The sequence below is a fragment of the Aquabacter albus genome, from assembly GCF_040049275.1.
In the GTDB taxonomy this organism is placed as follows: domain Bacteria; phylum Pseudomonadota; class Alphaproteobacteria; order Rhizobiales; family Xanthobacteraceae; genus Aquabacter.
In genome coordinates this window covers 447,174-503,553 of the sequence record NZ_JBDZDT010000005.1, presented here as the reverse complement: position 1 = coordinate 503,553, position 56,380 = coordinate 447,174, and the positions used below count along the sequence as shown (strand labels likewise).

The window sequence follows — 56,380 nt, the reverse complement described above, 5'->3', positions numbered from 1 at the left end:
TGCGCGGGCCCCTGCGCGCCCATCATCGTCTCGGCGAAGCGGGCGAGGGCATAGGCGAGCAAAAGCCCGATGCCGACTGCCACCGTCATCACCATCGCGGCGATGGCTGCTGACAGGGTCTCCGCGAGAAGGCCGGCCGGCGTCGCAGCGCCCTCCGTCATGATGTGGAGACCCCCGATGGCCGCACGGAAGGCATAGGAGCCCGGGATCATCGCCACCACGCCGGGAAAGGCGAATGCCGTCCAGTGCAGGCGCAACCACCGCCCGAATCCGCAGGCCAGGAGCCCGGCCAAAACCGCGCAGAGGAAGGTGGCCGCGGATCCATCAACGCCGAGCGTCTCGATCAGGCTGCGGCCTGCGTGCGAGACCGCGCCACAGACCATGCACGCCCACACGGCCCGGCGGGGCACGTCAAACAACATGGCGTAGCCGAAGGCGGCAATGGCGGAGAAGAGCACGTCTTCGGCCAGGGGCACCGAACCCGGGCTCACCGAGACGGGAAGCGCATCACGGAAGATGGCGCTGGCGAGAAACAGGCCGAAGCCGATCGCGAGCACGACCACCGTGCTGTTCGCGAGCCGCGCGAGCCCCATGGCGGGGTGGCCCATGGCAAGGTCTGTGATGCCGTTGATCAGCGGCACCCCGGGCACCAGGATCATCCCCGCCGCCACGAGGCACATGGTGGGAATAGCACCGGGGACGCCCTTCAGCAGCAGCGCGCCCGCAAGTCCGCTGAGAAGCGCCGTGAGCAAGGCAGCTGCGACGGAATTCATCTCGTGGCGTGCAAAGCCACGCCGCAACAGCATGCTGATCATGCCGGCGGCGAAGGCGGCGGCGACAACCGGCCAATCCGCCCCGAAGAGGCGCGCGAGCGCCGCGGCGGTTCCCCCAATGGCGACCACGACGATCCAGCCCGGATGATGCGGCGGCGCCTTTTCCACCGCGTCGACTTGGCGGATCGCTTCCGCCAGATCGATCTGGCCCGCGCCCAGCGCGTCCGCGATGCGCTCGAGCATGGCCAGCCGGCCGGCATTTATGCCCATGGCACCCAGGGCATGGCCGACCTTTGTCCGAAATGCGCCCTGTCCTTCCACCGTCAGCAAAAGGCGCTCACTGCCCACGAACAGCTCGACGCCCACCCCCAGGCGCACCGCCAGCGCCGTGATGCGGCGAATGACGTGATCGGTGTCGGCGCCGTAGGCGAGCAACAGCCGGCCCAGCCGCAGGAGCAGATGCGCGATCTCCTCGCTGCCGGCCGGCTCCTTCGAGAACCCGGCCGGCACCTCGTTGTCAGACATTATCGATCTTGAGGATCGGCGCCGTGGCCGCACGGGTGCGGCGGCAGGCGTCCGCATCCGTGGTCAGGTCGATGCCGTAAGTGGGGATGATGCGCTTCAGGGCCGGCAGCCACGCATCGTCGGTGAGCTTGTCGGCAAAGCAGGTCTGAAGCACTTCCATGGCAATGAACGCGGCGGTCGAAGCGCCGGGAGAGGCGCCGAGCAGGGCGACAAGCGAGCGGTCCGCCGCCGGCACCAGCTCCGTGCCGAACTCAAGATACCCGCCGCCGTCCTTGTAGGGCTTGATGACCTGCACGCGCTGCCCGGCCACCGCTTCCTTCCAGTCCTCGCGCTGGGCGTTCGGAAAGAACGCTTTCAGCATCTCGAACTGGTGGTGGTGGGTCTGCAGCACCTGGCCGATGAGATATTCGGTCAGCTTGATGTTGTTCTTGGCCACGTCGAGCAGCGGCACGATATTGTCCAAGGTGATCGAGCCGAACAGGTCGGTGAACGACCCGTGCTTCAGGAACTTCGTGGAGAAGCCGGCATAGGGCCCGAACAGCAGGGAGGTTTTCCCTCCGATCACGCGCGTGTCCAGATGCGGGACCGACATGGGGGGAGAGCCCGTGGAGGCCTTGCCGTAGACCTTGGCGTGGTGACGCTGCGTGACCGCATCCACATCGCAGCGCAGCCAGATGCCGCTCACCGGAAAGCCGCCATATCCCTTGCCCTCGGGAATGTCGGATTTCTGCAACAGGTCGATGGCCGCGCCACCGGCGCCGATGAAGACGAAGCCGGCAGAGACCGAGTTCCGCTGGCCGTCCTTGTCCTCGAAGGTCACGCGCCAGCGGCCGTCGCTTTCGCGGTCGAGCCCCACCACCTCGGTCTTGTAATGCAGGTCGAAGCCGGGCTGGGCCTTCAGGTGGGCGACAAGGAGATGGGTCAGCGACCCGTAGTCCACGTCGGTTCCGGTGATGATGCGGGTCGCGGCGACGGGCTGGCTCGGGTCGCGCCCTTCCATGGTGAGGGGCGCCCATTTGTCGATCTGGGCGCCGTCCTCGGTATATTCCATGCCGTGATAGCAATGGTGCGCGGACATGGCCTGGAAGCGCGCCTTCAGGAAGGCGACATTCTCCGTGCCCCACACCATGCTCATGTGCGGGCAGGGGTGGATGAAGGCGCGGGGATCGGGGATCGCCCCCTTGGTCACCAGATAGGCCCAGAGCTGGCGCGACAGGTCGAACTCGGTGTTGACCTTCAGGGCCTGGGAAATGTCCACCGAGCCGTCGGGGCGCTGGGGCGTGTAGTTCAGCTCGCAGTTCGCGGCGTGGCCGGTGCCGGCATTGTTCCAGGCCTGCGAGCTCTCCTGCGCGCAGTCGCTGAGGCGCTCGAACATCGTCATGCTGTAAGAGGGGTTCAGCTCCTTGAGCACGCTGCCGAGCGTCGCGCTCATGATGCCGGCGCCGATCAGGACGATATCGGTGCGGGATGACGCCGAGGATGTCATGCGGCCGGCTCCTTGCTGGGGGTGGGGGTGAAGCGCAGGTCCGCGCCTTCTTCGTAGACCACGTAGGCGCGGCGCCACGGCTCATCGCCGATGAGCCGCCACGTGTGACCGGAGCCGCTATTGTCCTGCGCGAGCAGCACATCGCCCGGCCGGATGATGAAGGTCGCGCCGGACTTCGTCTCGAATTCGAGCGTGCCCGAGAGGGTGATGACGAACCGCGGCACCGGGTCCTGGTGCCACGCATAGGAGCCGCCGGACTGGGTTTCCTGGAAGGAGACCTGCTGCGCCTTCACGGGCAATCCCACGAAGTCGCCGCGCGCGCCCTCGGCCAGGGTGATCGCGCCTTCCTCGAACAGCGAATTGCCGTCCGGCCCGGTCCACATGCGTACGCATCGGATCATGTTGCTGCCTCCCTCAGGCGCCGGCCAGGCCGCGGCCGACCATGTCCAGCGGCTTGATCACCTTGTCGAAGAGCGCCTCGTCCACCTTGCCCGAAGCGAGGGCGGCCACCTTGAGCGTGGTGCCGTCGGCGATGGCCTTCTCGGCGATGTGGGCGGCGTTCTGATAGCCGATCACCGGCGATAGCGCAGTGACGAGCATGACGCTGCCCTCCACATAGCTCTGGATCTTCTCGCGGATGATGTCGGTGCCCTCCACCGAGAACTCGCGGAACCTGTCGCAGCCATCGGCGAGGATCCGCGCCGAATGGAGGAAATTGTTGATGATGATCGGGCGCATGGCGTTGAGTTCGAAATTGCCCTGGCTGCCCGCGATCGCCACGGCGGAATCGTTCCCCATGACCTGGATGGCGATCATCACCATCGCCTCGCATTGGGTGGGGTTGACCTTACCCGGCATGATGGAGGAACCCGGCTCGTTGTCCGGCAGCTTCAGCTCGCCGAAACCGCACCGCGGGCCCGAGGCCAGCCAGCGCATGTCGTTGGCGATCTTCATCAGCGCCACCGCAAGGCCGCGCAGGGCGGCTGACGCACGCACCATGGCGTCGAGGGAGCCCTGAGCGGTGAACTTGTTCGGCGCGGTGACGAACGGCTTGCCGGTGAGCTCGGCGATCTTCGCGGCCACATCCCTGGAGAAGCCCGGAGGCGCGTTGAGGCCCGTGCCGACGGCCGTGCCGCCCACCGCCAGCTCGTAAAGACCGCCGCGGCAGGCTTCGAGATCGGCGATGCAGGCGCGGATCTGGCCGGCCCAGCCATGCCATTCCTGGCCGACGGTCAGCGGCACGGCATCCTCGAGATGGGTGCGGCCGATCTTCACCACATCCATCCAGCCGTCGGCCTTCTTCTCGATCACCTCCACCAGCTTGGTCACTGCCGGCACCAGTTCCTCGTCGATCGCGTAGACCGAGGCGATGTGCATGGCGGTCGGGAACGTGTCGTTGGAGGACTGTCCCATGTTCACGTCGTCATTGGGACCGACCGGCTTCTGGGTGCCCATCTGGCCGCCCAGGAGCTGGATGGCGCGGTTCGAAATCACCTCGTTCACGTTCATGTTCGACTGGGTGCCAGACCCCGTCTGCCAGACGAACAGCGGATAATTGTCGTCGAGCTTGCCGGCGATCGTTTCGTCGGCGGCGCGCACGATGGCGTCGCGCTTCCAGTCCGGCAGGCGGCCCGCGGCGGCATTGACCAGCGCGCAGGCTTTCTTGACGTAGCCATAGGCGTGATAGACCGCCTTGGGCATGCGGTCTCCGCCAATATTGAAGTGGTGAAGGGACCGCTCGGTCTGCGCGCCCCAATAGCGATCGGCGGGCACATCCACATTGCCCATGCTGTCGAATTCGCTGCGGGTGCCGGTGGCACTAATCCCAATCGGCAGGTCGCGGAGCACGGGAAGGCCGGGATCGATTTCGGTCATGGCAGGAACGCTCCGTGTTGGGCATGTGGACCAAAGGAGGGGGAGGACGTGCCGTGTCTGGGAAGGTTACTTTATTACTTCAGAAGCTTAGCTGTAGCCTGATGCAGACGGTACTAATGTGACGAGCATGGATACTATTATCAATGAATACTTTTGGTTGTATCATGAATAGATGAAATCCCAAGATGCTTTGCCGGGCGTCAGGGTCTCTCCCGCAGGGCGCAGGTGTGGGGCGAACGGTATGGTGCCAGCGGAGCCCGGGCTCCCGGCGCATGCACCACTCCGTGTGCGGGCGTCGTTCCTAAAGCCTGACGCACCTGACCATCCGCCTGTGGGCAGGGTTTCAGCGTCCGCCTCTGACGGCAGTTGGGGCGATTGCCGGCGGTGGTGCGGCTCGACCCCTCAGGGATGCGCCGTCTGGTCCCGCGGCGCAAAAACCTGGCCACCGGCGCTCGCCGGAAAGCTCGGGGCTTCGCCCGCGGCGACGAGCGCCGCGTCTCCGGCATCGGCGAGAACAGAGAACATCGCTGCGAAGAAGGCCACCATGCCGCTGCGCAGGGGCTCCAGCAGGTGCACGCTTCCTGTGGGCGAAGGCGTGCGCGCGATCAACCCTTCCTGCTCCGCCTCGCGCATGAGCTTCAGCACGTGTGCACGCGAGACGAAGAACTGCCGGGCCAAGGCGGCCACGGGCACCGGGACGGGCTGCTCCGGGGGAAAGGCATCGCCTTCGGCCCCCGAGATCAGCAGGCTCATGGCGATGAGGATGCCGGCGTCGCGCTCGGCGAAGACGCTGGCCTGCGGCGCGTAGTGAAGCAGGCGCACGCCTGCATGAAAGCGCGACCCGATCTCACGCACCAGGGTACGCGCGAAAACGGGGTCCTCGATCCGCGCGAGCACATCCTCGGCGGGGGGATGGAGCATGGCGAGCGCGCCACAGAGCTGCCGCCACCGGTTGATCTGCTCCTGGAGCAGGCGTGGGGTAGGGACAAGCGGGCGCTGCCTGCGATTCGGGCCGGTCTCTCCGCCGATGTCGAGATAGCCCGCCCAGCGCATGAGCATCACCATGGCCTTGGCGCGGCCGCGGCTGCAGACGTTGGTTTCCTGGCACAATGTGGCGATGCGCGTGACCGTGAGGCCGACGCCGTTCTCATCCGGGGTGGCGTCGAGATAAAGGGCGAAGAGGCCGAAGACCACGCGCCCCCGATCGTTGAGGATACGGTTCAGCAGACGGTGCCCGCGATACATTCCGACGAGGCCGCGCGCACAGCGCTCGGTTGCGGGAAAGAAATCCGGGTGGGTGCGGAAGGTGTCCATCCGCGCCACCGCTCGGCTCACGATCTCCGCATTCGTGAGAGTCTGGCTGCGCTTAGGCATGCTGGCTGTACGGTCTCGGCGATTTTCCGTCACCCATGGCGACGCGAGGGCTATATAGCGCGGACAGTCATACGATGAAGAGGCAAGTTGGCCTAAAGAGGCCAAGAATTGCCATTGTCGTGGACGGGGACGGACCCTAGCGGTTCACGCGGCGGCCGGCACCCCTGGAGGAATGAGTAATGTCTTTGAACAAAGTTGCGGTGTTCGGGATGTTCTTTGGCTTGGCATTGACCGCGGGGGCCGGCGAGAGCCGGGCTGTGGTCTATTGCACGGGGCCGGGGGTGCCGGTCGGCTGCGTCGTTCGTCCGGCGCCGGGCGTCGTCCACTGCACGCGGCCGGGCTATCCGGTGGGCTGCACCGCCAACCCGGGCGGGGTCGGCGTGCTGCCGGGCGCCGGGGCAGGCGCGGCTGGTGTGGGTCTCGCGCCGGGCGCTGGCGCTGGCGCGGCTGGTGTCGGGGTGGCACCGGGTGCCGGTGTGGGCGGTCCGGGCTGGGGTGCGAACACCGGCGGTCCGGTGAACCGCGCCGGGGTGCGCTGAGCACGCTATTATCCGCGTTTGAAGGCGGCGCGTTGCGCCAGTCCTGGAGGGGCACGACGGCCTGCGCCGCGGGCGAGGCCGTCCTTATGCGAGGAGGAAGACCCATGTACTTCAAGCTGACGGCCGCCGCCGGCCTTTGCCTCATCACGTCCGTCGCGCTCGCCGACCGTCCGGCGGCCGACAAGTGCGCTGCCGGCCTCAACACCAACGGCAAGGCCATTTACAGCGCCTCCGCGCCGCAGGTGGCTCCCGGCGCCGACCTGCGCAGCATCGTGACGGCCAATACGCAGGCGCTGGTCAAGTCCGGCGCCGTGTCCATGGGCGATGCCCGCCCCGCCGCCGAGGCGGCCGGCAAGTGCCTGGCGATGATCAATTCCTGATCACCCTGCGCGGCATCACAGCCGCGGGTGAATGAGATAAAAAAATGCCCCGGACGGTGACGTCCGGGGCATTTTTCGTTTGGGCTGAAGCTTGGTGTTACTGGCGCGACGCGGGGTGGCGGCCCAGCAGCGTCGCCATCTCGGCTTCCAGATCCTCGAACGGGTCGCCCTTGTCCGCCGGCTTTTCGGCCGGGGGAGGGGCTGCGGGCTGGGACGGGGCGGCGGCCTCGCCGACGGGCGTTTCGGGCACCAGCGCTTCCGCGCGCGCCTTTTCTTCCGCTTCCGCGTCGCGCGCCAGCGTCAGTTCCAGCTCGCGCACCAGATCGTTTTCGTGATGCCCGACATCGGGCACCTGGACCACCGTGTCCGAAACGATGGCATCCTGCACCACCACGCCCGGCTCGCTTGCCGGTGCAGGAGCGACGGGCGGCTCAACGGGAGGAGCCGCCGGAGCAGCCGGAGCGGGCGTCATCATCGAGGGCACGGTCGCGCGCATCATCGGCGAGAAGCGCGCGGGGGTCAGGCGCGGGGCAGGGGGAGGCGGGGCCTCGGCCGGCGCAACCTCCGCCCGCTTCGGCTGCGGGACGACGGGTGTCTCCAGCGCCTGCCCCAGCGCGGTATCGAGCCGGTTCGCCATGTCGCCGATCTGGGGTTCGCTACGCCCCTCAGGAGGGGGGGCGCTGCGGGTCGGCCGGCTCAGGCTGAACATGGGGATGCGCCGCGCCGGCGGCTCCTCCTGGACCTCGGGCGTGGCCGGCTCCTGGGGAGGCGCAACCGGTTCCGGTGCGACGGCCACGGGCTCGGGCGCGGTGGCGACGGGTTCCGGCGCGGCTGCCACGGGCTCCGGTGCCTCGACCGAAGGAATGGGCGCCGGCGTTTCCGCAACGGGAGCCATTGGTTCGATGGCCGGGGCCACAACGGCCGGCTCAGGCGCGGGCTCGGCGACCGCCTCGGCCAGCTTGGCCTCGCCGGTTGCGGGGACCCGGCGCAGGCTGCTGGTGAAGCTGGACGGTGTGCGGGCCGGGCGCTCGGGAAGACTGACGGGCCGGATCGGGCGGGGGGCCGCCTCGCCTTCTGGACGCAGCGGACGGCGCGCGGTCAGGGGGCGGCGGGGTTCGAGGGCGGGCGCCGCCGGTTCGGCGGGCTGGGATTGGGGCTCCGCGGCCGGCGCGGCAGGCTCGGGAGGCGCCGGGGTCGGCTCGGCGGCCGGAGGCGGCGCGGTGAGGGAGGGAGCCGGCGGGGTCAGGGAAGGGGCAGCGGCCCGGCGCGGCAGGGCCTCGCGGGGCGCAGGCGGCTCACGCAGCTGCGTCGTCTCGCGCTGGACGGCATCCCGGGCGGCAATGGCATCGCGCGTCAGGCCACGGCTGATGCCCGGCTCCACCACCAGATCCACCGCGCCGCCGAGGAGGAGGAGGTGTTCCACATCATCCCGCCGCACCAGAACGAGCCGGCGGCGCTGATCCACGGCGACGCTGTCGAGCACCGCAAGGCGCGCCTGTCGGGAGCGGCCGCCGCTGCCGTGCCCGCCGCCACTGAGGCGGCGCACGATGAGAACGGTCAGCCCGAGCAGGGCAACGATCACGATGGCAGCAATTGCCACCCTGACCGGCAGATCGAGCTGCGTTCCAAGCAGGTCCTGCAACATCATGTCTCCTCTTCGCTGTGTGCGGCACCGGCCTGCATTGTCAAAAGACGGCCATCCCCATACAGCAACATAAGCGCGCGGCATCCGGAGTCGCGCGCAAAGAAATTCTTGACCATCTGGTCAATAATTCAACCAATGCCGTAACTTTGCGTTAATTTCCAGGAGTCTGCAGCTTGAGGGTGGGACGGGCCAAGCGGCACGATCAGAAGGAATATTCATGATGACTGGCGCGCGCGGTGATCGCGCGGAGGGTGCGACCAGCCTGTTTCGGCCGCAAAGATATGGCTTCCAGCGCCTCATGGTGGGGGGTGCGGCGTTTGCCGGGGGGTTAATCGGGGCGGTATTCCAGGATGGCGGCGGCCCAGTGCTGACTGCGACGCTTGCTGCGTTGGCCGCCATTGGCATTTTTTCCCTCATCACCTCCTCCGTCCGCATCTGGCGCGGTGACGAGCGCCGCAATGACGATCTGGCGCGCACGCTCCTTGGCGCCACCAGCGATGCGGTCGCGCTCGTCGAGGACGGCGAGCGCCTTGTGGAGGTGAATGCCCCCTATCTGCGCCTGAGCCGGAGCAATGAGGGCCAGGCGCCCACGCCCGAACGCTTTCTCAGCCGCATTCCCGGTTCTCAAGGGCCCGTAGGGGCGTTGCTGCGCGCCATCGCAGACGGCACGCATGGCGTGCAGATGTTCCCCTTCGACCCCGAGCCCGGCGGCCGTCGGCTTGTGGCGGCGGTACATCCTCTGGAGGGACTGCGGCGCGTGGTCTGGGTGCTGAGCCTCGGCGAGGCCAGCGGGCGGCTTTCCGGCGTGCCGGCCGGGCAGCGCCAGTCCCGCGCGGCTCCGGCGGTGGCCTCCGGTGCGAATCTGGCCGCGGCGGATGCGGACGGGGCCGCCATTCTCACCACGCTGTGGGAGACGGCTCCGGTGGGTCTCCTCCTCCTGTCCCCCCAGGAGGGCCGGGTTCCCAACGGCACCTTCGCCCATTGGCTCGGCTATGACCTTGCCGAATGGGGGACGGCGGGCGTGCCCTTTGCCGAACTGGTGGACCCGCAGAGCGAGTCGGCGGTGCTGAAGGCCCTCACCCAGGGTGAAGCGGGTTCGGCGGGCATCGACGTGGATTTCATCTGCAAGGACGGCTCCACATGGCCGGCCCATGTCTGGATCGGCGGGCGGCCGGGCGGGGAAAGCGTGCTGGCGGCCGTGCCGCGCGCCCCGGTGCTTCAGCCGGTGCAGTCCCTCGCGCCGCCATCGCTTGCGAGCGGGGCGGAAGCCGCCTTCTTCACCCGCTCTCCGTTGGCCATGGCGAGCGTCGACCGCGCCGGGCGGGTGGTGGAAGCCAACGGCAGCTTCGCCCGCCTGTTCGCCGGCAGCGGCGCGGCGGTGATCGGCGCCAAGCTGGAGCGGCTCGTGGTCGAGCGCGACGGACAGGCGGTGGAGCGCCTCCTGAAGGATACCGTCGCCGGGCAGGCCCCTGTGACGCCCGTGGAAGCCTCGATCGCCGGAGATGGCGGGCGCTCGGCGCGGCTGTATGCGGCCATGCTCGGGCCGGGTGTCTCGGGAATCGCCGTCTATGCGGTCGACACCACCGCCCAGCGGGCCCTGGAGGCCCAGTTCGCCCAGTCTCAGAAAATGCAGGCCATCGGCCAATTGGCCGGCGGCGTCGCGCACGACTTCAACAACGTCCTCACCGCCATCCTCGGCTATTGCGATCTGCTTTTGGCCAATCACCGGCCGAGCGACCCGTCCTTCCCGGACATCATGCAGATCAAGCAGAACGCGAACCGGGCGGCCGGGCTGGTGCGCCAGCTTCTCGCCTTCTCGCGGCGGCAGACCCTGCGTCCGCAGGTGATCCATCTCACCGACGTCCTGTCCGACCTGTCCATGCTGCTGCGCCGCCTGATCGGCGAGAGCATCGAATTGAAGGTGGAGCACGGGCGCGACCTCTGGCCGGTCAAGGTGGACGTGAACCAGTTCGAGCAGGTGGTGGTGAACCTCGCCGTCAATGCCCGCGATGCCATGCCGGGCGGGGGCTTGCTCACTCTGCGCACATCCAATGTGCCGGCTCAGGAGTGCGCCATCTACGGCGATGCGGGCACGCTCGTGTCCGCCGACTACGTGCTCATCGAGGTGTCGGACACCGGAACGGGCATTCCGCCGGAGATCATGGACAAGATTTTCGAGCCCTTCTTCTCCACCAAGGAGGTAGGGAAGGGCACTGGCCTCGGCCTCTCGACCGTCTATGGCATCGTCAAGCAGACCGGCGGCAACATCCTGGCGGCGAGCGTGCCGGGGCGGGGCACTGTGTTCCGCGTCTTCCTTCCCCGCCACGAGCGCACCACCGAGGATGCCTTGCCGGTGCCCGTCGAGCCGGACGCGCGCGCTGCCGATCTCACGGGGCAGGGGACCATCCTGCTGGTGGAGGACGAGGACGCGGTGCGCGCATTCGCCTCCCGCGCCCTGATTGCCCGCGGCTACAACGTGATTGCGGCCGCGAGCGGGGCGGAGGCGCTGGAGGCCATGGACAAGGCCGGCACGCGCATCGATCTCGTCGTTTCCGACGTGGTGATGCCCGAGATGGACGGGCCGACTCTCTTGAAGGAACTGCGTGGGCGCGATCCGGGCCTGAAGGTGATCTTCATTTCGGGCTATGCGCAGGAAGCGTTCGGCAAGAATCTCGCGGAAGGGGAGAAATTCTCCTTTCTGCCGAAGCCCTTCTCCCTGAAGCAGCTGGTGGCGGCGGTGAAGGAAGCGAACGGCGCCTGACCCCGCGCGAGAGCGGTGGACAGGCGCCGGGCCATACTGTCGCACCTCCGCTCTCCCGGGGCGCCCTCGCCATCGCCGCGCCGCAGCGGGGCGGGATTGAAAATCCGCCTTGGAATACATAATTCAGAGTAGGAATTGGCCTTTTGCGACCGCAGGATGACACATTTTTGCGGTGCAATAGGAGGGAAAAGATGACGGTCGGCAGAGCGCTCTTGCCACCCATCTGGCACTGCGATAAGCCTCGCTCGTTTCGAATTCCTCCAACCGAGGCCGGCGCGGTAACGCTTCAAGCGGATCGCCCAATGCGCCCCGAGGTGCGGACATGAATCTCTTGCTGCAGGACTACCTGCCGGTGGTGATCTTCATCGGCGTATCCCTGGTCATCGGGCTCGCCCTCCTGATCTCGCCGTTCCTTGTTGCCTACAGCAAGCCGGACCCGGAAAAGCTCTCGGCCTATGAGTGCGGGTTCAACGCCTTCGACGATGCGCGCATGACCTTCGACGTGCGCTTCTATCTCGTCTCCATCCTCTTCATCATCTTCGACCTGGAAGTCGCCTTCCTCTTCCCCTGGGCGATCTCGTTCGGTGGCCTCGGCGACCTCGGCTTCTGGTCCATGATGATCTTCCTCGGCGTGCTCACGGTCGGGTTCATCTACGAATGGCGCAAGGGAGCACTCGAATGGGATTGACCCCTGCCACCTCGCCCATGGTCGCTCAGGCGCCCAAGGGCATCATCGACCCTTCCACCGGCCGCCCCGTGGGCGCGGATGATCCCTTCTATAAGGAGATCAACGCCGAGCTCGCGGACAAGGGCTTCCTCATCACCACCGCCGATGATCTCATCACCTGGGCGCGCACCGGCTCGCTCATGTGGATGACCTTCGGTCTCGCCTGCTGCGCGGTGGAGATGATGCAGGTCTCCATGCCGCGCTACGACGTGGAGCGCTTCGGCTTCGCGCCGCGCGCCTCGCCGCGCCAGTCGGACGTGATGATCGTCGCCGGCACGCTGACCAACAAGATGGCCCCCGCGCTCCGCAAGGTCTACGACCAGATGCCGGAGCCGCGCTACGTCATCTCCATGGGCAGCTGCGCCAATGGCGGCGGCTACTACCATTATTCCTACGCGGTGGTGCGCGGATGCGACCGGGTGGTCCCGGTGGACATCTACGTGCCCGGCTGCCCGCCGAGCGCGGAAGCGCTGCTCTACGGCGTCCTTCTTCTCCAGAAGAAGATCCGCCGCGTCGGGACCATCGAACGCTGATCGCGCCAAGCTATCGCCGCCGGGAAGCCGGCTTCCGGGCGGCGCGGGGAAGATGCAGATGGACGAGACCCTGAAGGACCTGGCGGCCCACATCTCCGGTGTGCTGGGCAGCGCTGTGCGCGCTTCCAACATCGCCTTCGGCGAGTTGACGCTTGAGGTGGAGCGCGGCGAGATCGTCAAGGTCGCGACCTTCCTGCGCGACGATCCGAGCTGCCTGTTCGCCTGCATGATCGACATTTGCGGCGTGGACTATCCCGCCCGCGAGAATCGCTTCGACGTCGTCTACCACCTGCTCTCCATGAAGCAGAACCTGCGTATCCGCCTGAAGGTGGAGACCGACGAGACCACCACCGTCCCCTCCATCTGCTCGGTGTATGCGGGCGCCAACTGGTTCGAGCGGGAGGCCTACGACATGTACGGCATCCTGTTCACCGGCCATCCCGAGCTGCGCCGCCTGCTCACCGATTACGGCTTCGACGGGCATCCGCTGCGCAAGGACTTCCCGCTGACCGGCTTCGTCGAGGTGCGCTACGACGACGAGGCCAAGCGCGTGGTCTACGAGCCGGTCCGGCTCGCCCAGGAGTTCCGCAATTTCGACTTCCTCTCCCCCTGGGAGGGTGTCGAGTACGTGCTGCCCGGCGACGAGAAGGCTGCCCCGCAGCCCGGCGCCCCGAAGGCGGGCTGAAGGAGCGACCCATGGCCCATACCCTCGATAGCCCCCGGCCCGCCGCTCCGGTCCGCAACTTCCAGATCAATTTCGGCCCGCAGCATCCCGCGGCCCACGGCGTGCTGCGCCTGGTGCTGGAGCTGAACGGCGAGGTGGTGGAGCGCGTCGATCCGCATATCGGCCTGCTGCATCGCGGCACTGAAAAGCTGATCGAGGCCAAGACCTATCTCCAGGCCGTGCCCTATTTCGACCGGCTCGATTATTGCGCGCCCATGAACCAGGAGCACGCTTTCTGCCTCGCGGTGGAGAAGCTGCTGGGGCTGGAGGTGCCGAAGCGCGGCCAGCTGGTGCGGGTGCTGTATTCCGAGATCGGGCGGCTTCTGTCGCACATCCTGAACGTCACCACCTTCGCCATGGACGTGGGCGCGCTCACCCCGCCTTTGTGGGGCTTCGAGCAGCGCGAAAAGCTCATGATGTTCTATGAGCGCGCCTCCGGCAGCCGCATGCACGCGGCCTATTTCCGGCCGGGCGGCGTGCACCAGGACCTGCCCACCAAGCTCGTCGAGGACATCGGCGCGTTCTGCGATCCGTGCCTCGCGCTGCTGGACGACCTGGACGCCCTCGTCACCGGCAACCGCATCTTCAAGCAGCGCACCGTCGATATCGGCGTGGTGACCCTTGAGGACGCCATGGCCTGGGGTTTCTCGGGCGTGATGGTGCGCGGCTCCGGTGCCGCCTGGGACCTGCGCCGTGCGCAGCCCTATGAGTGCTATTCCGAGCTGGATTTCGACATCCCCATCGGCAAGCACGGCGACTGCTACGACCGCTACGTGGTGCGCATGGAAGAGATGCGCCAGTCCATCAAGATCATGAAGCAATGCGTCGAGCGCCTCCTGAAGGAGCCCGGCCCGGTGCATTCCCTCGACCACAAGGTCACGCCGCCCAAGCGCAGCGAGATGAAGCGGTCCATGGAAGCACTCATTCACCATTTCAAACTATACACGGAAGGCTTCCACGTGCCGGAAGGCGACGTCTATGCCGCCGTGGAGGCGCCGAAGGGTGAGTTCGGCGTCTATCTGGTGGCGGACGGCACCAACAAGCCTTATCGCTGCAAGATCCGCGCACCCGGCTTTGCCCATCTGCAGGCCATGGACTTCCTTTGTCGCGGGCACATGCTCGCCGACGTCTCGGCGGTGCTGGGCTCCCTCGACATTGTGTTCGGGGAGGTGGACCGTTGAAGACACTCATCAGCACTGCCGCCGCGCTTATCTGCGCGACCTCCGCTTTCGCTGCCGATCCTCTGGTGATCACGCCGTCCGCGGTGGTGGTGAAGACCCCCATCGACGTGGTGGTGCCCGTGGCCGTGCCCGCCCCCCCGCCGCGCGCGGTGGTGGTGGAGCGCATCACCATGTACAGCCTTCTCGAGACCGGCTGGACCCCCGTCAACGCGGCCATCATCCCTGAGAGCGGCATCCCCGGCACCCGTGGCGCGTTCGCCCATGTGGGCCATGCCAGCGCGGTGCGCCTCTACAAGGATGGCGTCTACGCCGATTGCGGCATCGGCCAGGTGGGCGGGATCTACAACGACTGTCGCATCGTCACTTCGGGAAGACCCTGATGTCCGTCCGCCGCCTCGCAGCCGTCCAACCCGAAAGCTTCGCCTTCACGGCGGAGAATGAGGCGTGGATCGACCGCCAGATCGCCAAATATCCCGAGGGCCGGCAGGCGAGCGCGGTGATCCCGCTCCTGTGGAAGGCGCAGGAGCAGGCGGGTGGCTGGCTGCCGGAGCCGGCGATCCGCGCGGTGGCTCAGCGTCTCGACATGGCGAACATCCGCGTCATGGAGATCGCCACCTTCTACACCATGTTCAACCTGGAGCCGGTGGGGCGCCACTTCGTGCAGCTCTGCGGCACCACGCCCTGCATGCTGAAGGGCGCGGAAGAGCTGAAGGATGTCTGCCGCCGCAAGATCGGCCCCGAGCGCCACGTTTCCGAGGACGGCGCGCTCTCCTGGCTGGAGGTGGAGTGCCTCGGCGCCTGCGCCAATGCCCCCATGGTGCAGATCAATTACGATTATTACGAAGACCTCAGCCCCGAGGTCTTTGGCCAGATCCTCGATGATCTGCGCGCCGGCAAGCCGGTGAAGACGGGCTCGCAGAACGGCCGGCAGATGTCGGCGCCCCTCGGCGGCCCGACCACGCTCACCGACCCCGCCCTCTATGCCCCGAGGGCCCCGGCCAGCGGCGTGAGCGCGGAGACGCCCGATCTGCAGGAGGCTGCAAAGCCTTCCACGGCAACGCCGACCCCCGCCGACCCGCTCGCCGCCGCCTCCGCCAAGGAGGAGAAGGCCATCAACGGGAAGGACACGCGGGAGAAACGCGAGGAGGTGGCTGTCGCCGCCCAGGAGAGCAGCCCCTCCGTGACGGGCTCCAAGCGCAGGGCGCCGAAGACCGGCACCGGCGTGCGCGATCCGGAGGAGTGAGCCATGCTCCATGACAAGGACCGCATCTTCACCAATCTCTACGGCATCCATGACTGGGGGCTGAAGGGCGCCCTGGCGCGCGGCAACTGGGATGGCACCAAGGGCATCCTGGAAAAGGGCCGCGACTGGATCATCAACGAGATGAAGGTGTCCGGCCTGCGCGGCCGTGGCGGCGCGGGCTTCTCGACGGGCCTGAAATGGTCCTTCATGCCCAAGCAGTCGGACGGCCGGCCCCACTATCTCGTGGTGAACGCAGACGAATCCGAGCCCGGCACCTGCAAGGACCGGGAGATCATGCGCAACGATCCGCATCTGCTGATCGAGGGCTGCCTGATCGCCTGCTTCGCCATGGGCGCGCACGCGGCCTACATCTATGTGCGCGGCGAGTATGTCCGCGAGCGCGAGCAGCTGGAAGCCGCGATCGATCAGGCCTATGAGGCAAAGCTCATAGGCAAGGATAACGTCCACGGCTATCCCTTTGATCTTTATGTGCATCATGGTGCCGGTGCCTATATTTGCGGCGAAGAGACGGCGCTGCTGGAGAGCCTGGAAGGCAAGAAGGGCATGCCGCGGCTGAAGCCGCCATTCCCTGCAAACATGGGCCTTTATGGCTGCCCCACCACGGTCAACAACGTGGAATCCATCGCGGTTGCCCCGGATATCCTGCGGCGCGGCGCGGCCTGGTTCGCCGGCATCGGCCGGGCGAACAATGTGGGTACCAAGCTGTTCGGCATTTCCGGCCACGTGAACACGCCCTGCGTCGTGGAAGACGCCATGGGCACCACGTTCAAGGAACTGGTGGAGAAGCACGGCGGCGGCGTCCGCGGCGGCTGGGACAATCTCCTCGCCATCATCCCCGGCGGCGCCTCGTGCCCCATCATCCCGGCGGATCAGTGCGAAGACCTGATCATGGACTTCGACGGCACCCGAGCGGTGAAGTCGAGCCTCGGCACAGCCGGCATCCTCGTCATGGACAAGTCCACGGACGTGGTGCGGGCGATCGCGCGCATCTCCTACTTCTTCAAGCATGAGAGCTGCGGCCAGTGCACGCCCTGCCGCGAAGGCACGGGCTGGATGTGGCGCGTGCTGCACCGCATGGCGGAAGGCCGCGCCCAGAAGCGCGAGATCGACGCCTTGCTGGAAGTGACCACCCAGATCGAGGGCCACACCATCTGCGCGCTGGGCGATGCCGCCGCGTGGCCAGTGCAGGGCCTGATCCGGCACTTCCGTCACGAGATCGAGAAGCGCATCGACCAGTATGCGGCCAACCCGCACCCTGACCCCGTTCTCGTGGCGGCGGAGTGATGTCGATGCGCATCGACCAGGAGAAGCACCGGCTGTCGGTCACGAAGAGTGATCTTTCGGGATCGGTGTTCGATGACGTCAATCTGTCGGGCGTGACCGCGGAGAACGTGAATCTCTGCGGTGGCCGGTATCACAACGTGAATGTCTCCGGATCCAGCTTCGACGATGCCAACATGTCGGGCCTATGGGTTGAGAACGCCAATCTGTCCGGCCTGAGGGTCAAGAATGCCAATCTGGCCGGCGCCGTCATCGCCGACTGCCGGATGGAGGGCATGACCATCAACGGGGTCGATGTGACCGAACTTCTGGCCGCGTGGGAAGCGCGCGCTGCCGGCCGCGAGGCGAACGCACAATGAGCAAGATCATCGTCGACGGCACCGAGGTTGACGTCCCCGCCGAGTTCACGCTGCTGCAGGCGTGCGAGGCGGCGGGGGTGGAGATTCCGCGCTTCTGCTTCCATGAACGGCTGTCCATCGCCGGCAATTGCCGCATGTGCCTGGTGGAAGTGAAGGGCGGGCCGCCCAAGCCCACCGCGTCCTGCGCCATGGCGGTCAAAGACCTGCGCCCCGGCCCGAACGGCGAGCCGCCCGTGGTGCTCACCAAGAGCCCCATGGTGAAGAAGGCCCGCGAAGGGGTGATGGAGTTCCTGCTCATCAACCACCCGCTGGACTGCCCCATCTGCGACCAGGGCGGCGAGTGCGACCTGCAGGACCAGGCCATGGCCTATGGCGTCGACACCTCGCGCTTTGCCGAGAACAAGCGGGCGGTGGAAGACAAATATATCGGCCCGCTGGTGCGGACCTCCATGAACCGGTGCATCCACTGCACCCGCTGCGTGCGCTTCTCCACGGAAGTTGCTGGCGTGCCCGACCTCGGCGCCATCGGCCGCGGCGAGGACATGGAGATCACCACCTATCTCGAGCACGCCATGCGCTCGGAGATGCAGGGCAATGTGGCGGACCTCTGCCCGGTGGGCGCGCTGACCCATAAGCCCATGGCCTTCCATGCCCGTCCCTGGGAAATGGTGAAGACCGAATCCATCGACGTGATGGATGCCGCCGGCTCCAACATCCGCATCGACACCCGCGGCCGCGAGGTGATGCGCATCCTTCCCCGCACCAATGAGGCGGTGAACGAGGAGTGGATCTCGGACAAGACCCGCTATGTGTGGGACGGCCTGAAGACCCAGCGCCTCGATCGCCCCTATGTGCGCCGAGACGGTCGTCTCACGCCTGCCACCTGGACCGAGGCGTTCGACGCCATCGCCGCCAAGGTGAAGGGCACGGCGCCGGCCAAGATCGGCGCCATCGTCGGCGATCTCGCCAGCGCCGAAGAAGCCTTCGCGCTGAAGGCTCTGCTGGCCAAGCTCGGCTCGGGCAATATCGACTGCCGGCAGGACGGCGCGGCGCTGGACCCGGCGCTCGGCCGGGCCGCCTACATCTTCAATCCCGGTATTGACGGGATCGAGGAAGCGGACGCCATCCTCCTCATCGGCACCGACCCGCGCCACGAAGCGCCCGTCATCAATGCCCGCATCCGCAAGCGCTGGCGCGCGGCGGCGGGGGCGTTGAAGATCGGCCTCGTCGGCACGTCGGTGGATCTGACCTATCCCTATGAGTATCTCGGCGCCGGCCCGGAGACCCTGGCGGACCTCGCCGGCTCCGGCACCTTCGCCGATGCGCTGAAATCCGCCGAGAAGCCGCTGGTGATCGTCGGGCAGGCCGCTCTTGGCCGTCCGGACGGGGCCGCCGTGCTCTCGCTCGCCGCCCGCCTCGCGGTGTCGGTCGGTGCGGTCAAGGACGGCTGGAACGGCTTTGCGGTGCTCCACACCGCCGCCGCCCGCGTGGGTGCGCTGGACGTGGGCTGCGTGCCCGCGGACGGCGCCCTGGATGCGCTCGCCATGGCGGCACCGGGCGCGCTGGACGTGGCCTTCCTCCTGGGCGCCGATGAGATCGATGTCTCGCCGGGCGCCTTCACAATCTATATCGGCACCCATGGTGATCGCGGCGCGCACCGCGCCGACGTGATCCTGCCCGGCGCGGCCTATTCCGAAAAGTCCGGCCTCTATGTGAACACCGAAGGTCGGGTGCAGTTCGCGAACCGCGCGGCCTTCCCGCCCGGCGATGCCCGCGAGGACTGGGCGGTGCTGCGCGCGCTGTCGGAAGTGCTGGGGCAGAAGCTGCCCTATGACACGCTGTTCGCGCTGCGTGCGGCCTTAGTCGCGGCCCACCCCCATTTCGGGCGGACCGATGGGCTGGAGCCGGCGGACGCTGCCGCCGTCACGGCCTTGTCGGCCAAGGGTGGCACGACAGAGAAGGCCGCCTTCGGCCTCGCGATCAAGGATTTCTACCTCACCAACCCCATCGCCCGCGCCTCCGCCGTCATGGCCGAGTGCTCGGCGCTGCGGCTGGGCGGGGCGACCGCCGTGGCGGCAGAGTAAGGGCGGGGCGGATAATGACCTGGCAGGACACTCTTCTGAAGGTGGCGATCATCGCGGGGCAGAGCCTCGCGCTTCTGGTCGCCCTGCTGATCTTCATCGCCTACATCCTGCTTGCGGACCGCAAGATCTGGGCGGCGGTGCAGATGCGCCGGGGCCCGAACGTGGTGGGCCCGTTCGGCCTGCTGCAATCCTTCGCGGACCTGCTCAAGTTCGTGCTGAAGGAGCCGGTGATCCCGTCCAGCTCCAGCAAGGCGCTGTTCCTGCTGGCACCCCTGCTGAGCTGCGTGCTGGCGCTCGCCGCCTGGGTGGCGCTGCCCATCGCCGACGGCTGGGTGATCGCCGACCTGAACGTGGGCATCCTCTACATCTTCGCCATCTCCTCGCTGGGCGTGTACGGCATCATCATGGCCGGCTGGGCGTCCAACTCGAAGTATCCCTTCCTGGCGGCCCTGCGTTCGGCAGCGCAGATGGTGTCCTACGAGGTCTCCATCGGCTTCGTGATCATCACCGTGCTCATGTGCGCGGGCTCCCAAAATCTCTCCAAGATCGTCGAGGCGCAGGACGGGCCGCTCGGCCTGCTCAATTGGTATTTCCTGCCGCTGCTGCCCATGTTCGTGATATTCTTCGTCTCAGCACTCGCTGAGACGAACCGCCCGCCCTTCGACCTGGTGGAGGCGGAATCCGAGCTGGTCGCGGGCTTCATGGTGGAATACTCCTCCACGCCGTACTTGCTCTTCATGCTCGGTGAGTACGTGGCCATCATGACCATGTGCGCCATGGGCACGATCCTGTTCCTGGGCGGCTGGCTCTCGCCGCTGCCGTTTGCGCCCTTCACCTGGGTGCCGGGCGTGATCTGGTTCGTGCTGAAGCTGTGCTTCATGTTCTTCCTGTTCGCCATGGCCAAGGCCATGGTGCCCCGCTATCGCTACGACCAGCTCATGCGTCTCGGCTGGAAGGTGTTCCTGCCCATCTCGCTGGTGGCCGTGGTGGTGGTGGCGAGTGTCCTGCACTTCACGGGGACGGCGCCGCAATGATCCGCCCGTCTTCCCGTCCGCAACCGACCGGAGCTAGGCCATGAAGCTCGACCAGGCGGCGCGCGCCATTTTCCTGACGGAGCTGGTCTCCGGCTTCTTCCTCGCCATGCGCTACTTCTTCGCGCCCAAGGCGACCATCAACTATCCGTTCGAGAAGAACCCCATCTCGCCGCGCTTCCGCGGCGAGCATGCGCTGCGCCGCTATCCCAACGGGGAAGAGCGCTGCATCGCCTGCAAGCTCTGCGAGGCCATCTGCCCGGCGCAGGCCATCACCATCGAGGCCGGCCCGCGCCGCAATGACGGCACGCGCCGCACCACCCGCTACGACATCGACATGGTGAAGTGCATCTATTGCGGCTTCTGCCAGGAAGCCTGCCCGGTGGATGCCATCGTCGAGGGGCCGAACTTCGAGTTCGCCACCGAGACCCGCGAGGAACTTTACTACGACAAGGAACGGCTGCTGGCGAACGGCGACCGTTGGGAGCGCGAGATCGCGCAGGCGATCGCGCTGGACGCGCCGTACCGTTGAGCTTGGGGAGCTGCCCGCCGGGTGGGTGGCTGAATGGGATTGGGCGGCGGCCGTGTCCTGCGGGCGCCTCAGACGAGTGGACTTTTGTCATGTGTACGGGCTATCGACGGGCCGGCGGCCGCATGCGGCCACAGGCAACCGCGAAGAGGATCGGCGCAGGCGCGCCGCGCAAGAGGGGGCTCGGCGCATGAGTGTCGCGGCAGCGTTTTTCTATCTCTTCGCCGGCGTGCTGGTGGCGTCCGCCTTCATGGTGATCGCCTCGCGCAATCCCATCCACTCGGTGCTCTTCCTCATCCTCTGCTTCGTCAATGCGGCGGGCCTGTTCATCCTGATCGGCGCGGAGTTCCTCGCGCTCATCCTGGTGGTGGTCTATGTGGGCGCGGTGGCGGTGCTGTTCCTGTTCGTGGTGATGATGCTCGACGTGGACTTCGTCGAGCTGCGACAGGGCTTTCTGCAATACCTGCCCATCGGTGCGCTCATCGGCGTGATCTTCCTGGCCGAGCTGGTGCTCGTGGTGGGCAGCTGGGCCACCTCTTCGACGGTTGCCACCGCGCCGCAGATCGCCCAAGCCACGGCCGGCTTGAGCAACACGCAGATGCTCGGCCGGGTGCTCTACACCGACTATGTCTACTTCTTCGAGGCGGCCGGCATGGTGCTGCTGGTGGCCATGATCGGCGCCATCGTGCTGACGCTCCGCCACAAGACCAACGTGAAGCGCCAGAACATCTCTGCCCAGGTTGCCCGGACGCCCGAGACCGCGATGGACGTGGTCAAGGTGCGCCCCGGGCAGGGCATCTGAGGAGGGAAAGATGGAAATAGGGCTTTCCCACTACCTCACCGTCGCGGCGATCCTGTTCACGCTCGGCACGGTCGGCATTTTCCTGAACCGGAAGAATGTCATCGTCATTCTGATGTCGGTGGAGCTGATCCTGCTCGCCGTGAACATCAACCTCGTCTCCTTCTCCGCCTTCCTCGGCAACATCGTGGGGCAGGTGTTCGCGCTCCTGGTGCTGACGGTGGCAGCCGCCGAGGCGGCCATCGGGCTCGCCATCCTCGTGGTGTATTACCGCAACCGCGGTTCGATCGCCGTCGAGGACATCAACGCCATGAAGGGTTGAGGCCATGTATCAGGCGATTGTCTTCCTCCCCCTCATCGGCTTCCTCATTGCCGGCCTGTTCGGCCGGCTCATCGGCGCACGCGCCTCGGAGGTGGTGACCACCTCCTTCCTCTTCATCGCCTGCTTCCTCGCCTGGATCGCCTTCGTCAGCGTGGGCTTCGGCGAGCATGACACGCGCGTCCAGGTGATGCGGTGGATCTATGTGGGCGACCTGAAGATCGACTGGGCGTTCCGCGTCGACACCATGACCGTGATCATGCTGATCGTGGTCACCACCGTCTCCTCCCTCGTGCACCTCTATTCCATGGGGTACATGCACGAGGATCCGAGCCGGCCGCGCTTCTTCGCCTATCTCTCCCTCTTCACCTTCGCCATGCTCATGCTGGTGACGGCGGACAACCTGCTCCAGCTGTTCTTCGGCTGGGAGGGCGTGGGCCTCGCGAGCTACCTGCTCATCGGCTTCTGGTATGAGAAGCCCTCGGCCAATGCCGCCGCCATGAAGGCCTTCGTGGTGAACCGCATCGGTGATTTCGGCTTCATGCTGGGCATCTTCGCCATCTTCGTGATGACCGGCGCGGTGAATTTTGAGACCGTGTTCGCGCAGGCGCCTTCGCTCGCCGGCAAGACCATCGACTTCCTCGGCCATCATTGGGATGCGCCGACGGTGATCGCGATCCTCCTGTTCATCGGCGCCATGGGCAAGTCGGCCCAGTTCTTCCTGCACACTTGGCTACCGGACGCCATGGAAGGCCCGACCCCGGTCTCGGCTCTCATCCATGCGGCCACCATGGTGACCGCCGGCGTGTTCATGGTGGCGCGCATGTCGCCTATCTTCGAACTCTCGCCCACCGCCCTTGAGCTGGTGATGGTGATCGGCGGCACCACGGCCATGTTCGCGGCCACCGTCGCCCTGGTGCAGAACGACATCAAGAAGGTGATCGCCTATTCCACCTGCTCTCAGCTCGGCTACATGTTCGTGGCCATGGGGGCAGGGGCCTATTCCATCGGCATGTTCCACCTGCTCACCCATGCCTGCTTCAAGGCGCTGCTGTTCCTCTGCGCCGGCTCGGTCATCAATGCGATGCACCACGAGCAGGACATGCGGAACATGGGCGGGCTCTGGAAGAAGATCCCCTTCACCTACGCCATGATGCTGATCGGCACCTTGGCCATCACCGGCTTCCCCTTCCTCGCCGGCTACTATTCCAAGGACGCCATCATCGAATCCGCCTGGGCGTCCACCAACCACTTCGCCCTCTACGGCTGGATCATGACCGTGGCGGCGGCGGCGCTGACCTCCTTCTATTCCTGGCGCCTCGTCTTCCTCACCTTCCATGGCCATCCGCACGACCATCACCATTACGAGGCGGCGCATGAATCGCCGCTGACCATGACCATCCCGCTGGGCATCCTGGCGGTTGGTTCGGTGATTTCGGGCTTTGCGCTCTACAACCAGTTCGCGGGCCATGACGTGGAGCACTTCTTCCGCCACGCCATCTTCATGGGGGCGGAGAACCACATCCTCCACACCATGCACGAGATCCCGGGCTGGGCGGTCTACATGCCCACCATCATGATGGTGCTCGGCCTCGGGGTCGCCTACTGGTTCTACATGGTGGACCGCAGCCTGCCGGCGCGGCTCGCCCACAGCCAGGACGCGCTCTACAAGTTCCTGCTCAACAAGTGGTATTTCGACGAGATCTACGACTTCCTGTTCGTGCGCCCGGCCTTGTGGGCCGGCCGCGTGCTCTGGAAGCAGGGTGACGGGCGCATCATCGACGGCATCGGGCCGGATGGCGTCTCCGCCCGCGTGCTCGACGTGACCGGCCGCGTGGTGCGGCTGCAGAGCGGCTACCTCTATCACTATGCCTTCGTGATGCTGATCGGCGTGGCCGCGCTCATCACCTGGTTCATGTTCGCCGGAGTGTGACGATGACCACCTGGCCGATCCTCTCCGTCATCACCTTCCTGCCGATCGTCGGCGCGCTGTTCATCCTCGTGGTGCGCGGCGACGAGGAGGTCGTCGCCCGCAACGCCCGCTGGGTGGCGCTGTGGACCACGCTCGTCACCTTCATCGTCTCGCTGCTGCTGCTGCCGGGCTTCGACCATTCGGCGCCGGGCTTCCAGTTCGTGGAGAAGCACCCGTGGCTGGGCGAGATCGCCGCCTACCACATGGGCATCGACGGCATTTCCCTGCCGCTGCTCATCCTCACCACCTTCCTCATGCCCTTCTGCATCCTCGCCTCCTGGGAGAGCGTGCATAAGCGGGTGAAGGAATACATGATCGCCTTCCTGGTGCTCGAGACCCTCATGGTCGGCACCTTCTGCTCGCTCGATCTCGTCCTCTTCTACTTCTTCTTCGAGGGCGGCCTGATCCCGATGTTCCTCATCATCGGCATCTGGGGCGGCCCGCGCCGCATCTATGCGAGCTTCAAGTTCTTCCTCTACACCCTCGCCGGCTCCGTGCTGATGATGCTCGCCATCATGGCCATGTACTGGCAGGCCGGCACCACCGACGTGCCGACCCTCATGACCCACGGCTTCCCGAGTGGCATGCAGACCTGGCTGTGGCTCGCCTTCTTCGCTTCCTTCGCGGTGAAGATGCCCATGTGGCCGGTGCACACCTGGCTGCCCGACGCCCACGTGGAAGCGCCCACCGCGGGCTCGGTGATCCTGGCCGGCGTGCTGCTGAAGCTTGGCGGCTACGGCTTCATCCGCTTCTCGCTGCCCATGTTCCCGGAGGCGTCGCACCTGTTCGCGCCTTTGGTCTACACCCTCTCCGTCATCGCCATCATCTACACCTCGCTGGTGGCGCTGGTGCAGGACGACATCAAGAAGCTGATCGCCTATTCCTCCGTCGCCCATATGGGCTTCGTGACCATGGGCATCTTCGCCATGAACGAGCAGGGCCTCCAGGGCGCCATGTTCCTCATGATCTCCCACGGCTTCGTCTCGGGCGCGCTGTTCCTGTGCGTGGGCGTCATCTACGACCGCATGCACACCCGCGAGATCAAGGCCTATGGCGGGCTCGTGAACCGCATGCCGCTCTACGCCACGGCGCTTATGGTGTTCACCATGGCGAATGTGGGCCTGCCGGGCACGTCGGGCTTCGTGGGCGAGTTCCTCACCATGCTCGCCGTGTTCGAGCGCAACACCTGGGTCGCCTTCTTCGCGGCCACGGGCGTCATCCTCTCGGCTGCCTATGCGCTCTGGCTCTACTGGCGCGTCATCTTCGGCAAGCTGGAGAAGGACAGCCTGAAGGGCATCCTCGATCTCAGCCCCCGCGAGGTGGTGATCATGGTGCCGCTGGTGGTGCTCACCATCCTGTTCGGCTTCTGGCCGGCCCCCATCCTCGACATGACCTCCACGGCGGTGAACGCCGTGGTCGCCCGCACCGATTCCGTGGCCCAGGCGGTGAAGACCGCCTCGCTGCTGCTCAGCTTCTGATCCGAGGTCGCCCGATGTCCTCCCTCCTGCCGCCGCTCGGCGCCGTCCTTCCCGAAGTGCTCCTGGCGCTCGCGGCCATCGCGCTGCTGCTGCTTGGCGCGGTGCGGGGCGAGACTTCGGCGAATCTCGTGACAGGGCTCGCCATCGCGGTACTGGCGACGGCGGGCGTGCTGGTGCTCCTCGGGCCGGGGCATACCATCACCGCCTTCGGCGGCTCGCTGGTGCTCGATCCCTTCGCCCGCTTCATGAAGGCGCTGGCGCTGCTGGGCGCCACGGCCTCGCTCATCATGTCGGTGGACTGGCTGAACCGCGAGCAGCAGAACAAGTTCGAGTATCCGGTCCTGATCCTCATCGCCACGCTGGGCATGATGATGCTGGTGTCGGCGGGCGACCTGATCGCGCTTTATCTCGGCCTGGAGCTGATGAGCCTGTCGCTCTACGTGGTGGCGGCCATCAACCGGGATTCGATCCGCTCCACCGAGGCGGGCCTGAAATATTTCGTCCTCGGCGCGCTCTCCTCGGGCATGCTGCTCTATGGCGCCTCGCTGCTCTACGGCTTCACCGGCACGGTGAATTTCGACGCCATCGCCAAGGCGGCCACCACGCCGACGCTGGGCCTCGTCTTCGGCATCGTGTTCGTGATGGCGGGCTTGTGCTTCAAGGTCTCGGCCGTGCCGTTCCACATGTGGACGCCGGACGTGTATGAGGGCGCCCCGACCCCGGTCACCGCCTTCTTCGCCACCGCGCCCAAGGTCGCGGCCATGGCGGTCTTCATCCGCGTGGCGGTGGAGGCGCTGCCCAACGTTGCCCATCAGTGGCAGCAGATCATCGCCTTCGTCTCGCTGGCCTCGATGGTGCTCGGCGCCTTTGCCGCCATCGGCCAGCGCAACATCAAGCGACTGCTTGCCTATTCCTCCATTGGCCATATGGGCTTCGCCCTTGTGGGCTTGGCTGCCGCCACGCCCCAGGGCGTGCGGGGCGTGATGGTCTATATGGCCATCTACGTGGCCATGACGCTGGGCTCCTTCGCCTGCGTCCTCGCCATGCGCCGCAACGGCCGTGCTGTGGAGAATGTGGACGAGCTGGCGGGCCTTGCCCGCACCCGGCCCATGATGGCGCTGGCGCTCGCCGGCCTCATGTTCTCGCTGGCCGGAATTCCGCCGCTTGCCGGCTTCCTCGCGAAATACTACGTCTTCCTCGCCGCCATCCAGGCGGGCCTCTATGGGCTCGCCATCATCGGCGTGCTCGCTTCGGTGGTCGGGGCGTACTATTATCTGCGGATCGTCAAGATCATGTACTTCGACGAACCGGCAGACGCGTTTGATCCCATGCCTGGCGAGCTTAAGGCTGTGCTCGGCGTGTCGGGCCTGTTCACTGTCTTCTACTTCCTGTGGCCGGCCCCTCTCATCGATGCGGCCGGCGCGGCTGCGCGGGCGCTTTTCTGACAGATGGCCTTACAAAGGTTCCAAAGCTCCACCGTCCCCATCGTTCGCTTCACGGAAATTGGCTCCACCAATGCCGAGGGCCTCGCGCGGCTTTCGCGCGGCGAGGCCCTGCCCGTGTGGCTCGTGGCCGACATTCAGACCGCCGGCCGTGGCCGCCGCGGGCGCCCCTGGACCAGCGAACTGGGCAACCTCTTCGCCACCCTCGTCCTGCCCAACCCGGCGCCCGTGGCCAATCTCGCCCAGCTCTGCTTTGTCGCCGGCCTCGCGCTGCGCGATGCGGTCATGGTGGCCGCGCCCTTGCTGCCCACCGACGCGCTGAAGCTCAAATGGCCCAATGACCTGATCCTCAATGGCGGCAAGCTGGCCGGCATTCTGGTGGAGGGCGGCGCGGACCCTGCGGGGCGGCCCTGCGCCGTGGTGGGATTCGGCGTGAACTGCCTGCACCATCCCGAGGACCTGCCTTATCCGGCGACCAGCCTCGAAGAGGCGGGCGCGCCCACCGCGCCGGACCGGGTGCTGGAGGCTCTCGACACCGCCATGGCGGTGCGGCTCAACCAGTGGAATGGCGGCAACGGCTTTGCGTCCGTGCGCACCGAATGGATGCGGCATGCCCTTGCCATCGGCGACACGGTGATCGTGAAGGTGGGCGAGCGGGAAGTGACAGGCCGGTTCGAGAGCATCGATGCGCGGGGCGCCATGATGCTGCGCCGGAAGGACGGCATCGCGGAAATTATCACCGCGGGGGACGTTTCCCTGCCGAAGGGGGAATAGTTCCAGTCATGTCCGAACAGAATGAACTGGTCTTCGCGCCACTCGGCGGGGTGGGCGAGATCGGGATGAATCTCGGCCTCTACGGGTTTGGCCCGCGCCGCAGCCGGCGCTGGCTGATGGTGGATCTCGGCATGAGCTTTGCCGGCGAAGAAGCGCCCGGCGTGGACCTCGTGCTGCCCGATATCCGCTTCCTGGAGGCAGAGAAGAAGAACATCGAGGGCCTGCTGCTCACCCATGGCCATGAGGACCATGTGGGCGCGGTGCTGGACCTCTGGCCGCGCCTGAAATGCCCGGTCTACACCACGCGCTTCACCGCGGGGCTGCTGGAGGCAAAGCGCTGGGCCGAGCCCGGCGCGCCGAACGTGCCCATCACCATTATCCGCGCCGGGGCGCCGTTCCGGCTCGGCCCGTTCGAGCTTGAATTCATCCCCGTCGCCCATTCCATCCCCGACAGCCACGCCATCGCTATCCGCACGGAAGCGGGCCTCGTGCTGCATACCGGCGACTGGAAGCTCGACCCGACGCCCGTGGTGGGCAACGTCACCGATATCGCCCGCCTCAAGGCGCTGGGCGATGAGGGCGTGCGGGCCATGATCTGCGACAGCACCAACGCCACCCGCGACGGCATCTCGCCCTCCGAGCTGGAAGTGGCCGCCACGCTGAAGGAAGTGGTGGCGAAGGCGAAGCATCGCGTGTGCTTCACCACCTTCTCGTCCAACGTGGCGCGCATCCGCTCCATCGGCGAGGCCGCCATGGCGAACGACCGCGAGGTGGTGGTGGTGGGCCGCGCCATGGACCGCGTGATCGGGGTTGCCCGCGAACACGGCATGCTGGACGGCATTCCCCCGTTCCGCAGCGCCGATGCCTATGGCTACCTGCCGCGCGACAAGGTGGTGGCGCTGCTCACCGGCTCCCAGGGCGAGCCGCGCGCGGCCCTGCGGCGCATTTCCGAGGACGACCACCCCGAGATCGCCCTGTCCAAGGGGGACCTCGTGGTCTTCTCCTCGCGCACCATTCCCGGAAACGAGAAGGTGGTGAACAACGTCATCAACGGGCTCGTGAAGCGCGGCATCCATGTCATGACCGACAAGGACGGCCTCGTGCATGTCTCCGGTCATCCCCGGCGGGGCGAGCTGGAGCAGATGTACGGATGGGTGCGCCCGCAGGTCTCCGTGCCCGTGCATGGCGAGCCGCTCCACATGGCGGAGCATGCGGCACTGGCCCGGCGCCTCGGCGTGCCGGAAGTGGTGGTCTGCTCCGACGGGCATGTGGTGCGCCTCGCGCCCGGCCCTGCCGAGCGGGTGGACGATGTGCCTTTCGGCCGTCTCTACAAGGATGGCCGGCTGCTCATTCCCGAGCAGGCCCGCACCATCCCCGAGCGGCGCAAGCTGAGCTATGTGGGCGTGGTGTCGGTGGCCCTGGCGCTCGATGCCAAGGGCAGCCTTGTGGGCGATCCCAGCGTGGAGGCCACGGGCCTGCCGGAGCGGGGGGAGGGCGGCATCGACGTGCTCGACCACATCCTCGACACGGTGGTGACGACCTTCGAGGGCCTGCCCCGCGCCCGCCGCCGCGATCCCGATGCCCTTTCGGAAACCCTGGAGCGGGCGGTTCGCGGTGCGGTCAACGGGCTCTGGGGCAAAAAGCCCGTTTGCCACGTCCACATTGTCGAGGTCTGATAGCATCAGGCTTCGCGGTGAGGAGGGGACGATGATCGGACGGCTCAATCACGTTGCCATCGCGGTGCGCGACATCGCTGCCGCCACCGCGCTCTATCGCGACACGCTGGGCGCCGACGTGTCCGAGCAGGTGCAGCAGCATGCCCATGGCGTGACCACCGTGTTTATCAACCTGCCCAACACCAAGATCGAGCTTCTGGAGCCGTTGGGCGAAGCGTCGCCCATCGCCAAGTTCCTGGAGCGCAATCCGGATGGCGGCATCCACCACATCTGCTACGAGGTGGACGACATCCTCGCCGCCCGCGACCAGCTCAAAGCCAGCGGTGCGCGGGTGCTGGGCGACGGCGAGCCCAAGATCGGCGCCCACGGCAAGCCCGTGCTTTTCCTCCACCCCAAGGACTTCACCGGCACGCTGGTGGAGCTGGAACAGGCCTGAGGGCCGGATCACGTGGCCATCGGAACCTATCTCGCCATCTATTTCATCGTCTGGTGGACGATTCTGTTCGCCATCCTGCCATGGGGCGTGCGCACCCAGGCGGAAGAGAATCACGTCGAGCCGGGCACCGATCCGGGCGCGCCGGCGCGGCCGATGCTGGTGAAGAAGGCCATTGCCACGACCATCGTGGCGGCCATTATCACGTCGGGGCTTTTCTGGATCGGGACGAGCGGGGTGGTGAAGCTGGAAGACTTCCCCATGCCGTTCAAGACGGACAACCAATAGGGCCCGGTCATCAGCTGACTACGCGCGTGTGAGAGCGCGTCTAGATTCTCCGCTTATGAGCTCGGCTCAGGCGCTGGCCGCGGATTGACTGCTTCGCGGAATTTTTGTGCTGGGCCGCGGATCTGCGCTCAAGCTTCGCTTTTGCGTGTCCAAGACAAAAGCGGGGCGACAATCCATCGAAATTTCAAAGCGCCTCGGCAAAAAAGAAAAAGGGCGAGGCCATTGCCTCGCCCTGATCTCAATTGCACTTTTTTATAGTCCGACGCGGGTGCAGCCGTCCGAACTCGTGCGTGCCGCTTCCGATTATCGCGCGCCTAGGAGGCGGTCGTCGGGCGGCTTATTGTTTGACCTTCCTCCCGAGACCTGGACCTCTCCCAAGATGCCTTGAACAGGCACGATGGCGGACCCCTTTCTTTTGACCTGTGCAAAGTAGAACAAGATTTACCCCTTTGTCATCCTTGCGCCGCAATAGATGATTTGTTGCGTTGCAACACGCTGGCCCGCATTGGGCTTGTGTTTTATCGACCGTTCCGCTTTCACTGGCGGCGCCCTGCCCATCCCAGCCTTTGAGTCCCCATCATGCGCCTGTCCCGTTATTTCCTGCCCATCCTTCGCGAAGTGCCGAAGGAGGCGGAGATCGTGTCCCACCGGCTGATGCTCCGGGCGGGCATGGTGCGGCAGGAGAGCGCCGGCATTTACGCCTGGCTGCCTTTGGGCCACCGCGTGCTCAACAAGGTCTGCAATATCGTGCGCGAAGAACAGAATCGCGCCGGCGGCATCGAGCTGCTGATGCCCACAATCCAGTCGGCGGATCTGTGGCGCGAGAGCGGGCGCTACGATGATTACGGCAAGGAGATGCTGCGCATCCGCGACCGTCATGAGCGCGAGATGCTCTTCGGGCCCACCAATGAGGAGATGATCACGGAGATCGTCCGGGGCTACGTGAAATCCTACAAGTCCCTGCCGCTGAACCTCTACCATATCCAGTGGAAGTTCCGGGACGAGGTGCGCCCGCGCTTCGGCGTCTACCGCTCGCGCGAGTTTTTGATGAAGGATGCCTATTCCTTCGATCTCGATGCAGCCGGCGCCCGCCATTCCTACAACAAGATGTTCGTCGCTTATCTGCGCACCTTCTCCCGGATGGGGCTGAAAGCGATTCCCATGGTGGCGGATACGGGACCGATCGGCGGCAAGCTTTCCCACGAATTCATCATCCTCGCCTCCACGGGGGAGAGCGAGGTGTTCGGCCATGCCGACTATCTCGAGAAGCCCGTGCCCGGCATCGGCACCGACTTCGATGACAAGGCGGGCTTGCAGGACCTCGTGGACCAGTGGACCGAGCTTTACGCCGCCACCTCCGAGAAGCACGACGAGGCGGAGTTCGCCGCGATCCCCGAGGCGCGCCGGTTCGCCGCGCGGGGCATCGAGGTGGGCCACATCTTCTATTTCGGCACCAAATATTCCGAGCCCTTCGGCGCCAAGGTGCAGGGGCCGGACGGCGCCGAGCATCTGCTCCACGGGGGCTCCTACGGCATCGGCCCCTCGCGGCTGGTGGCGGCCATCATCGAGGCGTCCCACGACGAGGCGGGGATCATCTGGCCGGACGCGGTGGCGCCGTTCCAGGTGGGCATCCTCAACCTGAAGGTGGGTGATTCCGCCACCGACACCGCCTGCGGCCAGCTCTACACGAAGCTCACCGCCGCCGGGATCGACGTGCTCTATGACGACACGGACGAGCGGGCAGGGGCCAAGTTCGCCACCGCCGACCTCATCGGCCTGCCCTGGCAGGTGCTTGTCGGCCCCAAGAGCCTCGCCGACGGCAAGGTGGAACTGAAGCGCCGCATCGACGGCTCGCGCGAGCTGATGAGCCTCAACGACGCCATCGAGAGACTGACCACGTGACAGGAGCGCAGCGCATGGCAGCAAGCGCGGCGGACCGGCCGGAGCCCACGGGCACCCGGCCTTTTTCCGCGTTCGAATGGATGCTTTCGCTGCGCTATTTGCGCGCCCGCCGCAAGGAGGGCTTCATCTCGGTCATTGCCGGCTTCTCCTTCCTCGGCATCGTGCTGGGGGTGGCGACGCTCATCATCGTCATGGCGGTCATGAACGGCTTCCGGCAGGAATTGCTGGGCAAGATCCTCGGGCTCAACGGGCACCTGCTGGTGCAGCCCATGGAGACGCCGCTCACCGACTACAAGGACGTCGCCGCGCGCATCGCCAAGCTGAACGGCGTGAAGCTCGCCGTGCCGCTGGTGGAAGGCCAGGCGCTCGCCTCCTCGGCCTACAACGCTTCCGGCGTGCTGGTGCGGGGCCTCACGGAGCAGGACCTGCGCGGGCTGCCCTCCATCGCCAACAACATCAAGAGCGGCACCCTGGAGGGCTTCGACCAGGGGCAGGGGCTCGCCATCGGCAAGCGCCTCTCGGACCAGCTCTCGCTTCGGGCCGGGGACAACATCACGCTCGTGGCGCCGCGCGGGGCGGTGACGCCCATGGGCACCTCGCCGCGCATCAAAGTCTACAAGGTGGCCGCCGTCTTCGAGATCGGCATGTCGGAATATGACGGCGCCTTCGTCTTCATGCCGCTGCCGGAGGCGCAGGCCTATTTCAACCGCGCGGGCGATGTGAACGCAATCGAGGTCTATATCGACAATCCCGACGATGTGGCCGTGCTGCGCCCCGCCATCATCGCCGCGGCCGAAAGGCCGGTCTATGTGGTGGACTGGCGGCAGCGGAACGCCACCTTCTTCAACGCGCTCCAGGTGGAGCGGAACGTGATGTTTCTCATCCTGACCCTGATCGTGCTGGTGGCGGCGCTCAACATCGTCTCCGGCCTCATCATGCTAGTGAAGGACAAGGGGCACGACATCGCCGTGCTGCGCACCATGGGCGCGACCCAGGGCGCGGTGATGCGCATCTTCCTCATCACCGGCGCGAGCATCGGCGTGGTGGGGACGGTGGTGGGGCTGCTGCTGGGCGTCCTGGTCTGCCTCAATATCGAGGAGATCCGCCGCTTCATCTCCTGGCTCACCTCGACCGAGCTGTTCTCGCCGGAGCTCTATTATCTCTCCAAGCTGCCGGCACAGATGAATGCTGGCGAGACGACGTCCGTGGTGATCATGGCCCTTGTCCTCTCGCTGCTCGCCACCCTCTATCCCTCCTGGCGGGCGGCGCGGCTCGATCCCGTCGAAGCCCTGAGATACGAGTGATGCACGCAGGGCTTCCCTCCGAGACCCAATCCGTGCCCGCCGCCATGGCGCTGGTGGGCGTCGCGCGCCGCTATACGCAGGGCGAAGGCGTCATCGAGGTGCTGAAAAGCGCCGACCTCGTGATCGAGCCCGGCCAGTCGGTGGCGCTGGTGGCGCCCTCCGGCACGGGCAAGTCCACCTTGCTGCACCTCGCCGGCCTGCTCGAGCACCCGGACGAGGGAGAAGTGTTCATCGATGGGCGCGCCACCGCCAAGCTCTCGGATGCGGAGCGCACGCGCATCCGCCGGCTGCATGTGGGCTTCGTCTACCAGTTCCACCATCTGCTGCCGGAATTCTCGGCCCTGGAGAATGTGGCGCTGCCGCAGATGATCCGGGGCCTGTCGCGCAAGGCGGCGGACGACCGGGCGAAGGAGCTTCTCTCCTATCTCGGCCTCGGCCACCGCCTGACGCATCGCCCGTCCGAACTCTCCGGCGGTGAGCAGCAGCGCGTCGCCATTGCCCGCGCCCTTGCCAACGCGCCGCGGCTGCTTCTGGCCGACGAACCCACCGGCAACCTCGACCCCAAGACCTCGGACCATGTGTTCGGCGCGCTCACGGAATTGGTGCATGCGACCGGCGTCGCCGCCATCATCGCCACCCACAATCTCACCCTCGCCGCGCAGATGGACCGCCGGGTCACCCTGCACGAGGGGACCGTGGTGGAGATGGAGTAAGCGACCTTCTTTGGTCGTCATGCCTGGGCTCGACCCGGGCATCTCTTGCGAAGACGGCGCGTCACCGCAGCGCCACGAGGATCGCGCCGCCGGCGATCAGCACGACGCCGAGCCAGTTCACCGCCGAGAGCCGCTCGCCCAGGAAGAGGGTGCCGAACACCGCCACCATCACCACGCTGAGCTTGTCGAGCGGTGCCACCTGCGCAGCATCGCCAAGCTGAAGGGCGCGGAAATAGCAGAGCCACGAGGCCCCGGTGGCGAGGCCTGAAAGCACCAGGAACAGCCACGTCTTGGACGATATGGTCTCGAGCGGCTGCCAGGCGTTCCCGGCGGTGACCACCAAGGCGATGATGGCGAGGATGACCACGGTGCGGATCAGCGTTGCGAGGTCGCTATGGACCGCGCTGACGCCCACCTTTGCGAAGATGGCGGTGAGCGCCGCGAACACGGCCGCGCCGAGGGCCCAGAACTGCCAGCTTCCGACAAACGTCTTCATGCCGTGCCCTCCGCGTTTCACACGTCGCCATATTGAGAGATTCTAATAGCAGAACCAAAGCTTTGCGGTGGCGCGGTCGCCGTTTTCCCGCCGTGATCCCGCACCATGGTCACGGTGCACCACGCGGCCCGTCGGGCGGCGCACGCGGGTGTCGGGGGGATTGTCCATGTCTTTGCTCACACGCCTTCGGAGGCGCCACGGGTTCGGTGTGCTCGCCATCGCGCTCGCCGGTGTCCTGGGCTGCGCCCCGGCCGCGCAGGCCTGCACCAGCTTCCTGATCCGCACGTCCGATGGCGGGGCCGTCTATGGCCGCACCATGGAGTTCGGCTTCAAGCTCGATTCCGACGCCATCGTCATCCCACGTCAGTTCGCGCTCGCGGCCAGTGGGCCGGACGGCAAGCCCGGCGCCATGGCGTGGAAAAGCAAATATGCCGCCACGGGTCTCAATGCCTTCGGCCTGCCCGTGGTCACCGACGGCGTGAACGAGAAGGGGCTTGCCGGCGGCATCCTCTATTTCCCCGATTATGTGGGCTATGCAGACCCCGCCAAGGCAGACCCTGCCAAGTCCCTGGCGCCGTGGGACGTGCTGACCTGGGTGCTCACCAATTTCGCCACCGTGGCGGAAGTGAAGGCGGGGCTTGCCGGCATCTCCGTGGTGAACGTCAAGCAGGCCACCATGGGGATCACCCCACCGTTCCACTATACGATCCACGACGCTTCGGGCGCCTCTCTGGTGATCGAGCCGGTGGACGGGGTGCTGAAGGTCTATGACAACCCGTTCGGCGTCATGACCAATGCACCCACCTTCGACTGGCACCTGACCAACCTGAAGAACTATGTGAAGCTCTCCGCCGCCAATGCCGCGCCGCTCCAGATCGAGGGGCAGACCATCGCGTCCTTCGGCCAGGGCTCCGGCCTTCTCGGCATCCCCGGCGATCCGACCCCGCCCTCGCGCTTCATCCGCGCGCTGGGCTATGCGGTTTCCGCCGAAAAGAAGCCCAGTGGCATCGAGAGCGTGCGCCTCGCCGAGCATATCGCCAACAATTTCGACATTCCGGTGGGCTGGATCCGAGCCGACAAGGGCGACAACAAGGACCTGGAATATACCCAGTGGACCTCGGTCGCGGACCTCACCAACAAGCGCTATTACGTGAAGACCTATGACGATCAGGTGCTGCGCAGCATCGATCTCATGAGCTTCGACCTCGATGCGAAGAGCGTAGCCACCGCCCCCCTGAAGCCGCAGATGGCCCCGCCCGCTTTGGCGTTTCCGAAGCCGTAGCCGACAAGAGCAACCGTCATGGCCGGGCTTGTCCCGGCCATCCACGGGGCTCCGCTAGGTGCGGGCTTGGGGAGGGGCGTGGATGCCCGGGACAAGCCCGGGCACGACGGCGGTTTAAGTGAATAGCGGGGCATCTGCAGGGCTTGGCTCATGGTCCGGCACGCGATCCGCGCTAAGCTGTGTGTTGCCCCGACTCGTCTCGCGCCCCATTTGAGCCCCCATGCCCGATCCCGGCTTCGTCCATCTCCACGTCCATTCCTCCTATTCGCTGCTGGAGGGGGCGCTCTCGTTCGGCAAGCTGGCGGACCTCGCCAAGGCGGATTCCCAGCCGGCGCTGGCGCTCACCGACACGGGCAACCTCTTCGGCGCGCTGGAATTCTGCGAGAAGATGGTGGGCGCGGGTATCCAGCCCATCGTCGGCTGCGCGCTGGCACTCGACCTGCCGGAGCCGGCCGGCCCGCGCGGGGCGGTGGCGGCGAAGAAGCCGCGCATGGTGCTTCTGGCATCGCGCGAGGCGGGCTGGCGCAACCTGATGACCCTGGTGTCGCGCTCCTTCCTCGAAACCCCGAGCGACGAGGAGCCGCGCATCGCCCTCGACTGGCTGGCCGGCGCCAATGAGGGACTGATCGCGCTTACCGGCGGCATGGCCGGGCCCATCGACCGGGCCCTGGCGGGCGGGCACAGCGAACTGGCCGCCGAGCGGCTGGGGCAGTTGCAGGATATGTTCGGCGACCGGCTCTATATGGAGCTCCAGCGCCACGGCATGGATCAGGAGCGCCTCGTCGAGCCGCACTTGCTCGACCTCGCATATGCCCGCTCCATTCCCCTCGTCGCCACCAACGAACCGTTCTTCGGCTCGCACGCGGACTATGAGGCCCACGACGCCCTGATCTGCATCGCCGAGGGCCGCATGGTCTCGGAAGGGGACCGGCGGCGCCTCACCGCCGAGCACCGCTTCAAGACCCGCGCGGAGATGCTGAAGCTGTTCGCGGACCTGCCCGAGGCGACGGCCAACACCCTGGAGATCGCGCGGCGCTGCGCCTACCGGGTGCGCACGGTCAAGCCCATCCTGCCGCGCTTCACCACCGGCGAAACGCAAGGCACCGATCCCCTGGAGGCGGAGGCCGCCGAGCTGGAGCGGCAGGCGCAGGAGGGCCTTGCCCAGCGCCTGGAGAAGCACGGGCCGGCGCCCGGGCTCGACACGAAGGTCTATGAGGAGCGGCTCGCCTACGAGATCTCCGTCATCAGCAAGATGAAGTTCCCCGGCTACTTCCTCATCGTGTCGGACTTCATCAAATGGGCGAAGGCCCACGACATCCCGGTGGGGCCGGGGCGCGGCTCGGGCGCCGGCTCGCTGGTGGCCTATTCGCTCCAGATCACGGACCTCGACCCCCTGCGCTTCGGCCTCTTGTTCGAGCGCTTCCTGAACCCCGACCGCGTCTCCATGCCGGACTTCGACGTGGATTTCTGCCAGGACCGGCGCGACGAGGTGATCCAATACGTCCAGCAGCGCTACGGGCGCTCCCAGGTTGCCCAGATCATCACCTTCGGCACGCTCCAGGCGCGCGGCGTGCTGCGGGACGTCGGCCGGGTGCTGGAAATGCCCTACGGCCAGGTGGACAAGCTCTGCAAGCTGGTGCCGCAGAACCCGGCCGCGCCCGTCACCCTGAAGCAGGCCATCCATGACGAGCCGCGCCTGCAGGCTGCGCAGGACGAGGAAGAGGTGGTCAAGCGCGCCTTCGATATCGCGGTGCGACTTGAGGGCTTGAACCGCCACGCCTCCACCCACGCCGCCGGCATCGTCATCGGCGACCGCCCTCTGCACGAACTGGTGCCGCTCTACCGCGACCCCAAGTCCGACATGCCGGTCACCCAGTACAATATGAAATGGGTGGAGCAGGCGGGGCTGGTGAAGTTCGACTTCCTCGGCCTGAAGACCCTCACTGTCATCGAGACTGCCGCGCGGCTGATCCGCCAGCGCGGCATCGACCTCGATATGTCGAAGATCCCCCTCGACGACCCCAAGAGCTACGCCATGCTGGCGCGGGGCGAGACGGTGGGCGTGTTCCAGGTGGAAAGCGCGGGCATGCGGCGCGCGCTGGTGGATATGAAGGCCGACCGCGTCGAGGACCTGATCGCCCTGGTCGCGCTCTACCGGCCAGGCCCCATGGCCAACATCCCGGTCTATTGCGACTGCAAGCACGGCCGCGCCCAGCCGGACTATATTCACCCCAAGCTCGAGCCCTATCTGAAGGAGACGTTCGGGGTCATCATCTACCAGGAGCAGGTGATGCAGATCGCCCAGGCGCTGGCGGGCTACACGCTGGGCGAAGCGGACCTGCTGCGCCGCGCCATGGGCAAGAAGATCCGCGCCGAGATGGAGAAGCAGCGCGAGCGCTTCGTCTCGGGCGCGCTGGAGCGCGGGGTGCCGAAGGCGCAGGCGGACACCATCTTCGACCTTCTGGCCAAGTTCGCGGACTACGGCTTCAACAAGTCCCACGCGGCGGCCTATGCCATCGTCGCCTACCAGACGGCCTGGCTGAAGGCGAACTACCCGACCGAATTCCTCGCCGCCTCCATGACCCTCGACATGGGCAACACGGACAAGCTGGCGGAATTCCGCCAGGAGGCGCAGCGGCTCGGCATCCAGGTGGTGCCGCCCTCCATCAATCTGTCCGCGCGCGAATTCGCGGTGGTGGAGGGCAAGATCATTTACGCCATGGCCGCCATCAAGGGCGTGGGCGGAGCGGCGGTGGATGCGCTGGTGGCGGCGCGCGGCGACAAGCCGTTCAAGGACCTTGCCGATCTGGCCGGCCGCTTGCCGGCGAAGGTGGTGAACAAGCGGACCCTGGAAAGCCTCGCCGCCGCCGGCTGCTTCGATGCGCTGGAGCCGAACCGCGCCCGCGTGTTCGCGGCGCTGGAATCCATCGTCGCCCATGCGGCGCGCGAGGAGCAGGGCAGGGCGCTCGGCCAGAACGACATGTTCGGCTCCGGCCCGGTGAAGGCGGAGCTGCCGCTGCCTCAGGCCGCCCCCTGGGACGCGTCCGAGCGGCTCCAGAAGGAATACGACGCCATCGGCTTCTTCCTCACCGGCCATCCGCTGGATGACTACGCTCCCGCGCTCCAGCGCATGCGGGTGCAGCCATTCAATGATTTCTCGCGCGCTGTGCGTGCCGGTGCCGTTGCGGGACGGCTTGCCGCGACGGTCGTCTCGCGACAGGAGCGGCGCACCAAGTCCGGCACCCGCATGGGCATTGTGGGGCTCTCCGACCCCTCCGGCCATTTCGAGGCGGTGATCTTCTCCGAGGGGCTCGCCCATTACCGCGATTTCCTGGAGCCCGGTACGCCGCTGCTCATGATGGTCGCGGCCGAGCTTCAGGGCGAAGACGTGCGCGTGCGCATCCAGTCCTGCGAGCGGCTGGACGAGGCCACCTCCCGCCACCACAAGGCCCTGCGCATCTTCGTGCGCTCGCCGGAGCCGCTGGAGGGCATCTCCAAGCGTCTCACCGGCGCCAAGGGCGACGGCGAGGTGAGCCTCATTCTCCTGATGGAGGAAGGGAAGGCCGAGGTGGAGATCCGGCTTGAGGGCCGCTATCCGGTCTCCCCGCAGATCGCGGGTGCGATCAAGGCGATTCCCGGCGTGGTGGCGGTGGAGGCCGCCTGAGGCGGCCATGGCCTATCGCCTGCCGCCCCTCAATGCGCTGCGCCTGTTCGAGGCGGCGGGGCGGCATTTGTCCTTCAAGCAGGCGGCCGAAGAGCTGAACGTCACGCCCAGCGCGGTGAGCCACGGGGTGCAGGGGCTGGAAGGCTGGCTTGGCGTCGCCTTGTTCACGCGCGGCCATCGCCAGCTCGCCCTCACGGAGGCGGGCGCGGCCTATCTGCCGCAGGTGCGCTCCGCCTTGGCGCAGCTCGCCAGCGCCACGGACCTCGTGCCGGGACGCGTGCCGGGCGGGCGCCTTACGGTGAGCGTCGCGCCCACCTTCGGCCTGCGCTGGCTCATCCCCCGTCTCGGGCGCTTCCATGAGCGCTATTCCGAGATCGAGGTGACGCTCGATACCACCCAGCGGAATGTGGAGTTTCCCCGCGATGGGATCGATGTGGCGATCCGCATGGGGAAGGGTGGTTGGACAGGTGTCTCAGAAGAGCTCCTGATCACCGAGCGGCTCGTCCCGGTCTGCGCCCCGGCTCTGGCCGGCGGCATCCAGACGGTGGCGGACCTTGCCCACGCCACGCTGCTCCACGTGGTCAATGTCTCGGAGGACTGGGCCGCCTGGGCGGCGGAGCGCGGCGTGGAGGGGGTGGACTTCGGGCGCGGACAGCGGTTCGACAATGTCCATCTCGCTTTGGAAGTGGCGGCGCGCGGCGGCGGGGTCGCCATGGGGCGCTTGCCGGTGGCCCAGGATGACATTGCCTCCGGCCGGCTTGCCTGCGTGCTCGGCCCGCCAGTGCCGGCGGCGACGGGCTATTGGCTGGTTACGGGCGAGGCCTCCAAAGCGCGCCCGGAAGTGGCCGCGTTCCGGGCCTGGCTGCGCTCGGAGCTTGAGGGCGCAGTTCAGGATCCCGCATAGCGCGGCCGGCGCTTTTCCACCCATGCCTCCAGGCCCTCCCTGAGATCGTGGGTCGGCACCATGCGGGCGAACTGCTCGCTCTCCATGTGCAGCCCTTCCGCGATGGGCAGGTTGATTCCCCGCGTCACCGCCGCCAGCACGCTGGACACGGCAAGGGGCGAATGGCGCATGATGCGCTGGGCCAGCGCTCGCGCCGCCGGCATCAGGTCCGCATGGGGCACGACCTGGTTCACGAGCCCCATCTCCAGGGCGCGCTGGGGCGGGAAGGGATCGCCGGAGAGCAGCAGCTCCAGCGCCCGCTTCCGGCCGGCGAGCCGGGGAAGGCGCTGGGTGCCGCCGAAGGTGGGCGGCATGCCGAGATTGATCTCGGGCTTGGCGAACAGCGCCTTCTCGCTGGCGATGGAGAGATGGGCGGCCTCGGTGATCTCGCATCCACCGCCGAAGGCAAGGCCGTTCACCGCTGCGATGACCGGCTTGGAATAGGCCTCGATGCGCGCCGTCATGGCCTGCCCGCGCCGCACGAAGTCCCGCACGGCGGTCTGCACCCCCAGCCGCACACTCTTGCGGAACTGGGCGATGTCCGCGCCGGCGGAAAAGGCGCGCTCGCCGGCGCCGGTGAGGATGACCGCCTTCACCGAGGGATCGGTCTCCAGCGTGTCAAGAAAGGCCACGATCGCATCGGCCATGGCATAGTCGATGGCGTTGAGTTTTTCCGGCCGGTTCAGGGTGAGGGTGGCGATACCTTCTCTGATGTCGCAGAGGACGGGATTGGACATGACGGCTCCTTGTGTCTTCGGAGCCGAAGCTGGTCCTGAAGACGCAAGGCGGCAAACGCGAAATCCGCATCCTCGGGTGAGCGTTGCTCACCCGACGCTCATTAGACGCCAGCCGCCTTGCGGGCGATCTCCAGCAGGCGCCGGGCATAGGCTTCCGGCGCCTCTTCCGGCGCGTCCCGGCTCCAGCTCTCGCCCAGGAGGCGCAAGGCGCCCACCGCCATCATGGCGACGAACCGCGCCGAAAGGGCCGGCGCGTCCGGGGGGAGGCGCTTTTCCAAGGCGGTGGCGAAGACCTGCTCCAATTGCTCGTATTTGAGCTGGTCACGCGCCTTGAGCGCCGGCGTGCACTGCTTCATGGCCTCGAAGGCCAAGGCTTCCTCGCGATTCACCTTGCCGATGGCGCCGAGGATGGCGGCCTCGCTCGCCTCCCAGAGCGACGCTTCGGCGGGCGCCGCCGCGACGCCTGCCATCAGCGCCGCCTTGAAGTCGTCCTGCCAGGAATGGACCAGGTCTTCCTTGGAGGAGAAATAGTGGAAGAAGGTGCGCCGCGAGATGTCCGCCGCCGCCGCGATCTCGTCCACGGTCGTCCCCTCATAGCCCCGCTCCAGGAACAGCGCCCTCGCCGCACCCTGAATGCGCGCGCGCGTCTGCCGGCGCTTGCGGTCGCGCAGGCCGGGCGGGGAGGGCGCTTTCTCATGTGACGGCATCGTGAGGTCCATAATATTGCACTTATCGCAAAATTGCACTAAGTGCATATTTATCGCTTCGGCATTAGAGCCGATGGTTTCACGGAGATCGAGCCATGTCTCGCTGGACCGTTTCTGACATTCCCTCCCAGGTCGGCCGCCTCGCGGTGGTCACGGGCGCGACCGGAGGGCTCGGGTTTGAGACCGCGCTGGGGCTCGCCGGAGCCGGCGCCGAGGTGATTCTCGCCGCCCGCAATCCCGAGAAGGGCAAGGCGGCGGTCTCGGCCATCAAGGCAAAGGTGCCCGATGCAAAGGTGTCCTTCGGCCTCCTGGACCTTTCCAGCCTTGCCTCGGTGGAGGCGTTCGCCCGCACGCTCCTGGCCGGCCGGGCCGCGCTCGACCTCCTCGTCAACAATGCCGCCGTCATGTCCCTGCCACGTCGCCACGAGACGGCGGACGGCTTCGAGATGCAGCTCGGTACCAATTATCTCGGCCATTTCGCCCTGACCGGCCGGCTGATGCCGCTGCTGCGCAAGGCGGAGCGGGCGCGGGTGGTCAATCTCAGCAGCCTCGCCCACCGCGCGGGCGCCATCGAGCTTGCCGATCTCCAGAGCAATATCCGCTACAGGCCCTGGGCCGCCTATCAGCAGTCCAAGCTAGCCATGCTCATGTTCGCCTTCGAGCTTCAGCGCCGCAGCGACATGGGCGGCTGGCGGATCACCAGCACTGCCGCCCATCCCGGCTGGGCGCGCACCGACCTCATCGCCAACGGGCCGCGCTCGGAAGGCGGATTCTCCGGGACCTGGATACTGTCGAAGGTGATGGCACCCCTCTTCAGCCATTCGGCGGCCGGGGGCGCTCTGCCGACCCTGTTCGCCGCCACCTCCCCGCAGGCAGAGACCGGCGGATATTACGGCCCGAACGGATTCTACGAGATGAAGGGGGCCGTCGCGCCGTCCTTCGTGGCGCCGCAGGCGCGGAACGAAGTTGTGGCGAGCCGCCTGTGGGAAGAATCAGAGCGCCTCACCGGTGTTTCCTTCACCCTCCCGGCCATGGCGAGCGTCGCCTGAACTTGCTCGGACCGGGCCGGCATCGCGCCGGCCTGTTGTGCGCGTGACAAAGACATCGGCTAGCCCTTCAGCCACATGCGAATGAGTGGTGAAGGGGCAGCCATGAAAGAGATCATCCGGGTTTTGGGGGCGCTCTTTCTTCTGGCCCTGTCGCTGCTGCCTGCGGCGGCGCAGGTGGGACCGCTGAAGATCGCGTTCGTGGACACCGGCAATACCGGGCGCAGCATCACCGCGGAGACCATGGCGCGAATCTATGCGCTCTCCCACACCATCGACGCGCGCTTCATCTCGCGGGGGATCGACGTCAATCCCTACGAGGAGAAGGTGGAGATGAACGCGCAGGTCCTGTGGAGCCGGAAAGGGGTGGACCTCTCTGGGCATGTGGCGGCGCAGGTGACCGACCGGGACATGAAGCGTTCGGACGTGGTTCTGACCCTGACGCAGAAGCACAAGGACCATCTCCTCGCGGTCTTCCCCGAAGCTGCCGGAAAGACATTCACCCTCTCCGAATATGCCGGGAGCGGTCCGGCAGATGTGGAAGATCCCTGGGGCAAGCCCATGGATGCTTATGAGCGCATGTTTTCCGAGCTGACCACCCTCGTTCCCACAGCGGTCGAAAAGGCGGCGGCGGAGAGGGCGGCCATTGCGGCGAGAGCCGCCGGGACCAAGGCCAAGACCACGCCGTAAATCTCCGGAATACCGCTGCGCGCCGGACACGGAAGCGCCGGACGATCCGCATTGCGCACGCGCGGCGGCCTCCGCCCTTGCCTCTTTCCGGCCCTTCGCCTATAAGCCGCGCCATTCCGCACGCGGACATTCGGCCATATCGGCCATCCGGTGCCTTCGTCCCCGACGGGCCGAGGGTACGTCCGCGGAGGCTCAACCGGAGAAACCAAAATGGCGCTTCCCGATTATTCGATGCGCCAGCTGCTTGAAGCTGGCGTTCACTTTGGCCATCAGGCCCACCGTTGGAATCCGAAGATGGCTCCGCACATCTTCGGTGTTCGCAACAACATCCACATCATCGACCTGTCGCAGACCGTGCCCGCGCTCCACCGCGCGCTCCAGGCCGTGTCCGACACGGTGGCCAATGGCGGCCGCGTGCTGTTCGTCGGCACCAAGCGCCAGGCCGCGGACCAGGTGGCCGACGCCGCCCGCCGTTCCGCGCAGTATTTCGTGAATTCCCGCTGGCTGGGCGGCATGCTCACCAACTGGAAGACCATCTCCAACTCGATCGCCCGGCTGAAGAAGCTGGAGGAGATGCTCTCCGGTCCCGAGCAGGGCTCGGGCTACACCAAGAAGGAGCGCCTGACGCTGTCCCGTGAAAAGGACAAGCTGGAACGCGCCCTCGGCGGCATCCGCGACATGGGCGGCCTGCCGGACCTGCTGTTCGTGATCGACACGAACAAGGAAGACATCGCCGTGAAGGAGGCCCAGCGCCTCGGCATCCCGGTGGCCGCCATCCTCGACACCAATTGCGATCCCGACGGCATCGCCTTCCCGGTGCCTGGCAATGACGATGCCGGCCGCGCCATCCAGCTCTATTGCGACCTCGTCGCCCGCGCCGCCATCGACGGCATCTCGCGCGGCGCCGGCGATTTCGGCGATGCCGGCGCGGCGGAAGCCCCGCTGGTGGAAGACCTGCCGGTCGAGGAAGTCAGCATCTGGACCTCGCTCGAGCCCCTGTCCGGCCCGCGCGGCGTGGCCGACGACCTGAAGAAGCTGACGGGCGTGAGCCCGGAGATCGAGCAGAAGCTGAACGATCTCGGCATCTTCCACCTCACCCAGATCGCCGGCCTCGATGCGCACGACGCGCACCTGATCGGCGAAGAAGTGGGCCTGCCGGGCCGCGTGGACGGCTGGATCGCCCAGGCGAAGGAGGCTTCCGCCGAGGTGGAGTGAACTCCCTTTCGCGGAACACAGTTTAGGTTAGGGGCAAACGCCCCGGCGGCCGGCTCGGGAGACCCGCAGCCGGCCGTGGTGCGAGAAGAAGAAGGATTGAGACGATGGCCGCGATCACGGCAGGGCTTGTGAAGGAGCTGCGCGACAAGACTGGCGCCGGCATGATGGACTGCAAGGCCGCCCTCACCGAGACCAATGGCGATGTGGAAGCCGCCATCGACTGGCTGCGCAAGAAGGGCCTCGCCAAGGCCGCCAAGAAGGCCGGCCGCGTCGCCGCCGAGGGCCTGGTCGCCGTCGAATCGTCGGGCCACTACGCGACTGCCGTCGAAGTGAATGCCGAGACCGACTTCGTCGCCCGCAATACCGATTTCCAGGCGTTCGTGCGCGAGGCAGCGAAGATCGCCCTCAACACGGACGGCTCCGTGGAGGCGCTGGCCGCCGCCCACTTCCCGGGCGAGAGCGTGACGGTTGCCGACAAGCTCGCTTCGCTCATCGCCACCATCGGCGAGAACATGACGCTGCGCCGCTCGGTGAAGCTCACCGTGGACAAGGGCATGATTGCCTCCTACGTCCACGGCGCGGTCGCCGACGGCATGGGCCGCATCGGCGTGCTCGTGGCGCTGGAATCCGAGGGTGACGTGGAGAAGCTCTCCGTCCTCGGCCGGCAGATCGCCATGCACATCGCCGCCCTGAGCCCGGTGGCCCTCGATGCATCCGGAATCGACCCCGAGACCATCGCCCGCGAGAAGGCCATCCTCCTGGAGAAGCACCAGGGCAAGCCGGCGAACGTGCAGGACAAGATCGCGGAAAGCGGCATGAAGACCTACTTCAAGGAAGTCACGCTGCTGGAGCAGGCCTTCGTGCACGACGGCTCGAAGTCGGTGTCGCAGGTGCTGAAGGAGAATGAGGGCGCGGTCGGCGCTCCCATCAAGATCAAGGCCTTCACGCGCTTCGTCCTCGGCGAGGGCATCGAGAAGGAAGAGACCGATTTTGCGGCGGAAGTCGCCGCTGCGGCGGGCCAGTCCTGACCGGGGGAGGGGAGGCCATGAAAGACCTTCCCTATCCCAGGATCCTCGTCAAGGTCTCCGGCGAGGCCTTGATGGGACCCGAGCCGTTCGGCCTCCATCCGCCGACCGTCGCCCGCATCGCCCGTGATCTCGTCGCCGCGCGCGCGCTGGGCTGCGAGGTGGCCGTGGTGGTGGGTGGCGGCAACATCCTGCGCGGTGCGCGGGTGGCCGGCGAGGACCTCGACCGGGCGACCGCCGACCATATGGGCATGCTCGCCACCGTCATGAACTGCCTCGCTCTGGAGCAGGCCGTGGAATCGGCCGGCGAGCCGGCCCGCACCATGTCGGCCATCCCCATGCCGACCGTGTGCGAGCCCTACGCCCGCCAGCCGGCCATGCGCCATTTGCGGCGTGGGCGAATCGTGCTCCTGGCCGGCGGCACCGGGAATCCGTATTTCACCACCGACACGGGCGCGGTGCTGCGCGCGGCCGAGCTTGATTGCGACGCCGTGCTCAAGGCCACCAATGTGGACGGTGTCTACAACACTGATCCCAAGCTCGACCCCACGGCCAAGCGCTATGAGCGCCTGACCCACGATCAGGCGCTGGCCTATGACCTGAAGGTCATGGACGCCGCTGCCTTCGCCCTTGCCCGTGAAGCGGCCTTGCCGATAATCGTATTTTCGATCCGGGAACCCGGGGCGATCGTGGCAGCCGCGAAGGGGGAAGGCCACGTGACGGTGGTCGCGCCCTAATCCCGCGCGATGCCCGCTTGAAACGTGGACTCGCCCCGGCCAAAGCCGGCAATGAAGAACAGAGGTAAGACATGTCCATCGAGGCATTCGATCTGGCCGACCTCAAGCGCCGCATGCAGGGCGCGATTGCGGTGCTGAGCAAGGAACTCGGCGGTCTGCGCACCGGCCGCGCCTCCGCGAGCCTTCTTGAGCCCATCCAGGTGGACGCCTACGGCACCCACATGCCGCTCAACCAGGTGGCTACCGTCTCGGTGCCGGAGCCACGCATGCTCTCGGTGCAGGTGTGGGACCGCGCCATGGTCAGCGCGGTCGAGAGGGCGATCCGCGACAGCAATCTCGGGCTCAACCCGAACACCGAGGGGCAGGTGCTGCGTATCCGCATCCCCGAGCTGAACCAGGAGCGTCGCCAGGAAATGGTGAAGGTGGCGCATAAATATGCCGAGGCGGCCCGCGTCTCCGTGCGCCATGTGCGCCGCGACGGCATGGACAACCTGAAGAAGCTGGAAAAGGACGGGGATATCAGCGCCGACGATCTGGAGCGCATGTCGACCCAGGTGCAGAAGGCCACCGACGAGACCATCACCGAGGTGGACCAGACCCTGGCCCACAAGGAAAAGGAAATCCTCTCGGTCTGAGAGGGTTTCATACGGGGGGAGCGGCGATGTCCATCCGCGAGGGGGCCTCAGCGACGCGAGCGAAGGCTCCCGCCTGCGTGCCCGTCCACGTGGGCGTCATCATGGACGGCAACGGCCGCTGGGCGACCTCCCGCAACCTTCCCCGGTTCGAGGGACACCGGCGCGGGGTGGAGGCGCTGCGCCGCTGCGTGCGCGCCGCCCGCGAGATCGGCATCCGCTATCTCACCATCTACAGCTTCTCCAGCGAGAACTGGTCCCGGCCGGCGCAGGAAGTGTCCGAGCTGATGGGCCTCTTGAAGCGCTTCGTGCGGCACGACCTTGCCGAGCTTCACGCGAACAATGTGCGGGTCCGCATCATTGGCGAGCGTGCGTCCCTCTCCCGCGAGATCGCCGGCCTCCTGGATGAGGCGGAGAACCTCACCAAGGACAATGGCGGCCTGACCCTCGTCATCGCCTTCAATTATGGCGCGCGGCAGGAGATCGCCGCCGCCGCCGCCCGCCTCGCAGCCCAAGTGGCCGCGGGCGAACTGAAGCCCGAGGATGTGACCGTCGAGCGCATAAGCGAGAATCTCGACACGGCGGGCATCCCCGATCCCGACCTCATCGTGCGCACCAGCGGCGAGCAGCGCCTGTCCAACTTCCTTTTGTGGCAGGCTGCCTATGCTGAGTTCGTGTTCCTGCCCATCTACTGGCCGGAATTCGACGAGGCGGCATTGCTCGGTGCGTTGGAGGAATTCGCCCGGCGTGACCGGCGCTTCGGAGGCGTGACGGCTCGCGCGGGCAGCGCGCGCTCGTGATCATCGGGTCGGACCTCGCGCGGCGTACCGTTTCCGCGCTGATCATGGTTCCCGTCGTGCTCGGGGTGACCTATCTCGGCGGTATCGCGTTCGTGCTGCTGTGGATGGTGGCCGCGGCGGGCGTACTCCATGACTGGGGTCATGTGGCACGGCTCAAGCCGGGCATTCCCTTTCTCATCGTCGGCCTGTGCGGCGTGGCGGTTGCCGCCGGCGGCATCTACCTGTCGGCGGAGCAATACGCCTTGCCCGCGGTGCTGGTGGCGGCGCTCGTGTGCGCCCTCCTGACCCGCAGCGGAGTGTCCGGCGGGGCAGGGGTGCTCGTCGCCGCCATCGCCTGTCTGCCCATGCTCGTCCTGAGGGGCGAGGACCGCATCGGCCTGTCGGCCGTGCTGTTCATCTATGCCATCGTCTGGAGCACGGACATCGGCGCCTATTTCGTCGGCCGCATATTTGGCGGCCCCAAGCTCTGGCCGCGCCTGTCTCCCAACAAGACCTGGTCGGGTGCCATCGGTGGCACCCTCATCGGCACGGCTGCCGGATGCGCGCTGCTGCTGGTGACGGGGCTGCGTTTCGTGCCGGCCACGGTCGTCCTCGGCCTCGCCTTGAGCGTGGCCGCGCAGCTCGGGGATCTTGCCGAATCCGCATTCAAGCGCGCCTATGGCGTGAAGGACGCCGGCAATTTCATCCCTGGCCACGGCGGCCTGCTGGACCGGCTGGACGGATTCATGGCCGCGGCACTGGTTGCCGTCCTGTTCGGGCTGGCACGCAATTTCGACGCGCCTGCATCCGGCCTCCTGCTGTGGTAGGACGAAGCATGGCCAGCCTGTCCATTCTCGGCGTCACCGGCTCCGTCGGCAGGAGCACCGTCAAGGTGCTCAAGGAGGCTCCTGGCCGTTTCCAGATCGAAGCCGTGGCCGGCGGTCGCGATCCGGAAGCCCTGGCCGCTTTGGCCGTGGATCTCGGCGCGCGCTTTGCTGCCATCGCCGATCCCCAGGCCGGGCGACGGCTTGCCGAGCTTCTGTCCGGCACCGGCATCGCCTGCGGCGCGGGTCCGGGCGCGGTCCTCGATGCCGCCCAACGCCCGGCAGATATGGTCGTGGCCGCCATTTCCGGCATTGCCGGCCTTGTCCCTACCGTAGCTGCCTTCGGCCGGGGCCGGCGCGTGGCGGTCGCGAACAAGGAATGTCTTGTCGCCGCCGGTGCCTTCTTCATGGCCGAGGCGGAGCGTACGGGCACCGTGCTGCTGCCCATGGACAGTGAGCACAACGCCATCTCCCAGGCACTGGCCGCCGGCCGGCGGGAGGATGTGGAGAAAGTGACGATCACGGCCTCGGGCGGGCCGTTCCGCACCGCCAGCCGCGAGGAGATCGCGCGGGCGAGCGCCAAGGATGCGCTGCGCCACCCCAATTGGTCCATGGGCGCCAAGATCACCATCGATTCTGCGACGCTTATGAACAAAGGCCTCGAACTTATTGAGGCACATCATCTTTTTGGAATTCCGGCGAACCGCCTGGAGACCGTGGTGCATCCGGAATCGGTGGTGCACGGGCTCGTCTCTTTTCGCGACGGCTCGGTTGTGGCGGGCCTCGCCATGCCGGATATGTGCGTGCCCATCGCCCATTGCCTCGGTTTTCCCGAGCGCCTCGACACATCTTGCCGCAGGCTCGATCTGGCCAAGGTGGGGCGGCTGACCTTCGAGGCGCCGGACCTCGAGCGGTTTCCCGCTCTGCGCCTTGCCATCGCGGCCATGGAAGCCGGCGGCAGCGCGCCGACGGTGCTCAACGGTGCCAATGAAATCGCTGTCGCAGCCTTCCTTGAAGGGCGAATCGGCATGCTTGGCATTGCGGCCATCGTCGAGGAAACCATGGCCAAGCTGCCGCTCGGTATTGTGCCCGCCTCGGTTGCGGATGCGCTCGATCTCGACTCTGGGGCGCGACATGTTGCGCTTTCGCTCTTGCCTAAGTTTGCCGCAAAGGCATCTTAGTTAGAGAAGAGGACGAGGGGTTTCCTGACCACAGAGGTATCCTGGTCGCCACGTAAGTGTGGCGGCACGGTGGTTCCTGCGAGGCGGAACAGGCCCTTACCCGCGTGAGCGCGCGGGGCGGAGCGATCGAGGAACACACGATGGAAGTCTTGGCGGGTATGGGTTCCTGGGGCTCGTCGCTCCTTGGTTATCTGGTTCCGTTCCTGTTTGTCCTCACATTGGTGGTGTTCTTCCACGAGCTCGGACATTTCTGGGTGGCCCGGCGCGCCGGTGTGCGGGTGCTGACCTTTTCCCTCGGTTTCGGGCCCGAACTCTTCGGCTTCAACGATCGCCACGGCACGCGCTGGCGGCTCGCCGCCGTGCCTCTGGGCGGCTATGTCCGGTTCTTCGGCGATGAGGATGCGGCCAGCACGCCCGATGCGGAGGCGCTGGCGCGCATGTCGCCCAAGGAGCGCCGCGAGAGCTTCTTCTTCCAGCCCCTGGCTTGGCGCGCCGCCATCGTCGCCGCCGGCCCGATCGCGAACTTCATCCTCGCCATCGTGATTTTCGCCCTTGTCTTCATGACCTTCGGCCGTCAGGTGACCGCCCCGCGCGTGGACCAGGTGGCGCCCGCCAGCGCGGCCGAGCGTGCCGGCTTCAAGCCCGGCGACCTGGTGCTGACCATCGACGGCGCCCCCGTGGAGAGCTTCGCCGACATGCAGCGCATCGTCGGCGGCAATGCGGGCCGGCCTCTGGCCTTCCGTGTCGAGCGCGACAATGCCGAGGTCTCGCTGTCGGCCACGCCCGAGTTGAAGGAGATGAAGGACGCGTTCGGCAACGTCCATCGCATGGGCCTTCTGGGAATCACCCGCTCCCTCGCGCCCTCCGACGTCTCGACCCGTCGCTACGGGCCCATCGAGGCGGTCGGCCTCGGCGCGCAGGAAACCTGGTTCGTGGTGGCGCGCACCTTCGATTATCTGGGCGGGCTCATCTCGGGGCGGGAATCGGCAGACCAGCTCGGCGGACCCATCCGCATTGCCCAGGTTTCTGGGCAGGTAGCCACCTATGGAATCGGTGCGCTTCTGTCGCTTGCGGCGGTTCTGTCCGTGTCGATTGGATTGCTTAACCTCTTTCCCATCCCGCTCTTGGACGGTGGCCATCTCCTGTTTTACGCTGTGGAGGCGGTAAGGGGGCGCCCGCTTAGCCCCCGCACGCAGGATATCGGCTTCCGGATCGGCCTCGCGATCGTTCTGATGCTGATGGTCTTCGCCACATGGAACGACGTCATCCACTTGGCGACCATGTAGGTTTTTGGCGGGCGGCGTGGTTTCGTGGCGTGGGGGCAACGGTGGCGGGAAAACCTGAAGTCGCTGTTGCGTCAGGCGTTTGCAGCGCGGTCAAAAGCTTGTACAAGCGCCACGAAGGTCGGAATCTGTCGCTCTTGAAGCGCGGGTTTCAGAACAACGAAATCAAGGTTGCGTGCCATATGACTGCTCCGGTCCGGGTTTTCGTGAAGCTGGCCGCCGTCCTGGGCATCGCGACTCTCGTCGCGGTCTCGACGACCGCCGGTTCTCTCCTCATCGCAAGCCCCGCCGCGGCCCAGTCCAGCAACATCGTGGTGGAAGGCAATCGGCGTGTGGATGCGGACACCATCCGCTCCTATTTCGGCTCCGGCCCGGTCACTCCCGCCAAGATCAATGAGGCGCTCACCGCCCTCTACGCCACCGGCCTGTTCTCCGACGTGAACATCTCCCAGCAGGGCGGGCGGATCGTGGTCCGCGTGTCCGAGAACGAGGTGATCAACCGCGTCGCATTCGAGGGCAACAAGAAGATCAAGGACGAGGTGCTGGCGGGCGAAGTGCAGTCCAAGCCGCGCGGCACGCTCTCCAAGGCGACCGTGCAGGCTGACACCCAGCGCATCCTTGAGGTCTATCGCCGCTCGGGCCGCAACGACGTCCGCGTCAACCCGGTCACCATCGACCGCGGCAACGGCCGCGTCGACCTCGTGTTCGAGATCAACGAAGGCGAGAAGGTCGGCGTCAAGGACATCAAGTTCGTCGGTAACAAGGCGTTCTCGGACTACAAGCTGAAGGACGTCATCACCACGACGACCACCAACTGGCTGTCCTTCCTGAAGTCCACGGACGTCTATGATCCGGACCGCATCAATGCGGACCAGGAACTGCTTCGCCGCTGGTACCTGAAGAACGGCTATGCGGACTTCCGCATCCTCTCCGCCACTGCGGAGCTGGAGCCGGACGGCAAGGCCTTCGTGATCACGATCACCCTCGAGGAAGGCCCGCAATATTCCTTCGGCACGGTCGATATCGTCTCGAACATCAAGGACGTGCCCGCCGCCAACCTGCGCAACGCGCTGCGGATGAGCTCCGGCCAAGTGTACAATGCCGAGCTGGTCGAGAAGTCGGTGGAGAACATCACCATCGAGGTGTCGAAGAGCGGCTACGCCTTCGCCCAGGTGCGCCCGCGCGGCGATCGCGACTTCGACGCCCGCAAGATCAACATCCTGTTCGTGGTCGAGGAAGGCCCGCGCGTCTATGTGGAGCGCATCGAGGTGCGCGGAAACACCCGCACCCGCGACTGGGTCATTCGCCGCGAATTCGATATCGGCGAAGGCGATGCCTATAACCGCGTGATGGTGGACCGCGCCGAGCGCCGTCTGCGCAATCTCGGCTACTTCAAGACCGTGAAGATCACCAACGAGCCCGGCTCCGCGCCCGACCGCATCATCCTGGTGGTGGACGTGGAAGACCAGCCCACCGGCGAGTTCTCGGTGTCGGGTGGCTATTCCACCTCGGACGGCTTCATCGGCGAAGTCTCGCTGGGTGAGAAGAACTTCCTCGGCCGCGGCCAGTATGTGCGCGTGTCCGGTTCGCTGGGTGAGTACGCCCAGGGCGCGGAATTCTCCTTCACCGAGCCCTACTTCATGGGCTACCGCCTCGCCGCCGGCTTCGACCTGTATTGGAAAGAGACCAGCTCCACCAATTACACCTCCTATGACAGCCAGACCCTGGGCGCGGGCTTCCGCTTCGGCCTGCCTATCACCGACGAGGTGACCCTGGCGTTGCGCTACAACATCTACCAGCGCGACCTGAGCCTTGAATGCGGCGAAGGCCTGGGCGTGTACTTCACGTGCCCTCCCGGCTTTGCTTCGTGGGCCGTCATCGAGGCCGTTGCCCAGGGCGCGACCATCACCTCGGCTGCGGGCTACACGCTTAGCTTCAACGGCCTCGATAGCAACCTGAACCCCACTTCGGGCCTGTATGCCGAACTGAAGCAGGACTTCGCCGGCCTCGGCGGTGACGTGAACTTCATCCGCACCACCGGCGACGTGCGCTTCTACTACCCGCTCATGAACGACTGGGTGCTCCTGCTGCGCGGCCAGGCGGGCTATGTGACGGCCTGGGGCGACCAGGACCTGCGCATCATGGACAACTTCTTCATGGGTCCGAACCTGGTGCGCGGCTTCGCCCCGTCCGGCATCGGCCCGCGCGACATCAACTCCTACCAGCTCGACTCGCTGGGCGGCACGGCCTACTGGGGCACCTCGGCCGAAGTGCAGTTCCCGCTCAGCTTCCTGCCCAAGGATGTTGGCCTGAAGGGCGCCGTCTTCGCCGATGCCGGCTCGCTGTGGGACTATACCGGGCCCACCGTCTTCCCGAACGCGCCGAACGGCACGGTGTGCCCGGCGGGCTCCAAGAATGCCACCGGTGCGGTCTGCGTGGCCGACGACAACGGCATCCGCTCCTCGGTCGGCGCGAGCTTGATCTGGCAGTCGCCGTTCGGTCCCCTGCGCTTCGACTATGCCTGGGTCCTGTCCCAGCAGACCTACGACCAGGACCAGGCGTTCCGCTTCTCGGGCGGCACCCGGTTCTGATCTGACCCCTCTCACGCGGGCGCCGGCGTTCTGCGCGCGGCGCCCGCTTTGCATTTCGGACCATGAACGATCCCCGATTCTTTCCGCTGCCGACGCCGCTCACCCTCAGCGAGGTGATGTCCCTCAGCGGCGCGCGCCTTGCCGGGACGGGGGCGGACGCGACGCTCATCCGCGGCGTGTCCACGCTGTCTGACGCGGGGCCGGGCGACCTCGCCTTCTTCGATTCCCCGCGCTACCGCTCGGATTTCCTGGCGACGCGGGCGGGTGTCTGCATCACCACCGAGAAGCTGGCGGCCGATGCGCCCGAGGGCGTCGTCGTCCTCACCTCTCCCCGCCCGGCCAACGCCTTCGTCTCGGTGACGCGGACCCTCTTTTCCCTGGCATTGCGGCCGCAGCCCATCTTCGAGCACCAGGGCATCGCCCCCGGCGCCTTCATCCATCCGAGCGCACGGCTTGAGGATGGCGTCACCGTGGATCCCGGCGCGGTGATCGGCCCCAATGCGGAGATCGGTGCTGGCACGGTCATCTGCGCCGGCGCGGTGATCGGCGCGAATGTGCGCGTCGGCCGGGATACCTCCATCGGCCCCAGCGTGACCCTCCTGCATGCGCTCGTGGGCAACCGCGTCATCATTCATCCCGGCGCCCGGCTGGGGCAGGACGGCTTCGGCTTCCAGCCGAGCCCGCGCGGCCACATCAAGGTGCCGCAGATCGGCCGCGTGGTGCTCCAGGACGATGTGGAGATCGGCGCCGGCACGGCCATCGACCGTGGCGCGCTGCGCGACACGGTGGTGGGCGAGGGCACGAAGATCGACAATCTCGTCCAGATTGCCCACAACGTCGTCATCGGGCGCCATTGCATCATCATCTCCCAGACGGGCATATCCGGCAGCGCGACCCTGGGTGATTTCGTGATGCTGGGTGGGCAGGTGGGCGTGATCGGCCATGTGACCATCGGCGATGCGGCCCAGATCGCGGCCACGAGCAACGTCAAGGACGACGTGCCGCCGGGCGTGCGCTGGGGCGGCTCTCCGGCCAAGCCCGTGCGCGATTGGTTCCGGGAGATCACCACATTGAAGCGCCTCGCCGAGGCGGGCGCACATCGCTCAGGGGAGGGCGGCGATCAATGAGCGAGAACCTGACGGGGGCCGGTGCGGCCGAGGCTCAGGAGGGGGGCTGCCCGCAGGGGACGCTCTTTACTGCGGACATCCAGAGCATCCTGTCCTGCTTGCCGCACCGCTATCCGTTCCTGCTGGTGGATCGGATCGACCGCATCGACGGCGATCTCTCCTGCGTGGGCATCAAGAACGTCACCGTGAATGAGCCGCATTTCCAGGGGCATTTCCCCGGCAATCCGGTCATGCCCGGCGTCCTCATCATCGAGGGCATGGCCCAGACCGCGGGCGTCATCTGCATTCTCTCCAAGGGCGGCATCCCGAAGGATCAGCCGGCCCCCCTGGTGTATTTCATGACCATTGATGAAGCGAAGTTCCGTCGTCCCGTAGTGCCGGGAGACGTGCTGGAGTACCACATGACCAAAGTGTCGAAGCGCCGGAACATGTGGTGGTATCGCGGCGAGGCGCGCGTCGGCGACGAGCTCGTCGCGGAAGCGCGCGTTGGCGCCATGATTACCGGCTTCTGACGTGGCATCCATCGATCAACTCGCACGTGTCGCGGATGGGGCGGATCTGGCGGAGGATGTGGTCGTCGGCCCGTTCTGCGTGGTCGGGCCCGATGTGAAGCTCGGCCCCGGGGTGAAGCTCCACTCCCATGTGAACATTTCCGGCGCCACCACCATCGGTGCGCGCACGGAGGTCTTCCCCTTCGCCTCCCTCGGCACGCCGCCGCAGTCGGTGCACTACAAGGGCGAGCGGACCGAACTGGTCATCGGCGCGGACTGCGTCATTCGCGAGCACGCCACGGCCAATATCGGTACCGCCTCGGGCCGCGGCGTCACCCGCATCGGCGATGGCTGCATGATGATGGTGGGCTCCCATGTGGGGCACGATTGCATCGTCGGCAACCATGTCATCTTCGCCAACAACGCCACCCTCGGCGGGCACGTGGAGGTGGGCGATCACGTCTTCCTCGGCGGGCTGTGCGCGGTGCACCAGTTCACCCGCATCGGCGCCCAGGCTATGATCAGCGGCATAACCGGCGTGCGGGAGGATGTGATCCCCTTCGGCTATGCGCTGGGGCAGGCGGCGCGGCTCGTCGGCCTCAACACCATCGGCATGAAGCGGCGCGGCTTTACCCGGACCGACCTGCACGCGGCCCGCGCGGCCTATCGCGACCTGTTCTTCGGCGAGGGTGTGTTCGAGGAGCGGCTCGCGAAGCTGCGCGCCCAGATGGAGACTTCGGAATTCGCCCGTGCCATCGT

The 56,380-nt window shown here is 66.6% G+C and carries 52 protein-coding genes (2 of these 52 only partly in view); 43 read left to right on the top strand and 9 right to left on the bottom strand.

Annotation, left to right across the window (positions count from 1 at the left end):
• The 5 genes from ABLE91_RS15120 to ABLE91_RS15100 form a co-directional block, all read right to left on the bottom strand.
• Window positions 1-1,283, bottom strand: the 5' portion of a protein-coding gene (locus ABLE91_RS15120; RefSeq protein WP_348931889.1) for a threonine/serine exporter family protein. 7 nt of this gene lie to the left of the window's left edge; only the first 1,283 of its 1,290 coding nucleotides appear in the window; the start codon lies at window positions 1,281-1,283; its stop codon lies beyond the left edge, outside the window.
• Window positions 1,284-1,290: 7 nt separating this feature from the next.
• On the bottom strand, window positions 1,291-2,784 hold the full coding sequence (mqo, locus tag ABLE91_RS15115; RefSeq protein ID WP_348931886.1) for a malate dehydrogenase (quinone): 1,494 nt from the start codon (window positions 2,782-2,784) through the stop codon (window positions 1,291-1,293).
• The gene (locus tag ABLE91_RS15110) at window positions 2,781-3,185 is read right to left on the bottom strand and encodes a cupin domain-containing protein (protein WP_348931884.1); all 405 of its coding nucleotides are present in this window, start codon (window positions 3,183-3,185) and stop codon (window positions 2,781-2,783) included. The genes mqo and ABLE91_RS15110 overlap by 4 nt, the downstream gene beginning before the upstream one ends.
• Before the next feature lie 13 nt (window positions 3,186-3,198).
• Complete coding sequence (fumC, locus tag ABLE91_RS15105; RefSeq protein ID WP_348931883.1) at window positions 3,199-4,659, bottom strand: class II fumarate hydratase; 1,461 nt, start codon at window positions 4,657-4,659, stop codon at window positions 3,199-3,201.
• Window positions 4,660-5,061: 402 nt separating this feature from the next.
• A complete protein-coding gene (locus ABLE91_RS15100; RefSeq protein ID WP_348931881.1) occupies window positions 5,062-5,973 on the bottom strand; it encodes a hypothetical protein in 912 nt (303 codons plus the stop codon).
• 239 nt (window positions 5,974-6,212) lie between these two features.
• On the opposite strand from ABLE91_RS15100, the gene ABLE91_RS15095 reads away from it, so the two are divergent.
• A complete protein-coding gene (locus tag ABLE91_RS15095) occupies window positions 6,213-6,572 on the top strand; it encodes a hypothetical protein (RefSeq protein WP_348931879.1) in 360 nt (119 codons plus the stop codon).
• Between the two features lie 104 nt (window positions 6,573-6,676).
• Window positions 6,677-6,952 carry a hypothetical protein gene (locus ABLE91_RS15090; protein WP_348931877.1) on the top strand — a complete coding sequence of 92 codons (276 nt, stop codon included), beginning with the start codon at window positions 6,677-6,679 and terminating at the stop codon, window positions 6,950-6,952.
• A gap of 97 nt (window positions 6,953-7,049) precedes the next feature.
• On the opposite strand, the gene ABLE91_RS15085 is transcribed toward ABLE91_RS15090, so the two are convergent.
• Window positions 7,050-8,597: a flagellar biosynthetic protein FliO gene (locus tag ABLE91_RS15085; protein WP_348931876.1), complete on the bottom strand. Its 1,548-nt coding sequence runs from the start codon at window positions 8,595-8,597 to the stop codon at window positions 7,050-7,052.
• Between the two features lie 364 nt (window positions 8,598-8,961).
• On the opposite strand from ABLE91_RS15085, the gene ABLE91_RS15080 reads away from it, so the two are divergent.
• The 24 genes from ABLE91_RS15080 (at window position 8,962) to ABLE91_RS14965 (ending at window position 34,171) form a co-directional block, all read left to right on the top strand.
• The gene (locus ABLE91_RS15080; RefSeq protein ID WP_348931874.1) at window positions 8,962-11,358 is read left to right on the top strand and encodes a response regulator; all 2,397 of its coding nucleotides are present in this window, start codon (window positions 8,962-8,964) and stop codon (window positions 11,356-11,358) included.
• A gap of 322 nt (window positions 11,359-11,680) precedes the next feature.
• Complete coding sequence (locus ABLE91_RS15075) at window positions 11,681-12,046, top strand: NADH-quinone oxidoreductase subunit A (protein ID WP_348931872.1); 366 nt, start codon at window positions 11,681-11,683, stop codon at window positions 12,044-12,046.
• Window positions 12,037-12,618, top strand: a complete 582-nt coding sequence (locus ABLE91_RS15070; protein ID WP_348931870.1) for a NuoB/complex I 20 kDa subunit family protein — start codon at window positions 12,037-12,039, stop codon at window positions 12,616-12,618. Before ABLE91_RS15075 ends, ABLE91_RS15070 begins: the two co-directional genes overlap by 10 nt.
• A gap of 58 nt (window positions 12,619-12,676) precedes the next feature.
• The gene (locus ABLE91_RS15065) at window positions 12,677-13,303 is read left to right on the top strand and encodes an NADH-quinone oxidoreductase subunit C (protein ID WP_348931868.1); all 627 of its coding nucleotides are present in this window, start codon (window positions 12,677-12,679) and stop codon (window positions 13,301-13,303) included.
• Between the two features lie 11 nt (window positions 13,304-13,314).
• The gene (locus tag ABLE91_RS15060) at window positions 13,315-14,523 is read left to right on the top strand and encodes an NADH-quinone oxidoreductase subunit D (protein WP_348931866.1); all 1,209 of its coding nucleotides are present in this window, start codon (window positions 13,315-13,317) and stop codon (window positions 14,521-14,523) included.
• Window positions 14,520-14,903, top strand: coding sequence for a hypothetical protein (locus ABLE91_RS15055; protein ID WP_348931864.1), 384 nt, complete (start codon window positions 14,520-14,522; stop codon window positions 14,901-14,903). The genes ABLE91_RS15060 and ABLE91_RS15055 overlap by 4 nt, the downstream gene beginning before the upstream one ends.
• Complete coding sequence (gene nuoE, locus ABLE91_RS15050; RefSeq protein ID WP_348931863.1) at window positions 14,903-15,766, top strand: NADH-quinone oxidoreductase subunit NuoE; 864 nt, start codon at window positions 14,903-14,905, stop codon at window positions 15,764-15,766. Before ABLE91_RS15055 ends, nuoE begins: the two co-directional genes overlap by 1 nt.
• A 3-nt stretch (window positions 15,767-15,769) precedes the next feature.
• Window positions 15,770-17,071: an NADH-quinone oxidoreductase subunit NuoF gene (gene nuoF, locus ABLE91_RS15045; RefSeq protein ID WP_348931861.1), complete on the top strand. Its 1,302-nt coding sequence runs from the start codon at window positions 15,770-15,772 to the stop codon at window positions 17,069-17,071.
• A gap of 5 nt (window positions 17,072-17,076) precedes the next feature.
• A complete protein-coding gene (locus ABLE91_RS15040; RefSeq protein ID WP_348931859.1) occupies window positions 17,077-17,427 on the top strand; it encodes a pentapeptide repeat-containing protein in 351 nt (116 codons plus the stop codon).
• Complete coding sequence (nuoG, locus tag ABLE91_RS15035) at window positions 17,424-19,511, top strand: NADH-quinone oxidoreductase subunit NuoG (RefSeq protein ID WP_348931858.1); 2,088 nt, start codon at window positions 17,424-17,426, stop codon at window positions 19,509-19,511. Before ABLE91_RS15040 ends, nuoG begins: the two co-directional genes overlap by 4 nt.
• A 14-nt stretch (window positions 19,512-19,525) precedes the next feature.
• Window positions 19,526-20,545: an NADH-quinone oxidoreductase subunit NuoH gene (gene nuoH / locus ABLE91_RS15030; RefSeq protein WP_348931856.1), complete on the top strand. Its 1,020-nt coding sequence runs from the start codon at window positions 19,526-19,528 to the stop codon at window positions 20,543-20,545.
• A 40-nt stretch (window positions 20,546-20,585) separates the two neighbouring features.
• Window positions 20,586-21,074, top strand: coding sequence for an NADH-quinone oxidoreductase subunit NuoI (gene nuoI, locus ABLE91_RS15025; RefSeq protein ID WP_348931854.1), 489 nt, complete (start codon window positions 20,586-20,588; stop codon window positions 21,072-21,074).
• Window positions 21,075-21,261: 187 nt separating this feature from the next.
• Window positions 21,262-21,873: an NADH-quinone oxidoreductase subunit J gene (locus ABLE91_RS15020; RefSeq protein ID WP_348931853.1), complete on the top strand. Its 612-nt coding sequence runs from the start codon at window positions 21,262-21,264 to the stop codon at window positions 21,871-21,873.
• A 10-nt stretch (window positions 21,874-21,883) separates the two neighbouring features.
• Complete coding sequence (nuoK, locus tag ABLE91_RS15015; protein ID WP_348931851.1) at window positions 21,884-22,192, top strand: NADH-quinone oxidoreductase subunit NuoK; 309 nt, start codon at window positions 21,884-21,886, stop codon at window positions 22,190-22,192.
• A gap of 4 nt (window positions 22,193-22,196) precedes the next feature.
• Window positions 22,197-24,122 (top strand): NADH-quinone oxidoreductase subunit L, encoded by a 1,926-nt coding sequence (gene nuoL, locus ABLE91_RS15010; protein ID WP_348931849.1) that lies wholly within the window; start codon window positions 22,197-22,199, stop codon window positions 24,120-24,122.
• A gap of 2 nt (window positions 24,123-24,124) precedes the next feature.
• Entirely contained in the window at window positions 24,125-25,639 is a 1,515-nt protein-coding gene (locus tag ABLE91_RS15005) for an NADH-quinone oxidoreductase subunit M (protein ID WP_348931848.1), read from the top strand.
• A gap of 14 nt (window positions 25,640-25,653) precedes the next feature.
• On the top strand, window positions 25,654-27,084 hold the full coding sequence (nuoN, locus tag ABLE91_RS15000) for an NADH-quinone oxidoreductase subunit NuoN (protein WP_348931847.1): 1,431 nt from the start codon (window positions 25,654-25,656) through the stop codon (window positions 27,082-27,084).
• A gap of 3 nt (window positions 27,085-27,087) precedes the next feature.
• Window positions 27,088-27,855 carry a biotin--[acetyl-CoA-carboxylase] ligase gene (locus tag ABLE91_RS14995; protein WP_348931845.1) on the top strand — a complete coding sequence of 256 codons (768 nt, stop codon included), beginning with the start codon at window positions 27,088-27,090 and terminating at the stop codon, window positions 27,853-27,855.
• An 8-nt stretch (window positions 27,856-27,863) separates the two neighbouring features.
• Window positions 27,864-29,531, top strand: a complete 1,668-nt coding sequence (locus ABLE91_RS14990) for a ribonuclease J (protein ID WP_348931844.1) — start codon at window positions 27,864-27,866, stop codon at window positions 29,529-29,531.
• 31 nt (window positions 29,532-29,562) lie between these two features.
• A complete protein-coding gene (gene mce, locus ABLE91_RS14985) occupies window positions 29,563-29,967 on the top strand; it encodes a methylmalonyl-CoA epimerase (protein WP_348931842.1) in 405 nt (134 codons plus the stop codon).
• 12 nt (window positions 29,968-29,979) lie between these two features.
• Window positions 29,980-30,252 carry a DUF1467 family protein gene (locus ABLE91_RS14980; protein WP_348931840.1) on the top strand — a complete coding sequence of 91 codons (273 nt, stop codon included), beginning with the start codon at window positions 29,980-29,982 and terminating at the stop codon, window positions 30,250-30,252.
• Between the two features lie 579 nt (window positions 30,253-30,831).
• The gene (gene proS / locus ABLE91_RS14975; protein WP_348931839.1) at window positions 30,832-32,154 is read left to right on the top strand and encodes a proline--tRNA ligase; all 1,323 of its coding nucleotides are present in this window, start codon (window positions 30,832-30,834) and stop codon (window positions 32,152-32,154) included.
• A 14-nt stretch (window positions 32,155-32,168) separates the two neighbouring features.
• Window positions 32,169-33,458: a lipoprotein-releasing ABC transporter permease subunit gene (locus ABLE91_RS14970; RefSeq protein ID WP_348931837.1), complete on the top strand. Its 1,290-nt coding sequence runs from the start codon at window positions 32,169-32,171 to the stop codon at window positions 33,456-33,458.
• Window positions 33,458-34,171 carry an ABC transporter ATP-binding protein gene (locus ABLE91_RS14965; RefSeq protein ID WP_348931835.1) on the top strand — a complete coding sequence of 238 codons (714 nt, stop codon included), beginning with the start codon at window positions 33,458-33,460 and terminating at the stop codon, window positions 34,169-34,171. The genes ABLE91_RS14970 and ABLE91_RS14965 overlap by 1 nt, the downstream gene beginning before the upstream one ends.
• 61 nt (window positions 34,172-34,232) lie before the next feature.
• Here the strand turns inward: ABLE91_RS14965 and ABLE91_RS14960 are convergent, their stop codons facing one another.
• A complete protein-coding gene (locus ABLE91_RS14960) occupies window positions 34,233-34,667 on the bottom strand; it encodes an EamA family transporter (protein ID WP_348931833.1) in 435 nt (144 codons plus the stop codon).
• A gap of 166 nt (window positions 34,668-34,833) precedes the next feature.
• On the opposite strand from ABLE91_RS14960, the gene ABLE91_RS14955 reads away from it, so the two are divergent.
• The 3 genes from ABLE91_RS14955 (at window position 34,834) to gcvA (ending at window position 40,517) form a co-directional block, all read left to right on the top strand.
• Window positions 34,834-35,949, top strand: a complete 1,116-nt coding sequence (locus tag ABLE91_RS14955; RefSeq protein WP_348931831.1) for a linear amide C-N hydrolase — start codon at window positions 34,834-34,836, stop codon at window positions 35,947-35,949.
• A gap of 220 nt (window positions 35,950-36,169) precedes the next feature.
• Entirely contained in the window at window positions 36,170-39,613 is a 3,444-nt protein-coding gene (gene dnaE, locus ABLE91_RS14950) for a DNA polymerase III subunit alpha (protein WP_348931829.1), read from the top strand.
• 7 nt (window positions 39,614-39,620) lie between these two features.
• Window positions 39,621-40,517 carry a transcriptional regulator GcvA gene (gcvA, locus tag ABLE91_RS14945; RefSeq protein WP_348931827.1) on the top strand — a complete coding sequence of 299 codons (897 nt, stop codon included), beginning with the start codon at window positions 39,621-39,623 and terminating at the stop codon, window positions 40,515-40,517.
• Here the strand turns inward: gcvA and ABLE91_RS14940 are convergent.
• Window positions 40,502-41,293 (bottom strand): crotonase/enoyl-CoA hydratase family protein, encoded by a 792-nt coding sequence (locus ABLE91_RS14940; RefSeq protein ID WP_348931825.1) that lies wholly within the window; start codon window positions 41,291-41,293, stop codon window positions 40,502-40,504. The genes gcvA and ABLE91_RS14940 overlap by 16 nt on opposite strands.
• Window positions 41,294-41,394: 101 nt before the next feature.
• Window positions 41,395-42,000, bottom strand: coding sequence for a TetR/AcrR family transcriptional regulator (locus ABLE91_RS14935; protein WP_348931823.1), 606 nt, complete (start codon window positions 41,998-42,000; stop codon window positions 41,395-41,397).
• Between the two features lie 95 nt (window positions 42,001-42,095).
• Here ABLE91_RS14935 and ABLE91_RS14930 point away from each other — a divergent pair, with 95 nt between their 5' ends.
• From ABLE91_RS14930 to lpxA, 14 genes are all read left to right on the top strand, one after another.
• The gene (locus ABLE91_RS14930; RefSeq protein WP_348931821.1) at window positions 42,096-43,049 is read left to right on the top strand and encodes an SDR family oxidoreductase; all 954 of its coding nucleotides are present in this window, start codon (window positions 42,096-42,098) and stop codon (window positions 43,047-43,049) included.
• Window positions 43,050-43,151: 102 nt separating this feature from the next.
• The gene (locus ABLE91_RS14925; protein ID WP_348931819.1) at window positions 43,152-43,736 is read left to right on the top strand and encodes an arsenate reductase/protein-tyrosine-phosphatase family protein; all 585 of its coding nucleotides are present in this window, start codon (window positions 43,152-43,154) and stop codon (window positions 43,734-43,736) included.
• Between the two features lie 210 nt (window positions 43,737-43,946).
• A complete protein-coding gene (locus ABLE91_RS14920) occupies window positions 43,947-44,951 on the top strand; it encodes a 30S ribosomal protein S2 (RefSeq protein ID WP_348931816.1) in 1,005 nt (334 codons plus the stop codon).
• A 104-nt stretch (window positions 44,952-45,055) separates the two neighbouring features.
• The gene (tsf, locus tag ABLE91_RS14915) at window positions 45,056-45,979 is read left to right on the top strand and encodes a translation elongation factor Ts (RefSeq protein WP_348931814.1); all 924 of its coding nucleotides are present in this window, start codon (window positions 45,056-45,058) and stop codon (window positions 45,977-45,979) included.
• Between the two features lie 17 nt (window positions 45,980-45,996).
• Window positions 45,997-46,713: a UMP kinase gene (pyrH, locus tag ABLE91_RS14910; RefSeq protein WP_348931813.1), complete on the top strand. Its 717-nt coding sequence runs from the start codon at window positions 45,997-45,999 to the stop codon at window positions 46,711-46,713.
• A 71-nt stretch (window positions 46,714-46,784) separates the two neighbouring features.
• Complete coding sequence (gene frr / locus ABLE91_RS14905) at window positions 46,785-47,348, top strand: ribosome recycling factor (protein WP_348931812.1); 564 nt, start codon at window positions 46,785-46,787, stop codon at window positions 47,346-47,348.
• Window positions 47,349-47,374: 26 nt separating this feature from the next.
• Window positions 47,375-48,145, top strand: coding sequence for an isoprenyl transferase (locus ABLE91_RS14900; RefSeq protein WP_348931811.1), 771 nt, complete (start codon window positions 47,375-47,377; stop codon window positions 48,143-48,145).
• Window positions 48,142-48,951: a phosphatidate cytidylyltransferase gene (locus tag ABLE91_RS14895; RefSeq protein WP_348931809.1), complete on the top strand. Its 810-nt coding sequence runs from the start codon at window positions 48,142-48,144 to the stop codon at window positions 48,949-48,951. The genes ABLE91_RS14900 and ABLE91_RS14895 overlap by 4 nt, the downstream gene beginning before the upstream one ends.
• A gap of 8 nt (window positions 48,952-48,959) precedes the next feature.
• Window positions 48,960-50,129: a 1-deoxy-D-xylulose-5-phosphate reductoisomerase gene (dxr, locus tag ABLE91_RS14890; protein ID WP_348931808.1), complete on the top strand. Its 1,170-nt coding sequence runs from the start codon at window positions 48,960-48,962 to the stop codon at window positions 50,127-50,129.
• Between the two features lie 140 nt (window positions 50,130-50,269).
• Window positions 50,270-51,415 carry an RIP metalloprotease RseP gene (gene rseP, locus ABLE91_RS14885; protein WP_348931806.1) on the top strand — a complete coding sequence of 382 codons (1,146 nt, stop codon included), beginning with the start codon at window positions 50,270-50,272 and terminating at the stop codon, window positions 51,413-51,415.
• A gap of 179 nt (window positions 51,416-51,594) precedes the next feature.
• A complete protein-coding gene (gene bamA / locus ABLE91_RS14880; protein WP_348931805.1) occupies window positions 51,595-54,003 on the top strand; it encodes an outer membrane protein assembly factor BamA in 2,409 nt (802 codons plus the stop codon).
• A gap of 62 nt (window positions 54,004-54,065) precedes the next feature.
• Window positions 54,066-55,130: a UDP-3-O-(3-hydroxymyristoyl)glucosamine N-acyltransferase gene (gene lpxD / locus ABLE91_RS14875; protein ID WP_348931804.1), complete on the top strand. Its 1,065-nt coding sequence runs from the start codon at window positions 54,066-54,068 to the stop codon at window positions 55,128-55,130.
• A complete protein-coding gene (gene fabZ, locus ABLE91_RS14870; RefSeq protein ID WP_348931803.1) occupies window positions 55,127-55,642 on the top strand; it encodes a 3-hydroxyacyl-ACP dehydratase FabZ in 516 nt (171 codons plus the stop codon). Before lpxD ends, fabZ begins: the two co-directional genes overlap by 4 nt.
• Before the next feature lies 1 nt (window position 55,643).
• A protein-coding gene (lpxA, locus tag ABLE91_RS14865; RefSeq protein ID WP_348931800.1) for an acyl-ACP--UDP-N-acetylglucosamine O-acyltransferase crosses the window boundary here: on the top strand, window positions 55,644-56,380 show its 5' portion. Its footprint extends 70 nt past the window's final position; 737 of the gene's 807 nt are visible here — the first part of the coding sequence; it begins with the start codon at window positions 55,644-55,646; the stop codon falls past the right edge of the window.

Coding starts and splice junctions, on each gene's coding strand:
- nuoK (WP_348931851.1), top strand. CDS start 21,884: ATGGAAATAGGGCTTTCCCACTACCTCACCGTCGCGGCGATCCTGTTC.
- nuoL (WP_348931849.1), top strand. CDS start 22,197: ATGTATCAGGCGATTGTCTTCCTCCCCCTCATCGGCTTCCTCATTGCC.
- ABLE91_RS14935 (WP_348931823.1), bottom strand. CDS start 42,000: ATGCCGTCACATGAGAAAGCGCCCTCCCCGCCCGGCCTGCGCGACCGC.
- ABLE91_RS15110 (WP_348931884.1), bottom strand. CDS start 3,185: ATGATCCGATGCGTACGCATGTGGACCGGGCCGGACGGCAATTCGCTG.
- ABLE91_RS15070 (WP_348931870.1), top strand. CDS start 12,037: ATGGGATTGACCCCTGCCACCTCGCCCATGGTCGCTCAGGCGCCCAAG.
- ABLE91_RS15020 (WP_348931853.1), top strand. CDS start 21,262: ATGAGTGTCGCGGCAGCGTTTTTCTATCTCTTCGCCGGCGTGCTGGTG.
- ABLE91_RS14970 (WP_348931837.1), top strand. CDS start 32,169: ATGGCAGCAAGCGCGGCGGACCGGCCGGAGCCCACGGGCACCCGGCCT.
- nuoE (WP_348931863.1), top strand. CDS start 14,903: ATGTCCGTCCGCCGCCTCGCAGCCGTCCAACCCGAAAGCTTCGCCTTC.
- pyrH (WP_348931813.1), top strand. CDS start 45,997: ATGAAAGACCTTCCCTATCCCAGGATCCTCGTCAAGGTCTCCGGCGAG.
- ABLE91_RS14930 (WP_348931821.1), top strand. CDS start 42,096: ATGTCTCGCTGGACCGTTTCTGACATTCCCTCCCAGGTCGGCCGCCTC.
- dnaE (WP_348931829.1), top strand. CDS start 36,170: ATGCCCGATCCCGGCTTCGTCCATCTCCACGTCCATTCCTCCTATTCG.
- mqo (WP_348931886.1), bottom strand. CDS start 2,784: ATGACATCCTCGGCGTCATCCCGCACCGATATCGTCCTGATCGGCGCC.
- fumC (WP_348931883.1), bottom strand. CDS start 4,659: ATGACCGAAATCGATCCCGGCCTTCCCGTGCTCCGCGACCTGCCGATT.
- ABLE91_RS14940 (WP_348931825.1), bottom strand. CDS start 41,293: ATGTCCAATCCCGTCCTCTGCGACATCAGAGAAGGTATCGCCACCCTC.
- ABLE91_RS14900 (WP_348931811.1), top strand. CDS start 47,375: ATGTCCATCCGCGAGGGGGCCTCAGCGACGCGAGCGAAGGCTCCCGCC.
- tsf (WP_348931814.1), top strand. CDS start 45,056: ATGGCCGCGATCACGGCAGGGCTTGTGAAGGAGCTGCGCGACAAGACT.
- mce (WP_348931842.1), top strand. CDS start 29,563: ATGATCGGACGGCTCAATCACGTTGCCATCGCGGTGCGCGACATCGCT.
- ABLE91_RS15040 (WP_348931859.1), top strand. CDS start 17,077: ATGCGCATCGACCAGGAGAAGCACCGGCTGTCGGTCACGAAGAGTGAT.
- frr (WP_348931812.1), top strand. CDS start 46,785: ATGTCCATCGAGGCATTCGATCTGGCCGACCTCAAGCGCCGCATGCAG.
- dxr (WP_348931808.1), top strand. CDS start 48,960: ATGGCCAGCCTGTCCATTCTCGGCGTCACCGGCTCCGTCGGCAGGAGC.
- ABLE91_RS15005 (WP_348931848.1), top strand. CDS start 24,125: ATGACCACCTGGCCGATCCTCTCCGTCATCACCTTCCTGCCGATCGTC.
- nuoG (WP_348931858.1), top strand. CDS start 17,424: ATGAGCAAGATCATCGTCGACGGCACCGAGGTTGACGTCCCCGCCGAG.
- ABLE91_RS15090 (WP_348931877.1), top strand. CDS start 6,677: ATGTACTTCAAGCTGACGGCCGCCGCCGGCCTTTGCCTCATCACGTCC.
- ABLE91_RS14955 (WP_348931831.1), top strand. CDS start 34,834: ATGTCTTTGCTCACACGCCTTCGGAGGCGCCACGGGTTCGGTGTGCTC.
- ABLE91_RS15100 (WP_348931881.1), bottom strand. CDS start 5,973: ATGGACACCTTCCGCACCCACCCGGATTTCTTTCCCGCAACCGAGCGC.
- ABLE91_RS14965 (WP_348931835.1), top strand. CDS start 33,458: ATGCACGCAGGGCTTCCCTCCGAGACCCAATCCGTGCCCGCCGCCATG.
- ABLE91_RS14995 (WP_348931845.1), top strand. CDS start 27,088: ATGGCCTTACAAAGGTTCCAAAGCTCCACCGTCCCCATCGTTCGCTTC.
- nuoI (WP_348931854.1), top strand. CDS start 20,586: ATGAAGCTCGACCAGGCGGCGCGCGCCATTTTCCTGACGGAGCTGGTC.
- lpxD (WP_348931804.1), top strand. CDS start 54,066: ATGAACGATCCCCGATTCTTTCCGCTGCCGACGCCGCTCACCCTCAGC.
- gcvA (WP_348931827.1), top strand. CDS start 39,621: ATGGCCTATCGCCTGCCGCCCCTCAATGCGCTGCGCCTGTTCGAGGCG.
- bamA (WP_348931805.1), top strand. CDS start 51,595: ATGACTGCTCCGGTCCGGGTTTTCGTGAAGCTGGCCGCCGTCCTGGGC.
- nuoN (WP_348931847.1), top strand. CDS start 25,654: ATGTCCTCCCTCCTGCCGCCGCTCGGCGCCGTCCTTCCCGAAGTGCTC.
- proS (WP_348931839.1), top strand. CDS start 30,832: ATGCGCCTGTCCCGTTATTTCCTGCCCATCCTTCGCGAAGTGCCGAAG.
- nuoH (WP_348931856.1), top strand. CDS start 19,526: ATGACCTGGCAGGACACTCTTCTGAAGGTGGCGATCATCGCGGGGCAG.
- fabZ (WP_348931803.1), top strand. CDS start 55,127: ATGAGCGAGAACCTGACGGGGGCCGGTGCGGCCGAGGCTCAGGAGGGG.
- ABLE91_RS15075 (WP_348931872.1), top strand. CDS start 11,681: ATGAATCTCTTGCTGCAGGACTACCTGCCGGTGGTGATCTTCATCGGC.
- ABLE91_RS14920 (WP_348931816.1), top strand. CDS start 43,947: ATGGCGCTTCCCGATTATTCGATGCGCCAGCTGCTTGAAGCTGGCGTT.
- ABLE91_RS15065 (WP_348931868.1), top strand. CDS start 12,677: ATGGACGAGACCCTGAAGGACCTGGCGGCCCACATCTCCGGTGTGCTG.
- ABLE91_RS15095 (WP_348931879.1), top strand. CDS start 6,213: ATGTCTTTGAACAAAGTTGCGGTGTTCGGGATGTTCTTTGGCTTGGCA.
- ABLE91_RS14990 (WP_348931844.1), top strand. CDS start 27,864: ATGTCCGAACAGAATGAACTGGTCTTCGCGCCACTCGGCGGGGTGGGC.
- rseP (WP_348931806.1), top strand. CDS start 50,270: ATGGAAGTCTTGGCGGGTATGGGTTCCTGGGGCTCGTCGCTCCTTGGT.
- ABLE91_RS14925 (WP_348931819.1), top strand. CDS start 43,152: ATGAAAGAGATCATCCGGGTTTTGGGGGCGCTCTTTCTTCTGGCCCTG.
- ABLE91_RS15085 (WP_348931876.1), bottom strand. CDS start 8,597: ATGTTGCAGGACCTGCTTGGAACGCAGCTCGATCTGCCGGTCAGGGTG.
- ABLE91_RS15060 (WP_348931866.1), top strand. CDS start 13,315: ATGGCCCATACCCTCGATAGCCCCCGGCCCGCCGCTCCGGTCCGCAAC.
- nuoF (WP_348931861.1), top strand. CDS start 15,770: ATGCTCCATGACAAGGACCGCATCTTCACCAATCTCTACGGCATCCAT.
- ABLE91_RS14960 (WP_348931833.1), bottom strand. CDS start 34,667: ATGAAGACGTTTGTCGGAAGCTGGCAGTTCTGGGCCCTCGGCGCGGCC.